The sequence below is a fragment of the Enterobacter sp. BIDMC109 genome, assembly GCF_001037885.1.
Lineage (GTDB): Bacteria > Pseudomonadota > Gammaproteobacteria > Enterobacterales > Enterobacteriaceae > Enterobacter > Enterobacter hormaechei_C.
Genome location: NZ_KQ090002.1, coordinates 4,009,859 through 4,062,432 on the forward strand (window position 1 = coordinate 4,009,859; position 52,574 = coordinate 4,062,432).

50 protein-coding genes, 2 tRNA genes, 1 rRNA gene and 1 pseudogene (1 of these 54 cut by a window edge) are annotated in these 52,574 nt (G+C 55.9%); 24 read left to right on the top strand and 30 right to left on the bottom strand.

Annotated features, from left to right (window positions below; translation table 11 throughout):
* On the top strand, positions 1-946 hold the 3' portion of the coding sequence (locus tag SK62_RS18865) for an MFS transporter (RefSeq protein ID WP_039271963.1). 329 nt of this gene lie to the left of the window's left edge; only the last 946 of its 1,275 coding nucleotides appear in the window; its start codon lies beyond the left edge, outside the window; the stop codon is at positions 944-946.
* Between the two features lie 91 nt (positions 947-1,037).
* On the opposite strand, the gene rlmB is transcribed toward SK62_RS18865, so the two are convergent.
* The 14 genes and pseudogenes from rlmB to nnr all read right to left on the bottom strand — a co-directional run bounded on the left by rlmB (position 1,038) and on the right by nnr (position 16,806).
* Positions 1,038-1,769 carry a 23S rRNA (guanosine(2251)-2'-O)-methyltransferase RlmB gene (gene rlmB, locus SK62_RS18870; RefSeq protein WP_015572470.1) on the bottom strand — a complete coding sequence of 244 codons (732 nt, stop codon included), beginning with the start codon at positions 1,767-1,769 and terminating at the stop codon, positions 1,038-1,040.
* A gap of 63 nt (positions 1,770-1,832) precedes the next feature.
* Positions 1,833-4,274, bottom strand: coding sequence for a ribonuclease R (gene rnr / locus SK62_RS18875; protein WP_023295804.1), 2,442 nt, complete (start codon positions 4,272-4,274; stop codon positions 1,833-1,835).
* 38 nt (positions 4,275-4,312) lie between these two features.
* Entirely contained in the window at positions 4,313-4,738 is a 426-nt protein-coding gene (gene nsrR / locus SK62_RS18880) for a nitric oxide-sensing transcriptional repressor NsrR (RefSeq protein ID WP_003855998.1), read from the bottom strand.
* Between the two features lie 192 nt (positions 4,739-4,930).
* On the bottom strand, positions 4,931-6,229 hold the full coding sequence (locus tag SK62_RS18885) for an adenylosuccinate synthase (RefSeq protein WP_003855997.1): 1,299 nt from the start codon (positions 6,227-6,229) through the stop codon (positions 4,931-4,933).
* Positions 6,230-6,332: 103 nt separating this feature from the next.
* Positions 6,333-6,530 carry a DUF2065 domain-containing protein gene (locus SK62_RS18890; protein ID WP_003855996.1) on the bottom strand — a complete coding sequence of 66 codons (198 nt, stop codon included), beginning with the start codon at positions 6,528-6,530 and terminating at the stop codon, positions 6,333-6,335.
* A gap of 72 nt (positions 6,531-6,602) precedes the next feature.
* Positions 6,603-7,607 (bottom strand): protease modulator HflC, encoded by a 1,005-nt coding sequence (hflC, locus tag SK62_RS18895; RefSeq protein WP_003855994.1) that lies wholly within the window; start codon positions 7,605-7,607, stop codon positions 6,603-6,605.
* 2 nt (positions 7,608-7,609) lie between these two features.
* Positions 7,610-8,869 (bottom strand): FtsH protease activity modulator HflK, encoded by a 1,260-nt coding sequence (gene hflK / locus SK62_RS18900; protein WP_003855992.1) that lies wholly within the window; start codon positions 8,867-8,869, stop codon positions 7,610-7,612.
* Positions 8,870-8,925: 56 nt separating this feature from the next.
* Entirely contained in the window at positions 8,926-10,206 is a 1,281-nt protein-coding gene (gene hflX / locus SK62_RS18905; RefSeq protein WP_003855991.1) for a ribosome rescue GTPase HflX, read from the bottom strand.
* Between the two features lie 74 nt (positions 10,207-10,280).
* Positions 10,281-10,592: an RNA chaperone Hfq gene (gene hfq, locus SK62_RS18910; RefSeq protein WP_003855990.1), complete on the bottom strand. Its 312-nt coding sequence runs from the start codon at positions 10,590-10,592 to the stop codon at positions 10,281-10,283.
* Between the two features lie 85 nt (positions 10,593-10,677).
* Complete coding sequence (gene miaA, locus SK62_RS18915; RefSeq protein WP_017383956.1) at positions 10,678-11,628, bottom strand: tRNA (adenosine(37)-N6)-dimethylallyltransferase MiaA; 951 nt, start codon at positions 11,626-11,628, stop codon at positions 10,678-10,680.
* Positions 11,621-13,465 (bottom strand): annotated as a pseudogene (mutL, locus tag SK62_RS18920) (DNA mismatch repair endonuclease MutL). Before mutL ends, miaA begins: the two are co-directional and overlap by 8 nt.
* Positions 13,466-13,474: 9 nt before the next feature.
* Entirely contained in the window at positions 13,475-14,812 is a 1,338-nt protein-coding gene (gene amiB, locus SK62_RS18925; protein WP_015572465.1) for an N-acetylmuramoyl-L-alanine amidase AmiB, read from the bottom strand.
* A gap of 16 nt (positions 14,813-14,828) precedes the next feature.
* Positions 14,829-15,290, bottom strand: a complete 462-nt coding sequence (tsaE, locus tag SK62_RS18930; protein ID WP_032104772.1) for a tRNA (adenosine(37)-N6)-threonylcarbamoyltransferase complex ATPase subunit type 1 TsaE — start codon at positions 15,288-15,290, stop codon at positions 14,829-14,831.
* Positions 15,283-16,806, bottom strand: coding sequence for a bifunctional ADP-dependent NAD(P)H-hydrate dehydratase/NAD(P)H-hydrate epimerase (nnr, locus tag SK62_RS18935; RefSeq protein WP_047718206.1), 1,524 nt, complete (start codon positions 16,804-16,806; stop codon positions 15,283-15,285). The genes tsaE and nnr overlap by 8 nt, the downstream gene beginning before the upstream one ends.
* Between nnr and queG the strand changes: the two genes are divergently transcribed.
* The gene (queG, locus tag SK62_RS18940) at positions 16,805-17,944 is read left to right on the top strand and encodes a tRNA epoxyqueuosine(34) reductase QueG (RefSeq protein ID WP_047718204.1); all 1,140 of its coding nucleotides are present in this window, start codon (positions 16,805-16,807) and stop codon (positions 17,942-17,944) included. The two genes, nnr and queG, sit on opposite strands and share 2 nt — an antisense overlap.
* A 270-nt stretch (positions 17,945-18,214) precedes the next feature.
* Here queG and SK62_RS18945 read toward each other — a convergent pair.
* Together SK62_RS18945 and orn are read right to left on the bottom strand one after the other, a co-directional pair.
* Positions 18,215-18,290: transfer RNA gene (locus SK62_RS18945), tRNA-Gly, on the bottom strand.
* 196 nt (positions 18,291-18,486) lie between these two features.
* Complete coding sequence (orn, locus tag SK62_RS18950) at positions 18,487-19,032, bottom strand: oligoribonuclease (RefSeq protein WP_047718202.1); 546 nt, start codon at positions 19,030-19,032, stop codon at positions 18,487-18,489.
* Between the two features lie 107 nt (positions 19,033-19,139).
* Between orn and rsgA the strand changes: the two genes are divergently transcribed.
* The 3 genes from rsgA (at position 19,140) to mscM (ending at position 24,601) form a co-directional block, all read left to right on the top strand.
* Positions 19,140-20,192 (top strand): small ribosomal subunit biogenesis GTPase RsgA, encoded by a 1,053-nt coding sequence (rsgA, locus tag SK62_RS18955; protein ID WP_003855964.1) that lies wholly within the window; start codon positions 19,140-19,142, stop codon positions 20,190-20,192.
* 97 nt (positions 20,193-20,289) lie between these two features.
* On the top strand, positions 20,290-21,258 hold the full coding sequence (gene asd, locus SK62_RS18960) for an archaetidylserine decarboxylase (protein WP_047718226.1): 969 nt from the start codon (positions 20,290-20,292) through the stop codon (positions 21,256-21,258).
* 19 nt (positions 21,259-21,277) lie between these two features.
* A complete protein-coding gene (gene mscM / locus SK62_RS18965) occupies positions 21,278-24,601 on the top strand; it encodes a miniconductance mechanosensitive channel MscM (protein ID WP_017694680.1) in 3,324 nt (1,107 codons plus the stop codon).
* A 36-nt stretch (positions 24,602-24,637) separates the two neighbouring features.
* On the opposite strand, the gene yjeM is transcribed toward mscM, so the two are convergent.
* Together yjeM and epmA are read right to left on the bottom strand one after the other, a co-directional pair.
* Complete coding sequence (gene yjeM, locus SK62_RS18970; protein ID WP_032104123.1) at positions 24,638-26,137, bottom strand: glutamate/gamma-aminobutyrate family transporter YjeM; 1,500 nt, start codon at positions 26,135-26,137, stop codon at positions 24,638-24,640.
* A 177-nt stretch (positions 26,138-26,314) separates the two neighbouring features.
* Entirely contained in the window at positions 26,315-27,292 is a 978-nt protein-coding gene (epmA, locus tag SK62_RS18975; protein ID WP_015572459.1) for an elongation factor P--(R)-beta-lysine ligase, read from the bottom strand.
* Positions 27,293-27,602: 310 nt separating this feature from the next.
* Here epmA and frdA point away from each other — a divergent pair, with 310 nt between their 5' ends.
* From frdA to frdD, 4 genes are read left to right on the top strand one after another with little or no spacing between them, the layout of a single operon-like run.
* Entirely contained in the window at positions 27,603-29,393 is a 1,791-nt protein-coding gene (gene frdA, locus SK62_RS18980) for a fumarate reductase (quinol) flavoprotein subunit (protein ID WP_047718199.1), read from the top strand.
* Positions 29,386-30,120, top strand: a complete 735-nt coding sequence (gene frdB / locus SK62_RS18985; protein ID WP_006810403.1) for a fumarate reductase iron-sulfur protein — start codon at positions 29,386-29,388, stop codon at positions 30,118-30,120. The genes frdA and frdB overlap by 8 nt, the downstream gene beginning before the upstream one ends.
* A 10-nt stretch (positions 30,121-30,130) precedes the next feature.
* Complete coding sequence (frdC, locus tag SK62_RS18990; RefSeq protein ID WP_017383964.1) at positions 30,131-30,526, top strand: fumarate reductase subunit FrdC; 396 nt, start codon at positions 30,131-30,133, stop codon at positions 30,524-30,526.
* A gap of 10 nt (positions 30,527-30,536) precedes the next feature.
* Positions 30,537-30,896, top strand: coding sequence for a fumarate reductase subunit FrdD (gene frdD, locus SK62_RS18995; RefSeq protein ID WP_000609653.1), 360 nt, complete (start codon positions 30,537-30,539; stop codon positions 30,894-30,896).
* A gap of 29 nt (positions 30,897-30,925) precedes the next feature.
* Here the strand turns inward: frdD and ampR are convergent, their stop codons facing one another.
* Positions 30,926-31,801, bottom strand: a complete 876-nt coding sequence (gene ampR / locus SK62_RS19000; protein ID WP_032646964.1) for a LysR family transcriptional regulator AmpR — start codon at positions 31,799-31,801, stop codon at positions 30,926-30,928.
* A 132-nt stretch (positions 31,802-31,933) separates the two neighbouring features.
* Between ampR and SK62_RS19005 the strand changes: the two genes are divergently transcribed.
* Complete coding sequence (locus SK62_RS19005; RefSeq protein ID WP_017694683.1) at positions 31,934-33,079, top strand: cephalosporin-hydrolyzing class C beta-lactamase ACT-17; 1,146 nt, start codon at positions 31,934-31,936, stop codon at positions 33,077-33,079.
* Between the two features lie 158 nt (positions 33,080-33,237).
* A complete protein-coding gene (locus SK62_RS19010; protein ID WP_023295791.1) occupies positions 33,238-33,768 on the top strand; it encodes a lipocalin family protein in 531 nt (176 codons plus the stop codon).
* On the opposite strand, the gene sugE is transcribed toward SK62_RS19010, so the two are convergent.
* Entirely contained in the window at positions 33,765-34,082 is a 318-nt protein-coding gene (gene sugE, locus SK62_RS19015; RefSeq protein ID WP_015572453.1) for a quaternary ammonium compound efflux SMR transporter SugE, read from the bottom strand. The two genes, SK62_RS19010 and sugE, sit on opposite strands and share 4 nt — an antisense overlap.
* A gap of 262 nt (positions 34,083-34,344) precedes the next feature.
* Here sugE and SK62_RS19020 point away from each other — a divergent pair, with 262 nt between their 5' ends.
* Positions 34,345-34,944, top strand: a complete 600-nt coding sequence (locus tag SK62_RS19020; protein ID WP_032104122.1) for a helix-turn-helix transcriptional regulator — start codon at positions 34,345-34,347, stop codon at positions 34,942-34,944.
* A 37-nt stretch (positions 34,945-34,981) separates the two neighbouring features.
* Here SK62_RS19020 and ecnB read toward each other — a convergent pair whose 3' ends face one another.
* The 3 genes from ecnB to efp all read right to left on the bottom strand — a co-directional run bounded on the left by ecnB (position 34,982) and on the right by efp (position 35,992).
* Positions 34,982-35,128: a lipoprotein toxin entericidin B gene (gene ecnB, locus SK62_RS19025; RefSeq protein WP_003855942.1), complete on the bottom strand. Its 147-nt coding sequence runs from the start codon at positions 35,126-35,128 to the stop codon at positions 34,982-34,984.
* Between the two features lie 108 nt (positions 35,129-35,236).
* On the bottom strand, positions 35,237-35,368 hold the full coding sequence (locus tag SK62_RS19030; RefSeq protein WP_015572451.1) for an entericidin A/B family lipoprotein: 132 nt from the start codon (positions 35,366-35,368) through the stop codon (positions 35,237-35,239).
* A 57-nt stretch (positions 35,369-35,425) separates the two neighbouring features.
* Complete coding sequence (efp, locus tag SK62_RS19035; protein ID WP_003855940.1) at positions 35,426-35,992, bottom strand: elongation factor P; 567 nt, start codon at positions 35,990-35,992, stop codon at positions 35,426-35,428.
* A 40-nt stretch (positions 35,993-36,032) separates the two neighbouring features.
* On the opposite strand from efp, the gene epmB reads away from it, so the two are divergent.
* On the top strand, positions 36,033-37,061 hold the full coding sequence (epmB, locus tag SK62_RS19040) for an EF-P beta-lysylation protein EpmB (protein WP_017383968.1): 1,029 nt from the start codon (positions 36,033-36,035) through the stop codon (positions 37,059-37,061).
* A gap of 65 nt (positions 37,062-37,126) precedes the next feature.
* Here the strand turns inward: epmB and SK62_RS19045 are convergent, their stop codons facing one another.
* Positions 37,127-37,480: a DUF4156 domain-containing protein gene (locus SK62_RS19045; RefSeq protein ID WP_003855938.1), complete on the bottom strand. Its 354-nt coding sequence runs from the start codon at positions 37,478-37,480 to the stop codon at positions 37,127-37,129.
* A gap of 233 nt (positions 37,481-37,713) precedes the next feature.
* Here SK62_RS19045 and SK62_RS19050 point away from each other — a divergent pair, with 233 nt between their 5' ends.
* From SK62_RS19050 to iadA, 3 genes are read left to right on the top strand one after another with little or no spacing between them, the layout of a single operon-like run.
* Complete coding sequence (locus SK62_RS19050) at positions 37,714-38,361, top strand: nucleoside recognition domain-containing protein (RefSeq protein ID WP_015572449.1); 648 nt, start codon at positions 37,714-37,716, stop codon at positions 38,359-38,361.
* Entirely contained in the window at positions 38,358-38,819 is a 462-nt protein-coding gene (locus SK62_RS19055; RefSeq protein WP_015572448.1) for a YjiG family protein, read from the top strand. The genes SK62_RS19050 and SK62_RS19055 overlap by 4 nt, the downstream gene beginning before the upstream one ends.
* A gap of 10 nt (positions 38,820-38,829) precedes the next feature.
* Entirely contained in the window at positions 38,830-39,993 is a 1,164-nt protein-coding gene (gene iadA, locus SK62_RS19060) for a beta-aspartyl-peptidase (RefSeq protein WP_039271981.1), read from the top strand.
* A gap of 65 nt (positions 39,994-40,058) precedes the next feature.
* On the opposite strand, the gene groL is transcribed toward iadA, so the two are convergent.
* Together groL and SK62_RS19070 are read right to left on the bottom strand one after the other, a co-directional pair.
* Positions 40,059-41,705 (bottom strand): chaperonin GroEL, encoded by a 1,647-nt coding sequence (groL, locus tag SK62_RS19065; RefSeq protein WP_015572446.1) that lies wholly within the window; start codon positions 41,703-41,705, stop codon positions 40,059-40,061.
* Between the two features lie 39 nt (positions 41,706-41,744).
* Positions 41,745-42,038: a co-chaperone GroES gene (locus SK62_RS19070; RefSeq protein ID WP_003855929.1), complete on the bottom strand. Its 294-nt coding sequence runs from the start codon at positions 42,036-42,038 to the stop codon at positions 41,745-41,747.
* Between the two features lie 178 nt (positions 42,039-42,216).
* On the opposite strand from SK62_RS19070, the gene yjeH reads away from it, so the two are divergent.
* Positions 42,217-43,464 (top strand): L-methionine/branched-chain amino acid transporter, encoded by a 1,248-nt coding sequence (gene yjeH, locus SK62_RS19075; protein ID WP_032646955.1) that lies wholly within the window; start codon positions 42,217-42,219, stop codon positions 43,462-43,464.
* A 23-nt stretch (positions 43,465-43,487) separates the two neighbouring features.
* On the opposite strand, the gene SK62_RS19080 is transcribed toward yjeH, so the two are convergent.
* Positions 43,488-43,952, bottom strand: a complete 465-nt coding sequence (locus SK62_RS19080) for an FxsA family protein (protein ID WP_003855925.1) — start codon at positions 43,950-43,952, stop codon at positions 43,488-43,490.
* Positions 43,953-44,287: 335 nt separating this feature from the next.
* Here SK62_RS19080 and aspA point away from each other — a divergent pair, with 335 nt between their 5' ends.
* The 5 genes from aspA to SK62_RS19105 all read left to right on the top strand — a co-directional run bounded on the left by aspA (position 44,288) and on the right by SK62_RS19105 (position 49,871).
* Positions 44,288-45,724, top strand: coding sequence for an aspartate ammonia-lyase (gene aspA, locus SK62_RS19085; protein ID WP_015572444.1), 1,437 nt, complete (start codon positions 44,288-44,290; stop codon positions 45,722-45,724).
* 116 nt (positions 45,725-45,840) lie between these two features.
* Positions 45,841-47,142 carry an anaerobic C4-dicarboxylate transporter gene (locus SK62_RS19090; protein ID WP_003855921.1) on the top strand — a complete coding sequence of 434 codons (1,302 nt, stop codon included), beginning with the start codon at positions 45,841-45,843 and terminating at the stop codon, positions 47,140-47,142.
* A 113-nt stretch (positions 47,143-47,255) separates the two neighbouring features.
* On the top strand, positions 47,256-47,579 hold the full coding sequence (gene cutA / locus SK62_RS19095) for a divalent cation tolerance protein CutA (protein WP_003855908.1): 324 nt from the start codon (positions 47,256-47,258) through the stop codon (positions 47,577-47,579).
* The gene (locus tag SK62_RS19100) at positions 47,555-49,246 is read left to right on the top strand and encodes a protein-disulfide reductase DsbD (protein ID WP_017694687.1); all 1,692 of its coding nucleotides are present in this window, start codon (positions 47,555-47,557) and stop codon (positions 49,244-49,246) included. The genes cutA and SK62_RS19100 overlap by 25 nt, the downstream gene beginning before the upstream one ends.
* A 49-nt stretch (positions 49,247-49,295) precedes the next feature.
* Positions 49,296-49,871 (top strand): transcriptional regulator, encoded by a 576-nt coding sequence (locus tag SK62_RS19105; RefSeq protein WP_017383972.1) that lies wholly within the window; start codon positions 49,296-49,298, stop codon positions 49,869-49,871.
* Here SK62_RS19105 and SK62_RS19110 read toward each other — a convergent pair.
* Positions 49,868-50,458, bottom strand: a complete 591-nt coding sequence (locus tag SK62_RS19110; RefSeq protein ID WP_017694688.1) for a LysE family translocator — start codon at positions 50,456-50,458, stop codon at positions 49,868-49,870. The genes SK62_RS19105 and SK62_RS19110 overlap by 4 nt on opposite strands.
* Positions 50,459-50,495: 37 nt before the next feature.
* On the bottom strand, positions 50,496-51,341 hold the full coding sequence (locus SK62_RS19115; RefSeq protein ID WP_017694689.1) for an AraC family transcriptional regulator: 846 nt from the start codon (positions 51,339-51,341) through the stop codon (positions 50,496-50,498).
* A 169-nt stretch (positions 51,342-51,510) separates the two neighbouring features.
* Here SK62_RS19115 and SK62_RS19120 point away from each other — a divergent pair.
* Positions 51,511-51,586 (top strand) — tRNA-Phe (locus tag SK62_RS19120).
* Between the two features lie 113 nt (positions 51,587-51,699).
* Complete coding sequence (locus SK62_RS19125) at positions 51,700-52,317, top strand: DUF2238 domain-containing protein (RefSeq protein WP_026094410.1); 618 nt, start codon at positions 51,700-51,702, stop codon at positions 52,315-52,317.
* 107 nt (positions 52,318-52,424) lie between these two features.
* On the opposite strand, the gene rrf is transcribed toward SK62_RS19125, so the two are convergent.
* A 5S ribosomal RNA gene (gene rrf, locus SK62_RS19130) occupies positions 52,425-52,540 on the bottom strand.
* Positions 52,541-52,574 lie beyond the last annotated feature (34 nt).

Consider the following 52,574-nt stretch of genomic DNA (forward strand, 5'->3'; position numbering starts at 1 on the left):
CGCGCCGCTGATCGTTACGCTCCTGCGTATTCTGCAAGGACTGTTCGCGGGCGGCGAGTATGGCGGTGCGGTCTCGTTGATGACGGAGTTCGCCCCGCGCGGCAAGCGCGGTCTTTACGGGGCATGGCAGTCCTTCACCGTGGCGCTCGGGCTGTTAGCGGGCGCAGGCATTGTCGCGTTGCTCTCTGCCCTGCTCTCCCCTGAAGCCTTGCACGACTGGGGCTGGCGCATTCCGTTCTTCCTGGCGCTGCCGATGGGTGCGGTCGCGCTATGGCTGCGGGTGAGCATGGAAGAGACGCCGAGCTTTGTGCAGCAACGGGAAAAACCGGTTGTTACTCAGGCCAGCACCGCCGCCACGTTCAAAACCATCCTGATGGGCATTGGCCGCGTGATGGTCTGGTCTGCGGCGGGTTATACCTATCTGGTGATTATGCCGACCTATCTGCAATCTGCGCTGCACACCGGTTTTAACCAGGCGTTACTGATTGCGGTGATTTCTAACATTGGGTTTGCGCTCACGATCATTCCGTCGGGCATGCTGAGCGACAGGATCGGGCGGCGCACGGTGATGATTATCGCCACCGTGCTCCTGCTGATCCTCGCCCTGCCGCTGCTGAAAATTTTGCAGGCGGAATCCAGTACGCTGGCAGTCAAAGCGATTGTGGTGCTGATTGCGGGGGGTCTGGTTGGGATGCTGGCAGGGCCGGGGCCGGCAATGCTGTCTGAGATGTTCCCGACGCGCGTGCGTTATACCGGGCTGGGGCTGGCCTATTCTCTGTCGAATGCGATCTTCTCGGGCTGTGCGGGGCTGATCATTACCGGGCTGATTAAAGAGACGGGCAATCTGGATATTCCGGCGTACTACGTGATGGCAACGGCGGTGGTGAGTATTTTCGCGCTGATGACGCTGAGAAAGGATGACCATTTACGGTCGTTAGAGGAGTGAGATTGTTGCCCGGTGGCGCTGCGCTTACCGGGCCTACGGTACCATGCTTTTGTAGGCCGGGTAAGGCGAAGCCGCCACCCGGCACAACAGGCTACCCGCGCTGACGCACCGCTTCAAACAGGCAGATACCCGTCGCAACAGAAACGTTCAGGGACGATACGCTGCCCGCCATTGGGATGCTGATCAGCTCATCGCAGTGCTCGCGCGTCAGACGACGCATACCTTCGCCTTCCGCTCCCATCACCAGCGCCATACGGCCGGTCATTTTGCTCTGGTACAGGGTGTGATCCGCTTCACCGGCTGTTCCTACGATCCAGATATTTTCTTCCTGCAACAGACGCATGGTGCGCGCCAGGTTAGTCACGCGGATTAACGGGACGTTTTCCGCCGCGCCGCAGGCGACTTTTTTAGCGGTAGCGTTAAGCTGCGCGGAGCGATCTTTTGGCACAATCACCGCATGCACGCCTGCTGCATCGGCGCTACGCAGGCACGCGCCCAGGTTATGCGGGTCGGTTACGCCATCGAGGATCAGGAAGAACGGGTTCTCCAGCCCGGCGATCAGATCCGGCAGATCGTTCTCCTGATACTGACGGCCTGGCTTCACGCGCGCGATAATGCCCTGGTGTACAGCACCTTCGCTTTTTTCATCCAGATACTGGCGGTTCGCCAGCTGGATCACTACGCCCTGCGCTTCCAGCGCGTGGATCAGCGGCATCAGACGTTTGTCTTCACGCCCTTTCAGAATAAAAACTTCCTGAAAACGCTCCGGCGCGCGCTCCAGCAGGGCCTGCACCGCGTGGATGCCGTAAATCATTTCACTCATTGATGGTTCTCGTAATAAATATTTTCCCTCTCCCGTTGGGGAGAGGGTCAGGGTGAGGGGAAATTACTCCGCCTGCTGTTTCTTCGCCGCGCGCTTCGCTTTGGTCGCGGCCGCTATTTTTTGGGTCTTGGTCGACGGTTTTTTCGCTTTACGAGCGTCTTTTTTCGCCGCCTTGGGCTTCTGTTTCTTCTCGCCACGGAAAGCACTGTCTGGCTCAAAGTTTACTCTTTTACCTGCCTGACGTCGCTTACCGCCCGCTTTACCGTTACCGCCTTTTTTCGCTTTCTCACGCTCGGTTTTCCCGACGTTACGCGGAGCACGCTCGCTGGAGATGAGGCTGAAGTCGATTTTACGGTCGTCCATATTCACGGCTTCAACCTTCACTTCCACCCGATCGCCCAGACGGTAGGTCTGACCACCGGATTCGCCGATCAGACGTTGTCCGACCTGGTCGAAGCGGTAGTAATCGTTATCGAGGCTGGAAACGTGCACCAGACCGTCGATAAACAGCTCATCCAGACGCACGAAGAAGCCAAAGCCGGTGACGCTGGCAATCACGCCTTTAAAGACGTTACCCACCTGATCCAGCATAAAGTCACACTTCAGCCAGTCCGCCACGTCGCGCGTCGCTTCATCCGCACGACGCTCGGTCATGGAACAATGCTGGCCCAGTTGCAACATCTCGTCCATGGAGTAGTGATACCCTCCGGTTTCGGTCGTGTTGCCTTTATGACCCTGCTCGTGCGCCAGCAGATACTTGATCGCACGGTGCAGGGACAGATCCGGATAACGGCGGATCGGCGAGGTAAAGTGCGCGTACGACTGTAACGCCAGACCAAAGTGGCCCCGGTTTTCAGGATCGTAAATCGCCTGCTTCATGGAGCGCAGCAGCATGGTTTGCAGCATTTCCGCGTCAGGACGATCGCTGATGGATTCCAGCAGCTCGGCGTAATCGCGTGGCTCAGGCTTATTACCGCCAGGCAGCTCCAGACCGAGTTCAGCCAGCACGGAGCGGAACGAGGTTACGGCCTCCGTGGTTGGCTTGTCGTGAATACGGAACAGCGCAGGCTCTTTGGCTTTCTCAACGAAACGTGCCGCCGAGATATTCGCCAGGATCATACACTCTTCAATCAGCTTGTGCGCATCGTTACGCTGAGTCTGTTCGATACGCTCGATACGACGCTCAGCGTTAAAGATAAACTTCGCCTCTTCACTCTCAAACGAGATCCCACCGCGCTCTTCGCGCGCCTGATCCAGCGTTTTGTAGAGGTTGTGCAGCTCTTCGATGTGTTTGACCAGCGGCGCGTACTGTTCGCGAAGATCCTGATCGCCCTGCAACATATGCCAGACCTTGGTATAGGTCAGGCGCGCATGAGAACTCATCACCGCTTCGTAGAACTTATAGCCCGTCAGACGTCCCTTGCTGGAGATGGTCATCTCGCAGACCATACACAGGCGGTCCACCTGCGGGTTGAGGGAACACAGGCCGTTGGAGAGCACTTCTGGCAGCATCGGTACAACCTGCGACGGGAAGTAGACCGACGTACCGCGGCTGCGCGCTTCGTTATCCAGCGGCGTGTGCGGACGCACGTAATAGCTCACATCCGCGATAGCCACCCACAGACGCCAGCCGCCACCGCGTTTTTTCTCGCAATATACGGCATCATCGAAGTCACGGGCGTCTTCACCATCAATGGTGACCAGCGGCAGATCGCGCAGATCCACGCGGCCTGCTTTGGACTCTTCCGGCACTTCTTCACGCAGGTTTTCAATCTGATCTTCAACCGCTTTCGGCCAGACATACGGAATTTCATGGGTACGCAGCGCCATATCGACGGCCATGCCGGTGCCCATGTTATCGCCCAGCACTTCGACGATTTTACCCACCGCTTTGGTGCGACGGGTTGGGCGCTGGGTGAGTTCCACCACCACCACAAAGCCCATGCGTGCGCCCATCACCTCTTCAGGCGGGATGAGAATGTCGAAACTCAGACGGCTGTCGTCCGGCACCACAAAGCCTACGCCCGCATCGGTAAAGTAACGGCCAACGATCTGGCTGGTTTTCGGCACCAGCACGCGGACCACGCGCGCTTCGCGGCGGCCTTTACGGTCTGCACCCAGCGGCTGCGCCAGGATCTGGTCGCCGTGAATACACATCTTCATCTGTTCGGATGAGAGGTACAGGTCGTCTTTACGGCCTTCCACGCGCAGGAAGCCGAAGCCATCGCGATGACCAATAACGGTGCCTTTCAGCAGGTCGAGGCGTTCTGGCAGCGCGTAGCACTGGCGACGAGTAAAGACAAGTTGCCCGTCACGTTCCATGGCGCGCAGGCGGCGGCGAAGGGCTTCAATTTGCTCTTCACCTTCAATGTTCAGTTCAACGGCAAGTTCTTCACGATTGGCGGGTTTTTCGCGTTTTGTTAAGTGTTCAATGATGAACTCGCGGCTGGGGATAGGATTCGCGTATTTTTCGGCTTCGCGTTCCTGGAAAGGATCTTGTGACATGTCGGTTCCTCCGTTGTCAGCTCCGGTGGAAATTTTCTTCATTCCACCAGCAATAATTTATAAAGCGGTTGATTCTCTTCAACCAAATCGGCCAGCGTGTAGTTATCCAGTTCCTTGAGAAAACTTTGCACGGCCTTTGAAAGCGCCTGTTTCAGGCGGCAAGCGGGCGTAATGTGGCAGAACGCGCTGCTACAGTTCACCAGAGAGAGCGGCTCCAGTTCACGTACCACATCGCCAATACGGATACTCTGCGCCGGTTTACCGAGACGGATCCCTCCATTCTTCCCGCGGACGGCAGCAACGTATCCGGCACGACTAAGTTGATTGATTATTTTGACCATATGATTACGGGACACACCGTACACCTCTGTGACTTCAGAGATGCTGGTCATCTTCCCATCGGGTAACGACGCCATGTAAATCAGCGCGCGTAAGCCGTAATCGGTGAAACTTGTTAACTGCACATCAACCTCAGGAAAAAGGGAAAACGCGGTCAAACCGCAGAGATATTCATTAATGATGATAAACCAGCCAGATAGTTAGCGGCTAATTTATTTGACAGACGGGGCGAAAAAGCGGAGATCCAGGAGCGGTCGCCGGATGGCGCTGCGCTTATCCGGCCTACGGGTTTCCCCGCAGGCCAGCAGTCACGAAGATTATGCGTCGAACGGGTCGCGCAGGATCATCGTTTCAGTACGATCCGGGCCGGTAGAAATAATATCGATCGGCACTTCGGTCAGTTCTTCAATGCGCTTGATGTAGTCCAGCGCGGCTTTTGGCAGGCCACTACGCTCTTTCACACCAAATGTGGTCTCAGACCAGCCCGGCATGGTTTCGTAAATTGGCTCAATGCCTTCCCAGTCGTCAGCAGCCAGCGGAGTGGTGGTCACTTCGCGGCCATCAGGCATACGGTAGCCTACGCAGATTTTTACTTCTTTCAGGCCGTCCAGTACGTCCAGCTTGGTCAGGCAGAAGCCAGACAGGGAGTTGATCTGCACTGCGCGACGTACGGCAACGGCGTCCAGCCAGCCGGTACGACGACGACGACCGGTGGTCGCGCCAAACTCGTTACCCTGCTTGCAGAGGAACTCGCCGGTCTCATCAAACAGTTCGGTCGGGAATGGACCTGCACCCACGCGAGTGGAGTACGCTTTGATGATGCCCAGAACGTAATCGACATAACGCGGGCCCAGACCGGAGCCGGTTGCCACGCCACCCGCGGTGGTGTTAGAGGACGTTACGTACGGATAGGTACCGTGGTCGATGTCCAGCAGCGTACCCTGCGCACCTTCAAACATGACGAAATCGCCACGCTTGCGCGCCTGGTCCAGCAGATCGGACACATCAACAACCATACCGGTCAGAATATCAGCAATCGCCATGACGTCATCCAGCACTTTCTGGTAGTCAACGGCTTCGGCTTTGTAGAAGTTCACCAGCTGGAAGTTGTGATATTCCATCACTTCTTTCAGTTTTTCAGCGAAGGTCGCTTTGTCGAAGAGGTCACCCACGCGCAGACCGCGACGAGCCACTTTATCTTCGTAAGCGGGGCCGATACCACGACCGGTGGTGCCGATCGCTTTCGCGCCACGCGCTTTTTCACGCGCCACGTCCAGCGCCACGTGATAATCCAGGATCAGCGGGCAGGCTTCGGAGAGCAGCAGACGCTCACGAACAGGGATACCACGGTCTTCCAGACCTTTCATCTCTTTCATCAGCGCAGCGGGAGACAGCACAACGCCGTTACCGATGATGCTGGTGACGTTTTCGCGAAGAATGCCTGATGGAATAAGATGGAGGACGGTTTTTTCACCGTTGATTACGAGAGTATGGCCCGCGTTGTGACCGCCCTGGTAGCGTACAACATATTTGGCCCGTTCAGTCAGAAGATCAACAATCTTCCCTTTACCTTCGTCACCCCATTGGGTGCCCAGTACGACGACGTTGTTACCCATTTTTTCAAAATCACCGTTTGCTTAAAAATGGATTCTACCATCGCTTTTTCAGATATACAGCACTTTTTGACCCTAAAATATGCCAATTGCGGTTAGTTTTTGATCAGCCAATCGTTTTCCTCAACATGTAGTAGATAACGATACCGGCAACCACAAGACCACCGCCAAAACGACGCAAAATATTGTCCGGGAGTTGGCTCATTGTCGCGATCATCCGGCGCCATGCGCGCGGATAGAGCATCGGGCCGAGGCCTTCCAGCACCAAAACAAGGGCCAGTGCGAGCCAGATCGTGGAGTTAATTTTTCATCCTTATAAAAAGAAAACCACCGCTCCGTGAAGAGCGGTGGTTTGAATACTCAAACGAGCCTGAGTTTATCGCGTTGCGTTGGTCGGCGTCTTCATATAACGGAAGAAATCGCTGTCCGGGCTGAGCACCATCACATCCTGGTTGCTCTTGAAGCTATTCTCGTAAGCGCGAAGGCTACGGATGAAGGCATAGAAGTCTGGATCCTGGCTGAATGCATCAGCAAACAGTTTCGCCGCTTCGGCATCACCTTCACCGCGCAGGATACGACCCTGGCGCTCAGATTCCGCCAGCGTCTTGGTGACTTCATAGTCCGCTGCCGCGCGCAGTTTTTCCGCTTCTTCCTGACCCTGTGAACGGTGACGACGGGCTACCGCTTCACGCTCGGCGCGCATACGGTTGTAGATCGCCTCGGACACTTCCGCTGGCAGGTTGATCTGCTTGATGCGCACGTCAACCACTTCGATGCCCAGTGCCGCCATACTGTTCGGGTTGATCACCGGCACTTTACCGTTGGTTTCAGCCTGAACACGTTCAGCCGCTTTGGCAATCGCATCGTCTGCCGCCGGGGTTTCAACTTCATCCTCGGTGCCCGCAGAGCCGGAGTTCAGCGCATCACGCACTTCCAGCGTCAGACGGCCACGGGAGTCGGTCACGATGTCTTTCACATCCAGACGACCAATTTCAGAACGCAGACGGTCAGAGAACTTACGTTTCAGCAGCACTTCTGCCTGAGAAACGTCGCCACCCCCGGTTGCCAGGAAGTAGCGGCTGAAATCGCTGATGCGCCATTTGATATAGGAATCAACGATCAGGTCTTTCTTCTCTTTGGTCACGAAACGATCGGCCTGGTTATCCATGGTCTGGATACGCGCATCGAGCGTTTTCACTGACTGAATGAACGGGATCTTGAAGTGCAGACCCGGCTCATAAATCACCGGACGCTTGTCGCCGTCACGCACGACGCTGCTGAACTGGAACTTGATCCCACGTTCGCCCTCTTTCACCACAAAGATGGAGGTGTAGAGCACGACCAGTACGATGATGATGATCGCAATAACTGACTTACGCATCCTTATTCCCCCTGACGCTGGTAGTCGTTACGCTGCGCGTTAGCACGGCGTTGGTCCATAATGTCACCATCGTTCGAAGAAGGCGTTGTGTTCGCGCTGGCGCTGCCAGACGAGGCCGGTGGCAGACGCAGCAGGTTGTTCGCACCGCTGTTGTCTTTTGCTGCCGGTGCAGAACCGCCTTTCAGCATCTGATCCAGCGGCAGGACCATCAGGTTTCCGCCTTTGTTGTCGTTAACCAGCACTTTACGCGTATGGCTCAGCACTTTTTCCATGGTCTCGATATAGAGACGCTCACGGGTAATTTCCGGCGCGGCTTTATATTCCGGCAGGATCTTCGCGAAGCGAGCCACTTCACCCTGTGCTTCCAGGATGGTCTGGGTCTTATACGCACGCGCTTCTTCCAGAATACGCTGCGCCTGACCGTTTGCACGCGGCTGAACTTCGTTGGTGTACGCTTCCGCTTCACGGATGTACTGCTGTTCGTTTTCACGCGCGGCAATCGCATCGTCAAACGCCGCTTTCACCTCTTCCGGCGGACGTGCAGCCTGGAAGTTGACGTCCAGCAGGGTGATACCCATGTTGTACGGACGGATGGTCTCTTCCAGCTCACGCTGGGTATCGCTACGAATAACGGTACGACCTTCGGTCAGGATACGGTCCATGGTGTATTTGCCGATCACGCCACGCAGGGCGCTGTCGGTTGCCTGACGCAGGCTGTCATCGGCGCTGGTCACGCTAAACAGATAACGTTCCGGATCGGTCACGCGGTACTGTACGTTCATCTCAACGCGCACCACGTTCTCGTCAGAGGTCAACATCACGCCAGAGGCGGCCAGTTCACGGACGGACTCCACGTTAACCGCGGTCACGTCATCAATGAAGGTTGGCTTCCAGTTCAGGCCCGGTTCAACCAGATGGCTGAACTTACCGAAACGGGTGACCACGCCGCGTTCTGCTTCTTTAATGGTGTAGAACCCGCTGGCTGCCCAGATGATTACCACCGCAGCGGCGACAATGCCCACCACGCGGCCACCCATTGGCGGGCGCGGACTCTGAGTGGAATTGCCACCCGAGCCAGAACCTTTTCCTCCGCCAAGGCCACCAAGCTTTTTGCTCAGTTTGCGGAAGATATCATCCAGATCCGGCGGCCCCTGCTCGCGACCACCTTTGTTGCCATTTCCCCCAGAGTTGCCGCCTTGATTATTGCTGCTTCCCCACGGGTCGCGGTCTTGTCCGTTATTACCGGGCTGATTCCACGCCATGTATATGCTCCATATTTGTTATGCAAGGGCGAATTTTTCAGGCTTCCCCTTTCTGATCAGACGATATAGTCCGCCAGCGCAGGTTCTTGTTTACAGAGGCGACGCCAGTCAACGATCGGCATACGCACCTGCATCCCCACGCTGCCGTCATCCTCCATCCACTCTTTTTCTATCGCCTGAAGCTGATAAAACCGGCTGCGCAGCCTGCCTTCCTGTGGCGGCAGTCGCAGCGTGTGCTGAGCTACCTCACCGGAAAGACGTTCTGTCAAAGCCTGGAAAAGCAGTGGCACACCAATCCCGGCCTGAGCAGACAGCCAGACCCGAATCGGTTTGTTCTCTTCGTCTCGGTCAATACGCGGTTCGAAATCGTCCAGCATATCGATCTTGTTCATCACCAAGAGGGTGGGAATTTCGTGGGCGTCGATCTCTTCGAGCACCACGTTCACCGCGTCGATGTTCTCCTGCACGCGTACGTCCGCCGCATCAATGACGTGCAGCAGCAGGGTCGCCTGACGCGTCTCCTGCAACGTCGCTTTAAACGCCGCGACCAGATCGTGCGGCAGATGGCGGATAAACCCTACGGTATCCGCCAGCACCGTTTCACCCACGTCTGCGACGTCAATACGGCGCAGGGTTGGGTCCAGGGTCGCAAACAGTTGGTCTGCGGCATACACCTGGGCCTCGGTTATCTGGTTAAACAGGGTGGATTTACCGGCGTTGGTATAACCCACCAGCGACACCGTTGGGATATCGGCTTTCGTTCGCGCCCGACGCCCCTGTTCGCGCTGTTTCTCTACACGTTCCAGACGTGAAAGGATCTGGGTTATACGCCCACGCAGCAAACGGCGGTCGGTTTCGAGCTGGGTTTCACCCGGGCCGCGCAAACCAATCCCGCCTTTTTGTCTTTCAAGGTGTGTCCAGCCACGCACCAGACGCGTCGCCAGATGGCGCAACTGCGCCAGCTCAACCTGCAACTTACCCTCGTGGGTACGCGCACGCTGAGCAAAAATATCTAAGATCAACCCCGTGCGATCGATTACACGGCATTCGCAGAGAGCTTCCAGGTTACGTTCCTGAGCCGGAGACAGCGCATGATCAAACAGCACAACGGATGCGCCGGTTGCTTTTACGGCATCCGCAATTTCAACTGCTTTACCTTCACCAACAAAGTACTTCGGGTGCGGCGCTTTACGGCTACCGGTAATCACCTGCATTGCTTCGACACCGGCGGAAGAGACCAGAGATTCAAACTCCTGGAGGTCTTCCATATCTTTGTCTTGCGAAAAATAGATGTGTACCAGCACCGCCTGCTCACCGGCGTCATAACGGTCAAACAAGCGTAAACCTCTCTAAAAAGATCAGCGGGGAACGCAGGATCCCTGGCTCCCCGTGTGGATAACAGCCCAAAACCTTATTCGGTTTCTTCGCTGTCCTGCGCTGGTGTTGAAGAACCCTGCGCGTTGCTGCCGTGATGGTAGTTACTGCCAGTGCCGCCGCCAGCGTTATTGCTGTGATGAGATACCGGACGGGACGGAACAACAGTAGAAATCGCGTGCTTATAGACCATCTGGCTGACCGTGTTTTTCAACAGGATCACGAACTGATCGAAAGACTCAATCTGACCTTGCAGCTTAATACCATTCACCAAATAAATAGAAACTGGAACACGCTCCCGACGCAATGCGTTCAGGAACGGATCTTGTAAAGATTGCCCCTTAGCCATTCTATCTTTTCCTTATATGCTTGTTTTGTACTTAGAACCTTGCGATTCTGAAAAATTGCGCACGATACGGCTTAATTGTACACATTCAGTCAGCGATATCACCAATAACCTCAATCACTTCGTTTAACGCCTGTTGTGGTTTTTCACTGTCTAACCAGTGAACACCCTCCCAACCGCGTAACCAGGTGATCTGGCGCTTCGCTAACTGTCTCGTGGCGCAAACACCTCGATAAACCATTTCATCGTATGAAATCTCACCTTCAAGATACGACCACATCTGGCGGTATCCCACACAACGAATGGAAGGCATGTCCGTATGCAAATCTCCACGGGCAAAAAGCGCCCGCACTTCTGCTTCAAAATCTGAAGCCAGCATCTGATGAAAACGCTGCTCAATTCGTTGATGGAGCAGTTCACGGCTCGCCGGGGCGATGGCGAACTGATGCACCTGATACGGCAGAGCGTCTCCTGACGTTTGCGTCAGTTCCGTTAAAGTTTTACCCGAAATGAAAAAAACTTCCAGTGCCCGGGAAAGCCTTTGCGGATCGTTTGGGTGGATCCGCGCTGCGGCAACCGGGTCAATCTCTTCCAGTTGCCTGTGCAAAGCGTCCCACCCCTGCTCTGCCGCCTGCCGCTCAATCTTCGCTCTCACTTCCGGATCGGCCGATGGCAGAGGCGATAACCCCTCCAGCAGCGCCTTAAAGTAGAGCATCGTGCCGCCAACTAACAGCGGTATGCGTCCCGCGGCGGTAATCTCGGCCATCTCGGCTAAGGCGTCGCGGCGAAAATCTGCCGCGGAGTAAGCCTGTGCCGGGTCGAGAATATCCAGTAAACGGTGCGGTGCCGCACGCAGTTCGTCTGCGTTGGGCTTCGCCGTGCCGATGTCCATCCCTCGGTAGATGAGGGCTGAATCAACGCTAATCAACTCTACTGGCAAAACTTTACGTAACTCAATGGCTAACGCCGTTTTACCGGAGGCCGTTGGCCCCATTAAAAAAATCGCCTTTGGCAGGCTCGCCTTACTTACATCAGTCATGTTTCAGGGCGGTCATCGCCGTTTGTAAATCAACAGGTTGTAACAAACCACCTGGAGGCGCTTTCACCAGCTGTGGACAGAGGCGCTCCACCTCCGCCAGAACGGTAATCGCCTGCGCCATACTCCACGGTGCATGCTCGCTGGCCAGATGGCGGGCGATCCACTGCGCGGTATCGGCGGCATCAAACGTCGTTTGCTGCGCCAGGTAGCCTATCAGTTCAGGAATCAAGTTTTGTAAATTTTGTTGGCGTAAGGGTAAAGGCACTGCGCGAATTGTCACATGCTGCGCGTCCAGTACGATTTCAATCCCCATTTCGGCCAGTTGCGTCTGCACGCGCCGCAAAACCCCTGTTTCTTCAGGGGATATTTTCAGGCGAACGGGGATCAACAGCGGCTGCGCGCAGGCGGCATTCACCCCCGGGGTTAACTGCGCCTGTTTGAGCCAGCGCTCCGCCACGGAAAGCGCCAGCAACAGCAGTTTACCTTCGCGTTCAAGCAACGCCATGTCGGGAGCAATAATGGTCAATACCCGACCAAAACTCTGGCTATGCCCATCCAGAGAGGGGGTTGAAACCGTGATGTGCTCTTTATGCTCCACCGCCGGCGTATCCAGCAGTTTGCGGTACAGCGCCCCCTGCTGTTTGTGGTAGCCCGGCTGAGCGTTGGGATAGTTGGCACCGGTTGGTCGCGGCGCGTTGCCCACCGGGGATAAACGTGGAGCAGCCGGCTCGCGCGCTACCGCCGGTTCGGCAAAATGGTTACGCCCGGCCGCCACGCGGTTTTCCGGCAGTGGGCGCGGCGCGGGTTCTTCTTTTGCCAGCGGCAACTCTGGCTCTGCCTGCTGCTGCAATACAGCGGCAACGCCCTGGTAGATGAAATCATGCACCAGGCGAGACTGGTGGAAACGCACCTCGTGCTTGGCGGGGTGCACGTTAACGTCAACCTAGTGCGGGTCGATCTCCAGATAAAGCACAAAGGCGGGCTGTTGATCGGCGCCGAGCTTATCTTCGCAGGCCTGTCGAATAGCGTGGTTAATCAGGCGGTCGCGCATCATGCGGCCGTTGACGTAGCAATACTGAATTTCTGCGAACGCGGCGCTGCTGGCGTTCGGATCGGCAACCCAGCCGCGCAGGGCCAGATCGCCATGCTGCCACTCAATGGACAGCGCTTTTTCCAGAAACGGTGTGCCGCAGATGGCGCCCAACCGACGCTCCTTTTGTCCACCCTCCGCCACCGCGCGGTACTGGCGCATCACCTTACCGTTATGGCTGAGGTTGAGGGTGACATCAAAGCGCGCCAGCGCGATGCGGCGGATGATCTCGTCGATATGTCCGAATTCGGTCTTCTCGGTTCGCATAAACTTGCGCCGGGCGGGCGTGTTATAGAAGAGATCCAGCACTTCAAGCGTGGTGCCTACCGGGTGCGCCGCAGGTTTAACCGTGACGTCCATATCACGCCCTTCGGCGTAGGCCTGCCAGGCTTCCTGCTGGTCGGCCGTGCGGGAGGTCAACGTTAAGCGGGAAACGGAGCTGATACTGGCCAGCGCTTCGCCGCGAAAACCCAGGCTGATAATCGCTTCCAGATCGTCAAGTGAGGCAATTTTACTGGTGGCATGACGCGCCAGCGCCAGCGCCAGCTCGTCCTTTTTGATGCCACAGCCGTTATCACGAATGCGGATAAGCTTTGCGCCCCCGCGTTCGATATCAATATCAATGCGGGTCGCCCCTGCATCGAGGCTGTTTTCAACCAGTTCCTTCACCACCGACGCAGGGCGTTCCACCACCTCACCGGCGGCGATTTGGTTCGCGAGCTGCGGCGGTAGAACCTGAATCGGCATGAACTCTCCTTAATTAGTCGCGGTCATCTCACCCGGCAGCGCGGCGCTTGCCGTCTGGGCGGCCCCGCCCTGCGGCGCAGACTGAAGCGGATGCGCGTCAAAGTATTTACGCAGACCGTTATAAATCGCTTCGGCAATTTGCTGCTGGTAGCTGTCGCTGCCCAACAGGCGCTCTTCGCCGTTGTTACTGATAAAGCCCGTCTCTACCAGAATCGACGGAATATCCGGCGAACGCAGGACACCGAGGCTTGCATGCTCAGGGCGACGCTTATGCAGCGATCCAATGCTTTGCAGCTGGCTCAGTACGTTAGTGGCGACATCATACCCGACGCGCTGAGAATGACCGAACTGTAAATCCAGCACCGCCTGGCTGAGATACGGATCGGCCTGGCTGTTTGCCAGCACATCGCCTGCCCCGCCTAACAGTTCAGACTGCTTCTCGTGCTCTTCAAGCCAGTTCGCCATTTCACTGTTGGCGCGACGGTTCGACAGCACCCATACCGACGCGCCGGTGGCGTTACGGTTCGGCGCAGCATCCGCGTGAATCGACACCAGGAAGTTGGCGTTTTGCTTACGCGCCACATCCGAGCGTCCCATCACTGAAATAAAGTAATCTCCGTCGCGGGTCATGACCCCTTTAAACATCGGATCGTCATTCAGAAGCGCACGCAGCTTACGGGCAATGGCGATAGTGACGTTTTTCTCCCGCGTGCCGCCCGGGCCAATCGCGCCAGGATCTTGCCCGCCGTGTCCGGCGTCGATGGCGATAATCACTTTGTCGCCACTGACCGGCGTACGCCGCGCGCTGACCGCCGGACGCGTCACCGTATTGCTGCTGGTCACGGCGGTAAGTCGGTCATTTTGTGATTTAAACGGATTACGGGCTGGCTCAGACGGCCTTGGGGTATAAACCGGCGCCTCCACGCGTTTTGCTACAACAGGTGCAGGCGGTGGCGGCGGAACATCAGCATTAATGGTAAAGACCACCGTATAATTGGCGCCGTTTTGCTGCTTAACCGCCTTCGTCTTGCCCTTTTCGGTGAGATCGACCACCAGACGCAGAGACTGCGCATCCTTCGGCGTCCCCGAACGGATGCTTTTCACCAGATTGTTGCCGCTGAACTGGAGCGGCAGCCCCTGGATCACCCCGGTCTGTTTAATATCGAGCGCCACGCTGCGGCTGTCGATTTGTGAGAAAGCATATTCAGGATCGCCCATAAAGCTGAACGTAATACGGGCCTGGCTATCGCCATTCGACACCTGAATATCCGAGAGGCTGGCCGCCCCGGCCTGCGCGCACAGCAGGACCGTGGCAGCCAGCACCCAACCTTTAACGCGATTAATCATCCCGTTATCCCTACGCTCAACTGGCTAAACGCGCCAGTAAGGAACAGCCTGATGAGGAAACCGCACTGATGCGCGCCTCACGCCCTTGTGCCTGGTAATCTAAGTGAATTTCGACATCCGGGTCAGGCAGCACACCCGCACCTTGTTGCGGCCACTCCACCAGGCAGATGGCGTCGTTGGCAAAGTAATCGCGGATCCCCATAAATTCCAGCTCCTCAGGATCCGCAAGACGATATAAATCAAAGTGGTACACCATGATATTTTCAAGCGTGTACGGTTCTACCAGCGTATAGGTCGGGCTTTTTACGTTCCCGTTATGGCCTAACGCCTGCAAAAAGCCACGGCTGAAGGTTGTTTTACCCGCGCCTAAATCACCATACAGATAAATGACGGTCGCCCCCTGACAGGCCTGCGCCACGCGCTTGCCGAGATCTAAAGTGGCTTGTTCATCAGGTAAAGGAATCGCTCGATTAGTCATTTTCTACGTCAATCACATCCGGGTTAACAACACGCCGCAGCGTGCAAAAAAGATCGGTGGCCAGCATTCCGCGCGTTCCGTAACGAGCAGCCAGCCTGTCAGCCGCCGTACCGTGGGCCACGCAGCCGGCACAGGCTGCATCATAAAGGGGAAGTTTCTGTCCGAGCAATGCGCCAATGATGCCAGAGAGCACATCGCCCATGCCGCCGCTCGCCATGCCTGCATTACCGGCATCAACGATGCCCATCGCACCATCGCTGGCGATAACGGTCCCCGCCCCTTTCAAAACAGCAACACCTCCGTAACGTTTTACCAGACGTTGGGCTGAAAGTAAGCGATCGCTTTCAATTTCTGCCACGCTACAGTTAAGCAGCCGTGCGGCTTCGCCGGGGTGCGGCGTCAGAATGCGATTGTGACGCTTATCCGGGTTTATTGCCAGAAGGTTAAGCGCGTCGGCATCCCAGAGCATCGGTTTACGAAAATTCTCGGCCTTTTGCAGGGCCTGTTTACCCCACTCCTGCTGACCCAGGCCCGGACCAATGACCACCACGTCCGCCCAATCAAGACCCTCTTCAATCGCCTGCGGGGTAAGCTCGTGGACCATCAGCTCCGGCCGCGCGGTAATAATGGGCGGGATGTTTTCGCTGCGGGTCAGCACGCGTATTAATCCGGCGCCGCTGCGCAACGCGGCCTCTCCGGTCATACGAATCGCACCTGCCGTGCCGCGATCGCCGCCGATAATCAGCAGTCGGCCATGGTCGCCCTTATGGGACGTGGGACGGCGCGGCGGCAGCCACTGTGCAAGCAGGGAGGCATCAAAGCGGGTGATGTGGGTATCCTGTCCGGCCAGCCAGTTTTCCAGCCCCAGGGCGTTGTGGTGTAACGTGCCCACGACATCCCGCGCTTTACCGGTCAGTAAACCCGGCTTCAGGGCGATAAAGGTCACGGTGCGCGCCGCCTCAATCGACACGCCCGGCGTCACGCCGGTTTGCGCCATCAGGCCGGAGGGAATATCCAGCGCTACCACCGGGGCGGGGTGCGCATTAGCGCGCGTAATCAGCGCGGCGACGTCATCGCGAGGCGCGCGCATCAGTCCCGTCCCCAGCAGACCATCAACAATCACGTCGACATCCTCGGGCCAGACGATATCAGGCGCATGAATAATGCCCCCCGCATTCAGCCAGGCCTCTCTCGCCATGCCCGCTTCTTCCGGTAACGGCTTGTCGCTCTCCAGCGCCAGCAGGGTGACGCGCAGCCCCGCCGCCACCGCAAGACGAGCCACCACATAACCATCGCCACCGTTATTGCCGTGTCCGCACAGGACTAGATAGTGCGAGGCATCCGGATAAGCCGTGCGCGCCACGTTAAACGCCGCCTCGCCCGCGCGCTGCATCAGTTCGTAAAGGGTAATGCCCAGGCTATCTGCGGCCTCTTTCTCGGCCCGACGGAGGTCATCCGCATGCCAGATGGAATGTGGTATACTTGCGGGGTTTTTCTTCACAGTATGGTCCGTCATGTCACAGCCCCTCGATCTCAATGAATTAGCGCAAAAAATAAAACAGTGGGGTGCTGAACTGGGCTTCCAGAAGGTCGGTATTACTGACACCGACCTCTCTGCCAGCGAGCCTAAGCTCCAGGCATGGCTGGATAAACAATACCACGGCGAGATGGAGTGGATGGCGCGTCACGGTATGATGCGTGCCCGCCCCCACGAGCTGTTGCCGGGTACGCTGCGCGTTATTAGCGTACGCATGAACTATCTGCCTGCTAACGCGGCCTTTGCGCGCACGCTAAAAAATCCTTCGCTGGGTTACGTCAGCCGATACGCTCTGGGACGTGACTACCATAAACTTCTGCGCAACCGTCTAAAAAAGCTCGGGGAAACCATTCAGCAGCACTGTGTTTCGCTGAATTTTAGACCCTTTGTCGATTCTGCGCCTATTCTTGAGCGCCCGATCGCCGAAAAAGCCGGGCTCGGCTGGACAGGTAAGCACTCACTTATCTTAAGCCGCGACGCGGGCTCATTCTTTTTCCTGGGTGAACTGCTGATTGATTTACCCCTGCCGGTAGACGGTCCGGTGGAAGAAGGCTGTGGTCGCTGTGTGGCCTGTATGACCATCTGCCCAACGGGCGCTATTGTCGAACCGTATACCGTTGATGCGCGCCGCTGTATCTCTTATCTCACTATCGAGCTGGAAGGCGCCATTCCAGAGGAATCTCGTCCGCTTATCGGCAACCGCATCTACGGCTGTGATGACTGTCAGCTGATTTGTCCGTGGAACCGTTATTCACAGTTGACGGACGAAGAAGACTTCAGTCCGCGCAAGGCGTTACATGCCCCGCAGTTGATCGAACTGTTCGCCTGGAGCGAAGCCTGGTTCCTGAAGGTGACGGAGGGTTCCGCCATACGTCGTATCGGCCACCTGCGCTGGCTGCGTAATGTGGCTGTTGCGCTGGGGAATGCCCCGTGGGATGAAGCAAATCTTCAGGCGCTCGAAAGCCGTAGAGGTGAGCACCCACTTCTTGATGAGCACATAGAATGGGCGATTGCGCAGCAAATTGAGAAGCGAAATGCGGGTGTGGTTGAAGTGCAGTTACCGAAGAAACAGCGCCTGGTCAGGGTGATTGAAAAAGGGCTGCCGCGGGATGTGTGATATATTCACAGGCTGTGAATAAAAATAAGAATTCAGGCGCCATCAGCTCTGGCAAACAGGTCAAGTGATCTCAATAACATTTTGAAATCAAATTTTCTTCATAAATTACAGGGGATTACGAAGATATCATTCACCCTGCTAACATTTCGTACAGACTGGTTTTAACACGGTTTCTGTGGATAACTCTGTTCACAAGAGTATTTCAGACATAATAGAAAACGTCCCCAACGAAGCACTTCGCTGTGGATAATCTGGAGATGAAGAAGAATTTGGAGCGGGAAACGAGACTCGAACTCGCGACCCCGACCTTGGCAAGGTCGTGCTCTACCAACTGAGCTATTCCCGCAAATCTGTACTGCTTTTGTTGCTGTCGTAACGTGTAATTCTCTGTCGTTACGGGAGGCGCATTATACGAGAAATCCGTTTAGCTGCAACCCCCCTCAAAGCGATTTTTTTGAAATTCAGTTCAAGTGCTTATTTAATCGGCAAGCTGAACAATTTAGCGACAAAAACCCGGCCACGCAAGGCGCCGGATCGCAAAATCAGAGCTTAATAAAGTTTTCGCGATAGTACGCCAGCTCCGCAACAGACTCACGGATGTCGTCCATCGCCTGGTGCGTCCCCTGCTTTATGAAGCCGTCGAGAATTTCCGGTTTCCAGCGGCGGGCCAGCTCTTTCAGGGTGCTCACATCCAGATAGCGGTAGTGGAAGTAGGACTCCAGCTCCGGCATGTACTTAAACAGGAAACGACGATCCTGACCAATGCTGTTGCCACAGATAGGCGATTTTCCTGCTGGCACCCACTGCTTCAGAAATTCAAGCGTCGCCAGCTCCGCTTCGCGGTCGCCCAGGGTGCTGGCCTTCACGCGTTCCACCAGCCCGCTGCCGGTATGGGTACGCACGTTCCACTCATCCATCAGCGCAAGCTGGTCATCGGACTGGTGAACGGCAATCGTTGGGCCTTCCGCCAGAATATTGAGATTGGCATCGGTGACCAGTGTGGCGATCTCAATAATGCGATCGCGCTCGGGATCCAGGCCGGTCATCTCCAGATCGATCCAAATCAGGTTGTTTTCGTCCGCGCTCATGTTATTTTCCACCCTTCTCGCATAACCGGCAGTAGCAGGTTAACTAGTATTAATTAGAGTGTATCATAGAGGTTTTGCCCGCTACGGGCGACCAGGAGCCAGCGCGATTGAGTAAAAATAAACTCTCCAAAGGGCAGCAGCGCCGCGTGAATGCAAATCACCAGCGCCGTCTTAAAACCACTACGGAGAAGCCCGATTACGACGACAACCTGTTTGGCGAAGCGACAGAAGGCGTTGTGATTAGCCGCTTCGGCATGCACGCCGATGTCGAATCCGCCGACGGGGATATCCACCGTTGCAATATCCGTCGCACCATCCGTTCCCTGGTGACCGGTGACCGCGTGGTCTGGCGTCCAGGTAAAGAGGCGGCGGAAGGGGTAACGGTTAAAGGCATCGTTGAAGCCGTGCATGAACGCACGTCGGTTTTGACCCGTCCAGATTTCTACGACGGCGTGAAGCCCATTGCCGCCAACATCAACCAGATAGTGATCGTTTCAGCGATTTTGCCTGAGCTTTCGCTCAATATTATTGACCGTTATCTGGTGGCCTGCGAAACGCTACAGGTTGAGCCGCTCATCGTGCTGAATAAAATCGATCTGCTGGATGACGAGGCCATGGCCTTTGTAAATGAGCAGATGGATATTTACCGCAACATTGGCTATCGCGTGTTGATGGTTTCCAGCCGCACCAAAGATGGCCTGAAGCCGTTAGAAGATGCGCTGACCGACCGCATCAGCATCTTTGCGGGGCAGTCCGGCGTAGGTAAATCGAGCCTGCTTAACAACCTGCTCGGCCTTCAGCAGGAGATCCTGACCAACGATGTGTCTGACGTCTCGGGCCTGGGCCAGCACACCACCACTGCCTCACGTCTCTATCACTTCCCGCACGGCGGCGATGTGATTGACTCCCCGGGCGTGCGTGAGTTTGGTCTCTGGCACCTCGAGCCGGAACAAATCTTTAACGGATTTGTCGAATTCCATGACTATTTAGGCGCTTGCAAATACCGCGACTGTAAACATGACAACGATCCGGGCTGCGCCATCCGCGAAGCAGTAGAGAACGGAGAAATTGCGGAAACCCGTTTCGAAAATTACCACCGTATTCTCGAAAGCATGGACCAGGTAAAAACGCGTAAAAACTTTTCTGATTCTGATAACTGACAACTAAGCTAAGCGTCGCTAAAATCGTCCCCTTTTTTCAGGTTCCGGCAGCGTAATGCCGGATCAGGAACGACAAAACAATGGCCTGGAGGCTACCTTGTTAAACTCATTTAAACTTTCGCTTCAATACATTCTGCCGAAACTGTGGCTCACTCGCCTGGCGGGCTGGGGCGCGAGCAAACGAGCGGGCTGGCTGACCAAACTGGTCATCGACCTGTTCGTGAAATACTACAAGGTCGACATGAAAGAAGCGCAGAAGCCGGATACGGCAAGCTACCGCACCTTCAACGAATTTTTTGTGCGTCCGCTGCGCGACGAAGTGCGCCCGCTGAATACCGACCCGAACGTGCTGGTGATGCCAGCGGACGGCGTGATCAGCCAGCTGGGTAAAATTGAAGACGACAAAATTTTGCAGGCGAAAGGCCATAACTACAGCCTGGAAGCGCTGCTGGCCGGTAACTACATAATGGCCGATCTGTTCCGTAACGGGAATTTCGCGACCACCTATCTCTCCCCACGCGACTACCACCGCGTGCATATGCCGTGTAATGGTATTCTGCGCGAGATGATCTACGTGCCGGGGGATCTGTTCTCTGTAAACCACCTGACGGCGCAAAACGTTCCTAACCTGTTTGCCCGTAACGAGCGCGTCATCTGCCTGTTTGATACTGAATTTGGCCCAATGGCGCAGATTCTGGTGGGTGCTACCATTGTAGGCAGCATCGAAACCGTCTGGGCGGGCACCATTACGCCGCCGCGCGAAGGCGTGATCAAGCGCTGGACCTGGCCTGCCGGCGAAGAAGAAGGTTCTGTGGCCCTGCTGAAAGGTCAGGAAATGGGTCGCTTCAAGCTGGGCTCAACGGTCATCAACCTGTTCGCACCGGGCAAAGTTAACCTGGTCGACGAGCTGGTAAGCCTGTCCGTGACCAAACTCGGCCAGCCTCTGGCAGTATCGACGGAGGTCTTTGTGACGCCAGAGGTTGCGCCTGCCCCGTTGCCGGAAGAAGAGATCAAAGCCGAGCACGACGCCAGCCCGCTGGTTGACGACAAAAAAGACGAAGGCTAACAACAGAAGGATCGCTGACGTGCGCCCGATTATCGTATTACTGATGGCCTGGTGCCTCAGCATGGGGGCGTACGCAGCGACGGCCCCCGACGCCAAACAGATAACCCAGGAGCTGGAGCAGGCAAAAGCGGCGAAACCCGCTCAGCCGGAGACCGTTGAGTCGCTCCAGTCTGCACTGAACGCGCTTGAGGAACGAAAGGGTTCCCTTGAGCGCGCACAGCAGTATCAGCAGGTTATCGACAACTTCCCCAAACTCTCTCAGACTCTGCGCTCGCAGCTAAACAACCTGCGCGATGAACCACGCCAGGTCCCCGCGGGGATGACGTCCGAGGCGCTGAATCAGGAGATCCTGCAAGTCAGCAGCCAACTGCTGGAAAAAAGCCGTCTGGCGCAGCAGGAGCAGGAACGGGCGCGTGAAATTGCCGATTCCCTCAGTCAGCTTCCACAGCAGCAAACCGATGCCCGCCGTCAGTTAAATGAGGTGGAACGCCGCATCGGGACGCAGACAGGCAGCACACCGCAGAATCAGGCGCAAAATCTTGGGTTGCAGGCGGAATCCGCCAGACTAAAAGCGCTGGTTGATGAACTGGAGCTGGCGCAGCTTTCCGCTAACAACCGCCAGGAGCTGTCGCGGATGCGTTCTGAGCTGGCGCAGAAGCAGAGCCAGCAGCTGGATGCATATCTCCAGGCGCTGAGAAATCAACTCAACAGCCAGCGTCAGCGTGAAGCTGAACGTGCGCTGGAAAGCACCGAGTTACTGGCCGAAAACAGTGCTAACCTGCCCGACAGCATCGTCGCCCAGTTTAAGGTTAACCGCGAGCTTTCTGCCGCGCTGAATCAGCAGGCGCAGCGCATGGATTTGGTGGCCTCGCAGCAGCGTCAGGCCACCAATCAAACCCTCCAGGTTCGTCAGGCGCTCAACACGCTGCGTGAACAGTCCCAGTGGCTTGGCTCGTCTAACCTGTTGGGCGAAGCGTTACGCGCCCAGGTGGCTCGTCTGCCAGAGATGCCAAAACCGCAGCAACTTGATACGGAGATGGCACAGCTGCGCGTTCAGCGTCTTCATTATGAAGATCTCCTCAACAAGCAGCCGCAAATCCGCCAGATCCGTCAGGCTGACGGACAGCCGCTCACCGGCGAGCAAAGTCGTATTCTGGAAGCGCAACTGCGCACCCAGCGCGAACTGCTCAATTCCCTGTTGCAGGGAGGCGATACGCTGATCCTTGAGCTGACTAAGCTGAAAGTCTCGAATAGCCAGCTGGAGGATGCGCTGAAAGAGGTCAACGAAGCCACGCACCGTTACCTTTTCTGGACGTCCGACGTGCGGCCGATGACCTTCGCCTGGCCGATTGAGATTGTGCAGGATCTGCGCCGCCTCATTTCATTGGACACCTTCAGCCAGCTGGGCCTCGCCAGCGTAATGATGATAACCAGCAAGGAGACCATCTTCCCGCTGCTGGGGGCGCTGATTCTGGTGGGCTTCAGTATTTATTCCCGTCGTCACTTTACCCGTTTCCTTGAGCGCTCCAGCGCCCGAGTGGGAAAAGTAACCCAGGATCACTTCTGGCTGACGTTGCGTACGGTGTTCTGGTCAATTCTGGTCGCGTCTCCGCTGCCGGTGCTGTGGATGACGCTCGGATACGGCCTGCGTGAAGCCTGGCCCTACCCGCTTGCCGTCGCGATTGGCGATGGCGTGACCGCCACCGTTCCGCTGCTGTGGGTGGTGATGATTTGCGCCACGTTTGCGCGGCCAAATGGTCTGTTCATCGCTCACTTTGGCTGGCCGCGTAATCGCGTTGCGCGGGCGATGCGTTACTACCTGATGAGTATCGGGCTGATTGTGCCGCTGATTATGGCGTTGATCATGTTCGATAATCTCAATGACCGTGAGTTCTCCGGCTCGCTGGGACGGTTGTGCTTTATGCTGATCTGCGGGGCGTTAGCGGTAGTGACGCTCAGCCTGAAACGCGCCGGGATCCCGCTCTATCTCGACAAGACCGGCAGCGGCGATAACATGTTTAACCGTCTGCTGTGGAACCTGCTGCTCAGCGCGCCGCTGGCGGCGATGCTGGCGGCAGCGGTCGGTTATCTCGCCACGGCGCAGGCGCTGCTCGCCCGACTGGAAACGTCGGTGGCTATCTGGTTCCTGCTGCTGGTGGTCTACCATGTTATTCGCCGCGGCATGCTGATCCAGCGTCGTCGTCTGGCGTTTGACCGTGCCAAACACCGTCGCGCAGAAATTCTGGCCCAGCGCGCGCGGGGTGAAGAAGAGCCGAACCACGTCAACAGCACCGAAGGGACCACAGACGCCGATGACGTCGAACTGGATCTGGATGCGATCAGTACCCAGTCCCTGCGGCTGGTACGCTCAATTCTGATGCTGGTTGCCCTGCTGTCGGTGATCTTCCTGTGGTCGGAAATCCACTCCGCGTTTGGCTTCCTGGAGAACATCTCTTTATGGGATGTGACGTCCACGGTGCAGGGGGTCGAAAGTCTGGAGCCCATCACCTTAGGGGCCGTGCTGATTGCGATTCTGGTGCTGATCATCACCACGCAGCTGATCCGTAACTTCCCTGCCCTGCTGGAGCTGGCGCTGTTGCAGCATCTGGATTTAACCCCCGGCACAGGCTATGCGATCACCACCATCACCAAGTATTTAATCATGCTGTTTGGTGGGCTGGTTGGCTTCTCGATGATTGGTATCGAATGGTCAAAACTGCAATGGCTGGTTGCCGCCCTGACCGTAGGCCTGGGTTTTGGTTTACAGGAGATTTTTGCCAACTTCGTCTCTGGTCTGATCATTCTGTTTGAAAAGCCGATTCGAATTGGCGATACGGTGACCATCCGCGATCTCACCGGCAGCGTCACCAGGATCAACACCCGCGCCACCACCATCAGCGACTGGGACCGTAAAGAGATCATCGTCCCGAACAAGGCGTTTATCACCGAGCAGTTTATCAACTGGTCGCTGTCCGACTCCGTCACGCGTGTGGTGCTGACCGTACCCGCTCCGTCGGATGCCAACAGCGAAGAGGTGACGCAGATCCTCTATACGGCTGCTGAACGCTGTTCGCTGGTAATCGACAACCCGCCGCCGGAAGTGTTCCTGGTTGATTTGCAGCAGGGGATCCAGATTTTCGAGCTGCGTATCTACGCCGCCGAGATGGGACACCGTATGCCGCTGCGCCATGAGATCCACCAGTTGATTCTGGCTGGCTTCCGCGAGCACGGAATTGATATGCCGTTCCCACCGTTCCAGATGCGTCTGGAAACGCTGGACGGACGTAAGACGGGAAGAACGTTGACGTCAGCGGCGCGTACGCGCCCGGCGGGAAGTTTGTAATCCTTTCCCCCTCCCCGTCGGGAGGGGGTCAATCCTTTACGCCACTTCTGCTACACAGGCCGTCGAGCGACGACGGTAATGCTCATAAATCCCCATTGCCAGCAGCGAGAAGAAGATCGGTCCGCCAACCATCCACAGCGTGCTGTTCCAGTCATTTGCCTCAACCACGGGCTGAATGACGGTAAAGATGTTGGCGAACGCGACGACCAGCACCACAACAGTGGTCGCCAGCAGCGTCGCCGCGCGGGTTTTGAAGATCACAAACGGCCGCTCCAGATCCCGCTTCGCCTTAAAGAACGGGAACGCCAGAGTCAGGAACAGATACGGAAGCGTCATCGATACGTTCGCCATCAGGGTCAGCTTGTTATAGAACGCCGACGCGGTATCACCGCCGAAGGACACCAGCAGAATGAACACGCACACCAGCAGGCACTGCATCCACATCGCGTTGGCAGGCATACCGGCAGCGTTCAGCTGCGTCATACGTGCGGGCCACAGCGCCTTTGGCGTCCCCTGAATAATCGCTTTCAGCGGCGAGTAGATCAGCGTGAAGAATGCGCCAGTATAGGCGAGGAACATCGACAAACCGGTAATCCGCGCAAACCAGATCCCCAGGGTGGCCGACGTTTCCGGCGCGAGATCCATGGCGTTGCCCAGCGTCACCCCCAGGCTTTTCATCAGCACGTAGGTAATGTTGCCGAGGTTGGTGGTGTTATTACTTAACATCTGCTGCCAGTTGGTGCTGACGCCCCAGAGGAAAATCGCCAGTGAGTAGCCAATGGAAATGACGATGGCGGCAAAGATAATGCCTTTAGCGAAGTTCTTTTCCGGATTTTCGGTTTTGTCGACCAGCCCGCCCACGGCTTCAATTCCACCGTAAGCAAAGATGGCAAACACCACGAAGGAGAGCATGGCCAGCCCGGACTGGTAACCCGGATTAGGCGATGAAACGAAGTTGACTTCCTGTGCGAAATGCCCGCCGTTAAGGCACAGAATGGCGATGCTGACCAGCAGCAGCACCAGGTTCAGGCACATCACGGAAATGCCGCCAACGGCAGTGATACGGGCAATTTTGTTGATGCCTTTCGAGGCCACCAGGGTGACCATCACCATCCAGCACACTGCCAGAATACCGACCACCTGCGTGGAGCTCAGCCCCGCCAGAGACCAGACCTGCGTTTTATCCGCACCGAAGAGAAACGTTGAGAACGGCACCCAAACCTTGGCCGCCGTGCTGACCATCCAGACGACGTAGGATGAAAACCACATGAACGTACCGATAAACGCGTAACGCGGACCGACGCTGTTGTTCATCCACGAATAGATGCCGCCCTCTTCTTTCCTGTACGCCGAGCCCATCTCCGCCATCATCAGCGCAAACGGGATAAAGAAGAACAGAGCGGAAACGATATAAAACGGCGTCGCGCTGTAGCCCATCAGATAAAACGCGGACGGGCTATTGGCAAAGCCAAAGACTGACGTAAAAATCATCAGAATGAGCCCGGTAAGGGTCATTTTTTTGAGTGAGTGAGACATATAACCATCCGAAACGGAATTAAACTGCGCGGATGGTAGCAGATGACCAGACAAACAATGTGGCTATCCGAGTCAAATTAAGAAAAAGACCCGTATAGAGAGAAATGAGCAGTTTTTAATGTGGCAGAGTTAAATGACCGAGTAGGCCGGGTAAGCGCAGCGCCACCCGGCATTTTTTCAGGCGCGATCGACCGTAAAGGCAATCACATCGCCCAGGTGCTCGGCACCCAGCGCCAGCATGACCAGGCGATCCACACCCAGCGCCACGCCGGAGCAGTCCGGCAGACCGGCTTTAAGCGCTTCCAGCAGATGAGTATCAATCGGCTGCTGCGGCAGACCGCGCGCGTTGCGCTTGCGGTTATCCTGCTCGAAACGCTGCTGCTGTTCGCGCGCGTCGGTCAGCTCGTGGAAACCGTTCGCCAGCTCGATGCCTTTGAAATACACCTCAAAACGCTCCGCCACGCGGTGATCTTCGGTGCTGATCTGCGCCAGTGAGGCCTGGCTGGCCGGGAAGTGATAGACAAACGTCGGACGATCTTTGCCAATCTGCGGTTCAACACCAAAGGTGAACAGCAGTTGCAGCAGCGTGTCGCGATCCTCTTCGTTATCCGCCACGTTGCTCAGATCCAGTTTTGCCGCCACTTCACGCAGCTGTGTTTTATCAGCCGACAGCGGATCGATTTCCAGATGGCGCTGGAAGGCCTGCTGATAGGAGAGCGTTTCAGCTTCCGCGCAATCCAGCACCTGTTGCAGCAGATCGTCAACTTCGTTCATCAGACGATACATGTCGTAGTGCGGGCGGTACCACTCCAGCATGGTGAATTCCGGATTATGGTGTCGGCCCATCTCTTCATTACGGAAGCTACGGCACAGCTGATAGACCGGACCACACCCGGCCGCCAGCAGACGCTTCATATGGTATTCCGGGCTGGTCATCAGATACAGATTCATGCCCTGAGAGTGGCCTGGGCCAACAAAACGGGTTTCAAACGGGACCAGATGAATATCCGTGACCGTCGCCTGACTCATGCACGGCGTTTCCACCTCCAGGACGCCGCGGTCGGCAAAGAAACGGCGGATCTCCGCCATAATTGCTGCGCGCTTTAGCAGGTTTGGAATGGATGCGCTCGGCTGCCAGGTGGCCGTTTCGCTCATGAGTTATTTCTCCGTTTTCAGACAAGGGCACGAAGTCTACTCGTAAGCCGGGGCAGAGACAAATTTTGCACAGTAAAAGTCCTTTTTCATTGCACAGAGAAATACTGTGACGCCATTCATTAATCACGATGATAAATCACCGCACAGAACAGCAAAAAAATCGAACACGTCAAATTTCCCTCACTTCTACGCGGTTATACTGTTTTACCCATAAAGGAGCAGTGGAATCGCTTCCGCAATCGCCCGTTCGGGCAGGTGAACGTCCTTTAGTTCATCCCGTTGCGGGAAAACAAAAATCTGGAGGAATGTCGTGCAAACTTTTCAAGCCGATCTTGCCGTAATAGGCGCTGGCGGGGCTGGATTACGCGCTGCAATTGCTGCGGCACAAGCCAATCCGAACGCTAAAATCGCATTGATTTCAAAAGTCTATCCGATGCGCAGCCACACGGTAGCCGCAGAAGGAGGATCCGCCGCCGTCGCGCAGGATCATGACAGCTTCGAATACCATTTCCACGACACGGTTGCAGGGGGCGACTGGCTTTGCGAACAGGATGTCGTTGATTACTTCGTGCACCATTGCCCAACGGAAATGACCCAGCTGGAACAGTGGGGATGCCCGTGGAGCCGACGTCCGGACGGGAGCGTCAACGTCCGCCGCTTCGGTGGCATGAAGATCGAACGCACCTGGTTTGCCGCCGATAAGACCGGCTTCCACATGCTGCACACCCTGTTCCAGACCTCCCTCCAGTTCCCACAAATCCAGCGCTTTGACGAACATTTCGTTCTCGACATTCTGGTCGACGACGGTCATGCGCGCGGACTGGTGGCGATGAACATGATGGAAGGCACGCTTGTCCAGATCCGCGCGAATGCGGTGGTGATGGCAACGGGCGGTGCGGGTCGCGTATACCGCTACAACACCAACGGCGGCATCGTCACCGGTGACGGTATGGGCATGGCACTCAGCCACGGCGTCCCGCTGCGTGATATGGAGTTCGTCCAGTATCACCCAACCGGCCTGCCGGGCTCCGGCATACTGATGACGGAAGGCTGCCGCGGTGAAGGCGGTATTCTGGTCAACAAAAACGGCTATCGCTATTTGCAGGATTACGGCATGGGTCCGGAAACCCCGCTTGGCGAGCCGAAAAACAAATACATGGAACTCGGCCCACGCGACAAAGTTTCTCAGGCTTTCTGGCACGAGTGGCGCAAAGGCAACACCATCTCAACGCCGCGCGGCGACGTGGTGCATCTCGACCTGCGTCATCTCGGCGAGAAGAAACTGCTGGAGCGTCTGCCGTTTATCTGCGAGCTGGCGAAAGCCTATGTGGGCGTCGATCCGGTGAAAGAGCCGATCCCGGTGCGTCCAACCGCGCACTACACCATGGGCGGTATCGAAACCGACCAGCAGTGCGAAACCCGCATCAAAGGGCTGTTTGCGGTGGGCGAGTGTTCCTCCGTCGGTCTGCACGGCGCAAACCGTCTGGGCTCGAACTCGCTGGCTGAGCTGGTGGTCTTTGGTCGCATGGCGGGCGAACGTGCGATGGAGCGTGCCGCAACGGCAGGTGAAGCTAACAGCGCGGCGCTGGATGCGCAGGTTGCAGACGTCGAAAAACGCCTGAAAGGCCTGGTGAACCAGGAAGGTAACGAAAACTGGTCGAAGATCCGCGACGAAATGGGGCTGTCGATGGAAGAAGGCTGCGGGATCTACCGTACGCCAGAGCTGATGCAGAAAACCGTCGACAAGCTGGCCGAGTTGCAGGAGCGCTTCAAACGCGTGCGCATCACCGACACCTCCAGCGTCTTCAATACCGATCTGCTTTATACCATTGAACTGGGCCACGGCCTGAACGTCGCAGAATGTATGGCCCATTCCGCCCTGGCGCGTAAAGAGTCCCGCGGCGCGCACCAGCGCCTGGATGAGGGCTGCACCGAACGTGACGACGTCAATTTCCTTAAACATACTCTCGCCTGGCGCGATGCGGATGGCACTACGCGACTGGACTACAGCGACGTGAAAATCACCACGCTGCCACCGGCGAAACGCGTGTACGGTGCAGAAGCAGAAGCCGCCGATAAGAAGGAGAAGGCGAATGGCTGAGATGCAAAAACTGAAAATTGAAGTGGTGCGCTACAATCCGGAAGTGGACGCCGCGCCGCACAGCGCTTTCTATGAAGTCCCTTACGACGAGCAAACCTCCCTGCTGGATGCGCTCGGCTATATCAAAGATAACCTGGCCCCAGACCTGAGCTACCGCTGGTCCTGCCGCATGGCAATTTGCGGCTCCTGCGGCATGATGGTCAACAAGGTGCCAAAGCTGGCGTGTAAAACCTTCCTGCGTGATTACACCAAAGGTATCAAGGTTGAAGCGCTGGGCAACTTCCCGATTGAGCGCGATCTGGTGGTCGACATGACCCACTTTATCGAAAGCCTCGAAGCGATTAAGCCGTACATCATCGGCAACCCGCGCACGCCGGATCAGGGGCCAAACACCCAGACGCCCGCGCAGATGGCGAAATACCATCAGTTCTCCGGCTGCATCAACTGCGGCCTGTGCTACGCCGCCTGTCCGCAGTTTGGCCTGAACCCTGAGTTTATCGGCCCGGCCGCCATTACCCTGGCGCACCGCTATAACGAAGATAGCCGCGACCACGGCAAAAAAGAACGTATGGCCCAGCTGAACAGCCAGAACGGGGTCTGGACCTGCACGTTTGTCGGTTACTGCTCCGAAGTCTGTCCGAAGCATGTCGACCCGGCCGCCGCCATTCAGCAGGGAAAGGTGGAAAGCTCGAAAGACTTTCTTATCGCTACCCTGAAACCACGCTAAGGAGTGCATGATGACGACTAAACGCAAAGCCTACGTGCGACCAATGCCGTCCACCTGGTGGAAAAAACTGCCGTTTTATCGCTTCTATATGCTGCGTGAAGGCACGGCTGTTCCCGCGGTCTGGTTCAGCCTCGAACTGCTGTACGGGGTTTATGCCCTCAAGCACGGCCCGGAAGCCTGGGCCAGTTTTGTGGGCTTCCTGCAAAACCCAATCATCGTTGTGCTGAACCTGATTGTGCTCGCCGCCGCGCTGCTTCATACCAAAACCTGGTTTGAACTGGCGCCAAAAGCAGCGAACATCATTGTAAAAGGCGAAAAAATGGGGCCAGAGCCGGTCATTAAAGGTCTCTGGGCAGTGACGGCAGTTGTCTCTGTGGTCATTCTGTTTGTCGCACTGTTCTGGTAAGGAGACTACTGTGATCAATCCAAATCCAAAACGTTCAGACGAGCCGGTCTTCTGGGGGCTGTTTGGCGCAGGCGGCATGTGGAGCGCCATTATTGCCCCGGTCATTATCCTGCTGGTCGGGATCATGCTGCCGCTGGGGCTGTTCCCGGGCGATGCGCTGAGCTATGAGCGCGTACTGGCCTTTGCGAGCAGCTTTATTGGCCGCGTGTTCATCTTCCTGATGATCGTCCTGCCGCTGTGGTGTGGTCTGCATCGTATCCACCATGCGATGCACGATCTGAAAATCCATGTGCCAAGCGGTAAATGGGTCTTCTACGGTCTGGCGACCATTCTGACGGTCGTCACGTTGATTGCCGTGGTCACCATCTGACTGAACAGGCCCGCCATCCGGCGGGCTTTTTACTTTTTCATCTTCTCCACCAGCCACCGGGAAAATTCGCGCATGGCTGGCGTTTCTGCCCGGGACTGCAATCGGGTCAGCCAGTAACTGCCGAGCTCAATCTGCGTCGCAAAGGGCTGCACAATGCGCTCGCTGGCTAACAGATGGGTAAACATATCGACAGGCGCAATAGCAATGCCCACCCCTGCCTGAGCGGCCTCCAGCATGGTCACGGACGAATCAAATACCATCACGCGGTGCGTTGGCGAAGGGGGATGCTCGCCGGCCGCCTGCATCCACGCGGTCCACTCGTCGCGTCGGTAGGAGCGCAGCAGCGTAAACCTGAGGATGTCGGCCGGACTGTGCAGACTGGCGGCGATATCAGGTGTACATAGCGGCGCGAGCGGCGCATGACAAAGAAATTCAGCCTCGGTACCGTGCCACGCCCCGCTACCGTAGCGGATCGTATAGTCAAGCCCTTCGGCAGCCGGATCAACGCGGTTGTTATGGGTGGAAAGCTGAAGATCGATGTGCGGATAGCCACGGCGAAAATCCTCCAGCTGCGAGAATAAGACCCCGGTGGCAAACGTACCCACCACGCCGATTTTCAGCTTCTCCTGCGCACGATGGTTAGCGAAGCGATCCAGCATTCCGGCTATACGATCGAACGAATCATTCAGCACCGGCAGTAAATTTTCGCCCTCGGTAGTCAACATCAGCCCGCGCGACACGCGAACGAACAGCTGACAGTTCAGGTGCTGCTCCAGCGTTTTCACATGCTGGCTAATAGCCGAATGCGTCACGTTCAGTTCAATGGCCGCATGCGTAAAGCTGAGATGTCTTGCGGCGGCCTCAAAAGCCCGAAGCGAATTGAGGGGTAGATAGCTTCGCGTCATGGTCGCTTCCGTTAGAAAAATTAACAGCTAATGCTAAATTTAACCGTTTGTCAGGCACTGTCAAATCCAACAGACTACGCCTGTCTGACGGGCCCGGACATCCCCTTGACTCGCTATTACGGAAGATTACTGATGATGAAAAAATCCCTTTGCTGCGCCCTGCTGCTCGGCATCTCTTGCTCTGCTCTCGCCACGCCAGTGTCAGAAAAACAGCTGGCGGAGGTGGTCGCGAATACGGTTACCCCGCTGATGAAAGCCCAGTCTGTTCCAGGCATGGCGGTGGCCGTTATTTATCAGGGAAAACCGCACTATTACACGTTTGGCAAGGCCGATATCGCGGCGAATAAACCCGTTACGCCTCAGACCCTGTTCGAGCTGGGTTCTATAAGTAAAACCTTCACCGGCGTTTTAGGTGGGGATGCCATTGCTCGCGGTGAAATTTCGCTGGACGATCCGGTGACCAGATACTGGCCACAGCTGACGGGCAAGCAGTGGCAGGGTATTCGTATGCTGGATCTCGCCACCTACACCGCTGGCGGCCTGCCGCTACAGGTACCGGATGAGGTCACGGATAACGCCTCCCTGCTGCGCTTTTATCAAAACTGGCAGCCGCAGTGGAAGCCTGGCACAACGCGTCTTTACGCCAACGCCAGCATCGGTCTTTTTGGTGCGCTGGCGGTCAAACCTTCTGGCATGCCCTATGAGCAGGCCATGACGACGCGGGTCCTTAAGCCGCTCAAGCTGGACCATACCTGGATTAACGTGCCGAAAGCGGAAGAGGCGCATTACGCCTGGGGCTATCGTGATGGTAAAGCGGTGCGTGTTTCGCCGGGTATGCTAGATGCACAAGCCTATGGCGTGAAAACCAACGTGCAGGATATGGCGAACTGGGTCATGGCAAACATGGCGCCGGAGAACGTTGCTGATGCCTCACTTAAGCAGGGCATCGCGCTGGCGCAGTCGCGCTACTGGCGTATCGGGTCAATGTATCAGGGTCTGGGCTGGGAGATGCTCAACTGGCCCGTGGAGGCCAACACGGTGGTCGAGGGCAGCGACAGTAAGGTAGCGCTGGCGCCGTTGCCCGTGGCAGAAGTGAATCCACCGGCTCCCCCGGTCAAAGCGTCCTGGGTCCATAAAACGGGCTCTACTGGCGGGTTTGGCAGCTACGTGGCCTTTATTCCTGAAAAGCAGATCGGTATTGTGATGCTCGCGAATACAAGCTATCCGAACCCGGCACGCGTTGAGGCGGCATACCATATCCTCGAGGCGCTACAGTAAAACATTGCCGGGTGGCGCTGCGCTTACCCGGCCTACACAATGCGTGAACTTTGTAGGCCGGGTAAGGCGAAGCCGTCACCCGGCAAAACACTCTGCACAATCTCCCGCATTTTCCTTGCTGTCATCTACACTTAACAAAAAACAGTAAGGAAACTCCTATGCGCATTCTGCCTGTTATTGCCGCAGTAACAGCCGCGTTTTTAGTGGTTGCTTGCAGTTCCCCTACTCCTCCGCCTGGCGTCACGGTAGTCAGTAATTTCGACGCACAGCGCTTCCTCGGCACCTGGTATGAAATCGCCCGAATGGACCATCAGTTCGAACGGGGCTTAGAAAAAGTCACGGTCAGCTACAGCGCGATGGATGACGGCGGGATCCGGGTCATTAACCGCGGCTATAACCCGGATCGCCAGATGTGGCAGCAGTCAGTTGGTCAGGCCTATTTCACCGGCGCGTCTAACCGCGCGGCCATGAAAGTCTCTTTCATCGGCCCATTCTATGGCGGGTATAACGTCATTGCGCTGGACAGAGAGTACCGCCATGCGCTGGTGTGTGGGCCGGATCGCAACTATCTATGGCTCCTCTCCCGCACGCCAACGATCTCGACGGAAATGAAACAGCAGATGCTGGACATAGCGACCCGGCAAGGGTTTGACGTGACGAAATTAATCTGGGTAAAACAGCTGCATTAGTGCGTACTGAGTTTTAACCCGATGATACCCGCGACGATTAACGCGAGGCTGGCGATGCGCGCCAGACTCGCAGACTCCCCCAGCAGCAGAATGCCGGTAATGGCAGCCCCTACCGCGCCAATTCCAGTCCAGACAGCGTAAGCCGTTCCGACTGGCAAGGTTCGCATCGCCCATGACAGCATGACGATACTGACAATCATTGCGGCGATAGTGATGACGCTGGGCGTCAGGCGGGTAAAACCGTGGGTATATTTCAGGCCAATTGCCCATACCACTTCGAGCAAACCGGCAATAACAAGAACGATCCAGGACATATCAGGCTCCTTAACTTAACGACAAGTTGGGGCCGTCCCCGATGAATGAAGCGCTTACGGGTCGTCCCGCAAGGCTGAGGTTGCGCCTTATATTTTGGTTAGCATGGAATTTTTTTTCAAACTTTTTCTACTGAACACGTTAAGGCAAGAAATAGCCTCAGTAAGGCACGGAGTTCAGGCATTTATGACTCATCCGACTTCTCTATGATGATAGGCTTTCTGATGGCAGGAAGCCAAACCACTAGCCGACTGCGAAAATTATATGTTCAAAATTCTTTTGATTGACCGTTGTCACTTCACCCGCACGGGATTTGAAGCCTGGCTCAATCATTCAGACCTGTTTTCGGGTCATTTCGTCGTAACCGGGGTAAATAATCTTTTCCTCGCCAGAGAGCATATTCTGCAATGGAAACCTGCGCTGGTCATCGCTGATTTATCGGGCTTCCGGCAGGATTTACACCATTTTCAGCAGCTATCTTCCCTGCTTATTGCCAGCGAAACATTGCCTTTTATTATGCTGCAATCGGGGCAGGAGCAGGAGATGACAGATTATCTGGCGCAGTTCCCGATATGGTCTTCACTTTCCAAAAATACCGATCTGGAAAAACTGGCGGCGGTGATAAACGACGCGCTAACGACATGCGTAAGCGCGGAGCTTCCGGAAATGGCGGCACCGTTACTGACGCGTCAGGAAGAGAGAGTACTGACCCTGTGGATGGATGGTGCGAGCAACCAGAAAATTGCCAGCAATCTGCGCATTAACGGAAAAACGGTGTATACGTACAAACGCAATATCCGCATGAAGCTTCATATGGATACGCGTTACTCCCCGTTTTTATCGCTACAGGAAGTGGAGAATTGACGGTACGGTGAAGTTAGCTGCCGTACCGTCGCTTTCATTAGTTCTGAGCTTTAGTTGCTGCGCCAGAAATCGCGTTACCACCGTCGGAGATATCTTCCCCTACGCCACGGGTGGTGTTACATGCAGTCAGTACCGAAGAAAGCACCAGAACAGAAAAGATCGCTGCAATTGTTTTCTTAACCATAATATCTTCCTTTTATAGCCAAAGTTATTTTGTGTATAGCAACTTAAGAATAGACAAGATCTTGTCGTTTGACGGAAAAGGAAGAATTTTTAGGAAAATTAGACGGAATTAGCTGGCCGCATGGGAAATGATATGGCCGAGATCCTGAATATCTTCGCCCACGCCACGCGCGGTGTTGCAACCGGAGAGAATTGCGCTGGAGAACGCTAACAGAAGCAGAATTTTAACGGTACGTTTCATCTTCCCTGCCTGCAAAATCAGGCGCAGCGGGCGCTGCGCCTTTAATCATGACGTAAATTACTTCACGCGGGATACGTATTCGCCGGAGCGGGTATCCACTTTGATCACTTCACCGATCTGTACGAACAGTGGCACTTTAACCACCGCGCCGGTAGACAGGGTGGCAGGCTTGCCGCCAGTACCTGCGGTATCACCTTTCAGACCTGGATCGGTTTCAACGATTTCCAGCTCAACGAAGTTCGGAGGCGTAACCGCGATAGGCTGACCGTTCCACAGGGTAACGATGCACTCAGCCTGATCCAGCAGCCACTTGGCGTTGTCGCCAATCGCTTTCGCGTCCGCAGACAGCTGCTCGAAGGTTTCGTTGTTCATGAAGTGCCAGAACTCACCGTCGTTGTACAGGTAAGTCAGGTTCATATCGACAACATCAGCGCCTTCAGCAGAGTCAGTAGATTTGAAGGTTTTCTCAACACGGGTACCGGTCAGCAGGCGGCGCAGCTTAACGCGTGCGAATGCCTGGCCTTTACCTGGTTTAACGAATTCGCTGGCTTCAACCGCGTACGGTTCGCCGTCCATCATGATTTTAAGACCAGCACGAAAATCGTTGCTATAGTACGTTGCCATAAGGCCCTCTAAATTTGTTAACTGGTAGCTAAGCCACAAAATGGCGCATATTGTAACCCTAAACACCCCGTCCAGAGAAGATTGGTTATCGCAACTTGCCGATGTAATCACCAGTCCTGATGAATTGCTGCGTCTTTTAGACCTCGAACAGCACGAAGCGTTGCGTGCAGGTCGTGAGGCGAAGCGCCTTTTCGCCCTGCGCGTTCCCCGCGCGTTTGTTGCCCGAATGGAAAAGGGTAACCCTGATGATCCGTTATTAAAACAAACGCTTACTTCTCAGGATGAGTTTATTACCGCTCCCGGATACAGCACCGATCCGCTGGAAGAGCAGAACAGTGTCGTCCCGGGTTTGCTGCATAAATACCGCAATCGTGCCCTGCTGCTGGTTAAGGGCGGTTGCGCGGTAAATTGCCGCTATTGCTTCCGTCGCCACTTCCCGTACGCCGAAAACCAGGGCAATAAGCGCAACTGGCAGGTGGCGCTGGAGTACATCACGGCGCACCCGGAGCTGGATGAAATCATCTTTTCCGGCGGCGACCCGCTGATGGCAAAAGATCATGAGCTGGACTGGCTGCTGACTCAGCTTGAGACCATCCCGCACATTAAGCGTCTGCGCATTCACAGCCGTTTACCGATCGTCATCCCGGCGCGTATTACCGACACCCTGGTCACGCGCCTGGAGCAGTCCCGTTTGCAGGTGCTGCTGGTGAACCATATCAACCACGCGAATGAAATTGACGCGGACTTTCGTGCGGCGATGGCGCGTATGCGAAAGGCAGGCGTGACGCTGCTCAACCAGAGCGTATTACTGCGCGGCGTGAACGACAGCGCCCGCGTGCTGGCCGATCTCAGCAATGCCTTATTTGATGCGGGCGTAATGCCCTATTACCTGCATGTTCTGGATCGCGTCCAGGGCGCGGCGCACTTCATGGTGACAGATGAAGAGGCCCGGAAGATTATGCGCGAGCTGTTAACGCTGGTTTCGGGTTATATGGTGCCGAAGCTGGCACGTGAGATTGGCGGAGAGCCGAGTAAGACGCCGCTGGATTTGCAGCTGCGGCAGCAGTAAAAAGTCAGGTGGCGCTACGCTTACCTGCCCTGGAGATAAAGCGGCAGCGCCATCAAAAAGTTATATCAGTTCGGGCACTTATAGACCTGGCCGTTCATCTGGCTGGCGGTTGGCACAAAGCTGGACAGCATCCCCTGCGTCGGGCTGCTCACCCCGTAAATCACATTGCCGCCCATTGCCGCAGCCTGATTACGCAGGGCATTGGCCGCACCGCGCATAGAGCCGCCCTCTTCGCCGTGCTGCCCCGACATCCAGTTGCTTTGCTCGCCAGTGGCGGTGCCTAACAGCTGGCATTCGCTGCCCGGCTTATCTTCCACAAAGCGAACGCTCTGGCCCGCTGCCGTCAGCTCATTGCTGGTGCTACAACCCGCCAGCAGCAATGCTGCACCTACAATCCCTGCACAGACTTTTATGCGCATGTTATTCCTCGTTTTCAATAAGCTGGACAGTAGTTGTCCGCGTGTAAACCTTATACTAAAAAGATGACCAAAAGAAAAATGCTGAGCATTTCTGCGAGCCAGATTCCGCTCGCACTCCTCCGACATCTTAAATGAATTCTGATAATAACCTTTGGGATATCGTGTTTTAGCCCCCGATCGTTTTTAGTGATGCGACGTACAACTTTTGTACGCGACTCAAAAAAGGGGGTTTCATGAGTGCATCATCCTCAGGAGAGGAAAAAGTAACCTGGGTGGGCTATCTGGCGTTCGTGCTCACCATCGTATTTTTCTCAGGTTTTTTCGCCAAAAGTACCGAATGGTGGCGCGTGCTGGATTTTACCGTGCTGAACGGCAGCTTTGGACCGGTGAACGGCGCGCTGACGTTTCGCGGTGAGGGCGGCACAGGAGCGAAAGACGGTTTTTTATTTGCCCTTGAACTGGCGCCCTCGGTCATTTTATCGCTCGGGATCATTGCCGTTACCGAGGGGCTGGGCGGGCTGCGCGCCGCACAACAGCTCATGACGCCCATTCTGCGTCCGCTGCTCGGCGTGCCGGGCATCTGCTCTCTGGCGCTTATCGCCAACCTGCAAAATACCGATGCAGCCGCAGGGATGACCAAAGAGTTGACTGACGAAGGGGCGATTACTGACCATGAACGCGCCATTTTCGCCACCTTCCAGACCAGCGGTAGCGCCATTATTACCAACTATTTTTCTTCTGGTGCCGCACTCTTTACCTTTATTACCGTCCCAGTGATCACGCCGCTTGCCGTCATTCTGGTGTTCAAATTTGTTGGCGCGAACTTCCTGCGACTGTGGATCGCCCACATGGAAGTTCGCCGCGTTCAGGAGGAAAGATGATCGCCCAGCCGCGTAAAAATATCATGGACCTGTTTATCGATGGCGCCCGCCGCGGCTTTACCATCGCCACCACCAGCCTGCTGCCGAACGTGGTCATGGCGTTTGTCATCATTCAGGCGCTCAAGGTAACCGGCCTGCTGGATATTGTCGGCAGGGTATGCGAGCCCATCATGGCCCTGTGGGGGCTTCCGGGTGCGGCGGCAACGGTTCTTCTGGCCTCGGTAATGAGCATGGGCGGCGGTGTGGGGGTCTGCGCCAGTCTGGTCGCTGCCGGCACGCTCAACGGTCACGATGCCACCATCCTGCTGCCCGCCATCTATCTGATGGGTAATCCGGTGCAAAACACGGGCCGTTGCCTTGGCACCGCAGGCGTCAACCCGAAGTATTATCCGCACATCATCACTATCTGCGTCATTAACGCCCTGCTCTCAATGTGGGTGATGCAGCTACTCTTCTGAGGAGATAAAAATGGATTTTTCAGTGCTGGAACCGCACCTTTTCCGCAATGCGCAGCTTTACGCTCCCGAGGATCTTGGGCATTGCGATCTGCTGATTGCCGGAGGAAAAATCGTCGCAGTCGAAAAAGCGGGCCACGCCACAACGAGGCCAGACTGTCCTGAAAGCGATCTCGTCGGAGCGGTGGTTTGTCCGGGGTTTATCGATCAGCATGTACACCTGATTGGCGGCGGCGGTGAAGCCGGTCCCCACACCCGGACGCCAGAGGTGCGATTGTCTGCGCTGGTGGCGGCTGGCATCACCTCCGTTGTTGGCCTGCTGGGCACCGACGGCGTGACCCGCCATCCCGAGTCGCTGCTGGCGAAAACGCGGGCGCTAGAGCATGAAGGGATCAGCACGTGGATGCTGACAGGCGCGTATGGCCTGCCTTCTCCGACGATTACCGGCAGTATCGAAAAGGATGTGGCGCTGATTGATAAAATCATTGGCGTGAAATGCGCGATTTCCGACCATCGCTCTTCCGCTCCGGCAGATGACCAGCTCGCGAATATAGCCGCCCAGTCGCGAGTCGGCGGGCTGCTGGGCGCCAAAGCGGGGATATCCGTGTTTCACCTCGGCAACAGCCCGAAACTGCTGGAGCCGCTGCTTAACATCCTGAATAACGCCGACGTGCCCCGCACGAAGCTGCTGCCAACTCACGTCAACCGCGCCCAGGCACTGTTCCACGCCGCACTGGACTATGCCCGCGAAGGGGGGTACATCGACATCACCACCAGCATCAGCGAGCCTGTTGATGCCGCCACCGCTATCGCGACGGCCCGTGAAGCACAGGTGCCGTTTAACCGGCTCACGCTCAGCTCGGATGGCAACGGCAGCCAGCCGAATTTTGACGCAAATGGTAATCTTGTTGGCATTGGCGTGGCGGGATTTGAATCCCTGCTTGAGACGCTACAGCAGCTGGTCGGCCGGTATCACCTGCCGCTGGAGGAGGCGCTTCTGCCGTTTACGCGTAACGTGGCGGAGTTTCTCGGCCTGGAGCATAAAGGGCGGATCGCGCCCGGATGCGATGCCGACGTCCTTGTGCTGACCGATGATCTTAAGATCCGTGAGGTCTGGGCGAAAGGCCGCCAGATGGTGAGTGGAGGCGTTGTGTGCGTGAAAGGCACGTTTGAGTAGAAGACAATAAAAAACCCCGGGCATTGCTGCCCGGGGTTCGTTCTGAGAGGTTCAGAACAACATGATTACATCATGCCGCCCATGCCACCCATGCCGCCCATACCACCAGCAGCACCTAAGTCAGGCGCGTCGCCTTTAGGCAGGTCGGTCACCATGCACTCGGTCGTGATCATCAGACCAGCTACAGATGCCGCGTATTGCAGTGCAGAACGGGTCACTTTAGTTGGATCCAGGATACCGAAGTCGATCATGTTGCCGTATTCTTCAGTTGCCGCGTTGTAACCGTAGTTACCTTCACCCGCTTTCACGTTGTTCGCAACCACAGACGGCTCTTCACCGGCGTTGGACACGATCTGACGCAGAGGAGCTTCCATCGCGCGCAGCGCAACTTTGATACCCACGTTCTGGTCTTCGTTCTGAGCAGTCAGGCCAGCCAGTTTAGCGGCTACACGCACCAGCGCGACACCACCACCAGCAACCACGCCTTCTTCTACCGCAGCACGGGTCGCGTGCAGGGCATCGTCAACGCGTGCTTTCTTCTCTTTCATTTCAACTTCGGTAGCCGCACCGACTTTGATTACCGCTACGCCGCCTGCCAGTTTCGCTACGCGCTCCTGGAGTTTTTCACGGTCGTAATCGGAAGTTGCTTCTTCGATCTGCTTACGGATCTGACCAACACGGCCCTGAATAGCAGCTTCTTCACCCACACCGTCGATGATGGTGGTGGTGTCTTTGTTGATCACAACGCGTTTCGCCTGGCCCAGGTCTTCCAGGGTCGCTTTTTCCAGCTCCATACCGATCTCTTCGGAGATCACGGTACCGCCAGTCAGGGTAGCGATATCCTGAAGCATCGCTTTACGACGATCGCCGAAGCCAGGTGCTTTAACCGCTGCCACTTTCACGATGCCACGCATGGTGTTAACCACCAGAGTCGCCAGCGCTTCGCCTTCAACGTCTTCAGCAATGATTACCAGCGGCTTGCCTGCTTTCGCAACGGCTTCCAGCACTGGCAGCATTTCGCGGATGTTGGAGATTTTCTTGTCAGCCAGCAGGATGAACGGGCTTTCCAGCTCAACAGCGCCAGTTTCTGGCTTGTTGATGAAGTATGGAGACAGGTAACCGCGATCGAACTGCATACCTTCAACCACGTCCAGTTCGTCTTCCAGACCAGTACCGTCTTCAACGGTGATCACGCCTTCTTTACCGACTTTATCCATCGCTTCAGCGATCAGTTTACCTACGGTTTCGTCGGAGTTAGCGGAGATAGTACCAACCTGAGCAATGGCTTTAGAGTCAGAGCACGGTACGGACAGCGCTTTCAGTTCTTCAACAGCAGAGGCGACAGCTTTGTCGATACCACGTTTCAGATCCATTGGGTTCATGCCCGCAGCAACGGCTTTCAGGCCTTCGGTGATGATCGCCTGCGCCAGTACGGTCGCGGTGGTGGTGCCGTCACCGGCAGCGTCGTTCGCTTTAGAGGCAACTTCTTTCACCATCTGTGCGCCCATGTTTTCGAACTTGTCTTCCAGCTCGATTTCACGTGCAACAGAAACACCATCTTTGGTGATGGTTGGCGCGCCGAAGGATTTGTCCAGCACTACGTTACGGCCTTTCGGGCCCAGAGTGACTTTCACTGCGTCTGCCAGTACGTTTACGCCGCGGAGCATTTTTACACGAGCGTCGTTACCGAATTTTACGTCTTTAGCTGCCATGTTCTTATTTCCTCAAATTCGTACAGTTTCGTGCGTTAATTACGCTTCAACAATTGCCAGAATGTCGCTCTCGGACATGATCAACACTTCTTCATTGTCGATCTTCTCGGATTTCACGCCGTAGCCATCGTTGAAAATGACGATGTCACCAACTTTAACGTCCAGTGGCTGCACAGTTCCGTTTTCCAGGATGCGGCCCTTACCGACAGCGATGATTTCGCCACGCGTTGATTTTGCTGCTGCTGAACCGGTCAGAACGATGCCGCCAGCAGACTTGGTTTCAACTTCTTTACGTTTGACGATCACACGATCATGTAACGGACGAATACTCATTGATAGCTCTCCTTTGAGAAAGTCATTATCAGTTATGGATGACGCCGGTCCGCATGCGGTTTTCCGGCTAGTGCCCTGAGAGATGGGGATAGCTTTTTACCCCTTCAAGGGGTAATCGAAAAAAAATTTGCGAAAGTGTTACCATCCACTCTCTTTTGATGGTCGCGGGACGAGGTAAATGAGTGGACTCAGGCAGGAGTTGGGGCTGGCGCAGGGCATTGGCTTACTCTCAACGTCTTTATTAGGCACGGGGGTATTTGCGGTTCCCGCGCTGGCGGCATTGGTTGCCGGCAATAACAGTCTTTGGGCATGGCCGGTGCTGATCGTGCTGGTGTTTCCGGTGGCGATTGTCTTTGCCATACTCGGGCGGCACTTCCCGAGCGCAGGCGGCGTAGCGCATTTTGTCGGCATGGCGTTTGGGCCGCGGATGGAGCGCGTCACCGGCTGGCTATTTTTGTCGGTGATACCCGTTGGCCTTCCGGCAGCCCTGCATATCGCAACCGGCTTCGGACAGGCGCTGTTTGGCTGGCACGATGAACAGCTGCTGCTGGCTGAACTCGGTACGCTGGCCATTGTCTGGTGGGTTGGCTCGCGCGGGGCCAGTTCCAGCGCCAATCTGCAAACGCTGGTCGCCGTGTTAATTGTCGCGCTGATCGTCGCCATCTGGTTTGCGGGTGACATTACCGTGGCGGATATTCCTTTCCCCGCGATTAACGACATCGACCACGCACAGCTTTTCGCTGCACTATCCGTTATGTTCTGGTGTTTCGTCGGTCTGGAGGCGTTCGCTCATCTGGCATCCGAGTTTAAACAGCCCGAGCGTGATTTCCCCCGCGCCCTGATGATTGGCCTGCTGCTGGCGGGTACCGTGTACTGGGCCTGTACCGTACTGGTGCTGCACTTCAACGCGTTCGGTGAAGAGAAAGCCGCCGCCGCGTCGCTGCCGGGCATCGTGGTGCAGCTGTTTGGCGTTAAGGCCCTGTGGGTAGCCTGCGTGATTGGCTATCTCGCCTGCTTTGCCAGCCTCAACATCTATATTCAGAGCTTCGCCCGGCTGGTGTGGTCTCAGGCACTTTATAAACCGGATAGCCCCCTCTCACGCCTGTCAAAACGTCAGCTTCCGGTGAATGCGCTGAATACCGTACTGGGCTGCTGCGTGGTGAGTTCCCTGGCCATTTATCTCCTCGACATCAACCTTGACGCGCTGATTGTCTACGCCAACGGTATTTTCATCATGATCTACCTGCTGTGCATGCTGGCGGGCTGTCGGCTGCTGAAAGGTCGCTTTAAGGCGCTGGCGGCTGTCGGGTGTGTCCTGTGCCTGATGCTGCTGGCGATGGTAGGATGGAAGAGTGTGTACGCCATCGTCATGCTGGCGGGGCTGTGGGTGTTTTTACCGAAGCGGCAAGATCCGCAGGCCCGGTGAGCGAGCGCCACCGGGCCACAAACTCACCGATCGTCTTTATGATCTAACCGGTCGCGCTGCTCATCCTTACGCTGGTATTCCCCTTCAAAGGTATCCCCCGGGCCGGTGCTGAAACCACCGCCTGGCATACGGCTGAAACGCAGGTGCGGCAGCAGCTTCATGGTCAGATGCTTCTGCACCGGCGGCAACAGCAACAGCAGGCCGAGGAAGTCGGTGAAGAAACCAGGCAGGATCAGCAGCAAACCAGCAATAATCAGCGACACGCTTTTGATCATCTCGGCGGCCGGGCTTTCGCCTGCGGCCATCTTCTGCTGCATTAACAGGAAATTTTTGAAACCCTGATTGCGCACCAGCGACATGCCGATGACGGAGGTGAAGATCACCAGAATCAGCGTCAGCAGGACGCCCAGCACATGGGCAACCTGGATGAAAATCGAAATCTCAATGTAAACATAAAGAAAGAAAGCAATAAATGGTATCCAGCGCACTGGCATCTCCTGTGTGGCAGGTGCCTTCAGGCCCCTGACTGAATGTGTTCGCGAAGCGCGTAGATAAGAAATGGTGACGGTTAGCCAAAATTCAATCGGTTTGCACGGATATTTTTTCTGGAAATATTAAAGCGGTGACATATTTCACAGATTAATAATTATCATGAAATCGGGTCGATAATAAGTGATCCAGCTTACGGCAATTCGCTATCATCAGCATATGATCTCGAACATCTGGCCGATTGAGGGAATAATCGTCGGTCATAAAATATTCAAAACCACATATATACTGTGTGTTTAGTACAATCCATCGGCAGCTTGAAAAGAAGGTTCACATGTTAAACAACATTCGTATCGAAGAAGATTTGTTGGGTACCAGGGAAGTTCCAGCGGATGCCTACTATGGTGTTCACACTCTGAGAGCGATTGAAAACTTCTACATCAGCAACAGCAAAATCAGCGACATCCCTGAATTTGTGCGTGGCATGGTGATGGTAAAAAAAGCCGCGGCTCTGGCGAACAAAGAGCTGCAAACCATTCCTAAAAGCGCTGCAAATGCGATTATCGCCGCGTGCGATGAGGTGCTGAACAACGGCAAATGCATGGATCAGTTCCCGGTCGACGTCTATCAGGGCGGCGCGGGCACCTCCGTCAACATGAACACCAACGAAGTGCTGGCAAACATCGGCCTGGAGCTGATGGGTCATCAGAAAGGTGAATACCAGTACCTGAACCCGAACGACCACGTTAACAAATGTCAGTCCACCAACGACGCCTACCCAACCGGCTTCCGCATCGCGGTGTATGCCTCTATCGTCAAACTGGTCGACGCGATTAATCAGCTGGGCGATGGCTTCCAGCGTAAAGCCGTTGAGTTCCAGGACATCCTGAAAATGGGCCGTACCCAGTTGCAGGACGCGGTGCCAATGACCCTCGGACAGGAATTCCACGCGTTTAACGTGCTGCTGAATGAAGAGACCAAAAACCTGCTGCGCACGTCCGAACTGCTGCTGGAAGTGAACCTGGGCGCAACCGCCATCGGTACACGCCTGAACACGCCAGATGGCTATCAGCAGCTGGCGGTACAGAAGCTGGCTGAAGTGTCCAACTTGCCGGTTGTGCCTGCGGAAGACCTGATTGAAGCTACCTCAGACTGCGGCGCCTACGTGATGGTGCACAGCGCACTGAAACGTCTGGCGGTGAAACTGTCCAAAATCTGTAACGACCTGCGCCTGCTCTCCTCCGGTCCGCGCGCTGGCCTGAATGAAATCAACCTGCCAGAGTTGCAGGCGGGTTCATCCATCATGCCAGCTAAAGTGAACCCGGTGGTGCCAGAGGTGGTGAACCAGGTTTGCTTCAAGGTTATTGGTAACGATACGACCGTCACCATGGCCTCGGAAGCCGGTCAGCTCCAGTTGAACGTGATGGAGCCGGTGATTGGCCAGGCGATGTTTGAATCTATCCATATTCTGACCAACGCCTGCTACAACCTGCTGGAAAAATGCATCAACGGCATCACCGCGAATAAAGAAGTGTGTGAAGGCTACGTCTATAACTCCATCGGCATCGTCACCTACCTCAACCCGTTCATCGGCCACCACAACGGCGATATCGTCGGGAAGATTTGTGCCGAAACCGGTAAGAGCGTGCGTGAGGTGGTTCTCGAGCGAGGATTGTTGACCGAAGCCGAACTGGACGATATCTTCTCCGCCCAGAACCTGATGCACCCGGCATATAAAGCGAAACGATATACCGATGAAAGCGAACAGTAACCGTTCAGGCTAAGCTTCCGAAAGGCACGTCACTTGTGACGTGCCTTTTTTCTTTATGGGCGTTACCAAAACACAACAATTCAATATCAACTTGTTAATGAGCAAGGCAGGTCTTTATGTTTGGAGCAGAACTCGTCATCGTCCTGTTGGCGATTTATTTGGGCGCACGACTCGGGGGTATCGGCATCGGTTTTGCCGGCGGTCTCGGGGTGCTTGTACTTACCCTGATCTTTCAGATTAAACCCGGCGCAATCCCTTTTGACGTTATCGAAATCATCATGGCGGTTATTGCTGCTATCGCGGCTATGCAGGTCGCAGGCGGTATGGACTACCTGGTGAGCCTGGCGGAGCGTATGCTGCGTCGCCATCCGAAATACATCACCTTCCTTGCCCCGCTGGTGACCTGGTTTATGACCATCCTCGCCGGTACTGGCCATACCGCTTTCTCCACGCTGCCGGTAATCACCGAAGTGGCGAAAGAGCAGGGTATTCGCCCGTCTCGCCCTCTTTCTATTGCCGTGGTCGCCTCCCAGATTGCGATTACCGCCTCGCCCATTTCCGCGGCGGTGGTCTTCTTCGCGGGTATCCTTGAGCCGATGGGCGTAAGTTACCTGACGCTGCTGGCAATCTGTATTCCGGTGACGCTGATTGCGGTAATGATCACTGCCGTGCTGTGTAACTTCCTCGGCGCCGAGCTGAAAGACGATCCGGTTTACCAGGAACGTCTGGCAAAAGGTGAAGTGAGCCTGCGCGGTAGCCAGGTCTTCGAGCTGAAGCCGCATGCAAAACGCTCCGTGCTGCTGTTCCTGATTGGTATCGTCGCCGTGATGTTCTACGCCACCGCCATCAGCGATACGGTAGGTCTGATCCAGAACCCGGTTCTGCCGCGTAACGAAGCCATTGTGGTATTTATGCTGACCATCGCGACGCTGATTAGCATCACCTGTAAAATCGACACCAGCGAAGTGCTGAACGCCAGCACCTTCAAATCCGGCATGAGCGCCTGCGTGTGCGTGCTGGGCGTGGCGTGGCTCGGCGATACCTTTGTGAAAGCGCACATTAGCGATATCCAGACCGTTGCAGGCGACCTGCTGCACAACTATCCGTGGCTGCTGGCAGTAGTGCTGTTCTTTGCCGCGACGCTGCTGTACTCCCAGGCTGCGACCACCAAAGCGCTGATGCCTGCGGCACTGATGCTGGGCGTGACGCCGTTGACGGCGATTGCCTCTTTTGCAGCGGTTTCCGCCCTGTTCGTGCTGCCCACCTACCCAACCCTGCTGGCCGCGGTTGAGATGGATGACACTGGCTCAACCCGTATTGGTAAATACGTGTTTAACCACGCGTTCCTGATCCCGGGCGTGGTGGCGATTACGCTCTGCGTGATCCTCGGCTTTATCATCGGCGGCATTGTGCTGTAAACGATTAGCCGTTGTAAAAATAGTTAAAATCGGGCCGCTCTGCGGCCCGTTTCATTAATGACCAACCGCCTTGCGTGATATAGTGAAGACTTTCGTGATGAGGAGGTCGACTTGTGAACACGCCTGATGCTGTTGTTGTACTGTGCACCGCCCCTGATGAAGCTTCTGCCCAGGATCTGGCCGCCAAAGTGTTGGCCGAAAAACTGGCTGCCTGTGTCACACTTCTTCCCGGCGCCACCTCCCTTTATTACTGGGAAGGTAAGCTGGAGCAAGAGTACGAAGTCCAGATGTTGCTCAAAACCAACCTGACAAACCAGCAGGCGCTCCTCGACTGCCTCAAGTCTCATCATCCATACCAAACCCCGGAGCTGCTGGTTCTGCCAGTGGTCCACGGCGATAACGATTATCTCTCATGGCTCAACGCTTCATTACGCTGATCCTGCTGCTGTGCAGCACGTCAGCTTTTGCCGGATTGTTTGACGCACCCGGCCGTTCGAACTTTATTCCTGCCGACCAGGCGTTCGTTTTCGACTTTCAGCAAAACCAGCACGATCTCAGTCTCACCTGGCAGGTGAAAGAGGGTTACTACCTCTATCGCAAGCAGGTCAGCATCACGCCGGCAAAGGCGAACGTCGGCGCATTGCAGATGCCCGCTGGCGAGTGGCACGAGGACGAGTTCTACGGTAAGAGTGAAATTTATCGTCAGCGCTTAAGCGTGCCCGTCACGGTGAATCAGGCGGATAAAGGCGCTACCCTGACGGTGACGTATCAGGGCTGCGCCGATGCGGGCTTCTGCTATCCCCCTGAAACAAAGGTCGTTCCGCTTAGCGAAGTGAAAGCGGCGGCCTCCCCTCTCCCCTCAGGGGAGAGGGGCGAAGGCAAAGCCGCTTCAGACCTTCCGTTCTCAGCGCTTTGGGCGTTATTGATTGGTATCGGCATCGCCTTTACGCCCTGCGTACTGCCCATGTACCCGCTTATCTCTGGCATCGTGCTGGGCGGTAAACAACGCCTTTCCACTACCCGCGCGCTGTTGCTGGCCTTTATCTATGTGCAGGGCATGGCGTTAACCTATACGGCGCTCGGCCTCGTGGTCGCTGCTGCCGGATTGCAGTTCCAGGCCGCCCTTCAGCACCCTTATGTGCTTATCGGTCTGTCAGCGGTGTTTATTCTGCTGGCGCTGTCGATGTTTGGCCTGTTCACCCTGCAACTGCCCTCTTCCCTGCAAACCCGTCTGACGCTGATGAGCAACCGTCAGCAGGGTGGCTCTGCGGGCGGCGTGTTCGCCATGGGTGCCATCGCCGGGCTGATTTGCTCCCCCTGCACCACTGCGCCGTTGAGCGCCATCCTGTTATACATTGCTCAGAGCGGCAACCTGTGGCTCGGCGGCGGCACGCTGTACCTCTACGCGCTCGGCATGGGCCTGCCGCTGATCCTGGTGACGGTGTTTGGCAATCGTCTGCTGCCGAAGAGCGGACCGTGGATGGAGACGGTGAAAACCGCGTTTGGTTTTGTCATTCTGGCGCTACCGGTATTCCTGCTGGAGCGCATCATTGGTGATGTGTGGGGTACACGTCTGTGGGCGATGCTCGGCGTGGCCTTCTTCAGTTGGGCGTTTATCGTGAGTCTGGGGGCGAAGAAACCGTGGATGCGCCTGCTACAGATCCTTCTGCTGGCGGCCGCGCTGGTGAGCGTCCGTCCACTACAGGACTGGGCGTTTGGCACCCCGGCAGGTCAAACGCAGGCTCATCTGAATTTTATACAGATTAAGAACGTGGATGACCTTAACCGCGCCCTGGCGCAGGCGAAAGGCAAACCGGTCATGCTCGATCTCTACGCCGACTGGTGCGTGGCCTGCAAAGAGTTTGAAAAATACACCTTCAGCGATCCGCTGGTACAACATGCGCTGAGCGATACCGTTCTGCTCCAGGCGAACGTTACCGCCAACAGCGCGCAGGATAAGGCTCTACTGAAGCAACTTAATGTGCTCGGGCTGCCTACCATCCTGTTCTTCAATGAACAGGGGGAAGAACAGCCGACGCAGCGTGTAACCGGGTTTATGGACGCAACGACATTCAACGCGCATTTGCGCAATCGCCAACCGTAAACAACACTTTAGACGGGACAAACCGTTGGGAATAGCGGAGGAGATAACCGTGCAACGCGAAGACGTACTGGGACAAGCCCTGCAATTGCTTGAGATTCAAGGGATCGCCAGCACCACGCTTGAGATGGTCGCCGACCGTATTGATTACCCTCTGGATGAACTTAAGCGCTTCTGGCCGGATAAAGAGGCGCTGCTGTATGATGCCCTGCGCTATCTCAGCCAGCAGGTGGATATCTGGCGCAGGCAGCTGATGCTGAATGAAGAGCTGACCACCGAGCAAAAGCTGCTGGCGCGCTATACCGCACTGACGGAGTGTGTAACCAACAACCGTTACCCAGGCTGTCTGTTTATCGCCGCCTGCACCTACTATCCGGATCCCGGACACCCCATCCATCAACTGGCAGATCAGCAAAAACGTGCCGCGCACGAGTTCACACACGAGCTGCTGACCACGCTTGAAGTGGATGATCCGGCAATGGTCGCGAAGCAGATGGAGCTGGTGCTGGAAGGTTGCCTGAGCCGCATGCTGGTGAACCGTAGCCAGGCGGATGTGGATACGGCGCACCGTCTGGCGGAAGATATTTTGCGGTTCGCGCAGTGTCGTATGGGTGGTGCTCTGACCTAAGCCAGCATTCCCGTCCAGGCGGAAATAAACAAGCACAGCGCCATCGCGCGCTGAAATCGCACCATCGCCACGGTGGTGCGGAAAATCCGGTTCACCGCCTTCCCCAGCCACGCCCAGCACAACAAACAAGCCACGGAGATCGCCAGAAACCATAGCGCCATCAGCGCAACATCCCGAAATGCATGGTCGCTTGCCGGAGCAAACAGGCTGACAACTGCCAGCGCCATCATCCACGTTTTTGGGTTTACAACCTGTAATAACGCCGCCGCCCGCGCGGTAAACCGGACATGGCGTCTGGAGGAGAGATTCGCGGCCGGGGCGCTAAACAGCTGCCAGCTCATCCAGGAAAGCCACAGCACGCCCGCCCAGCTCATTACCTGACGTATCAGCGGATACTGGCGTAACACTTCTCCTGCCCCAGCACCTGAAACCAGAACAATAGCGCTGGCGGCAATACACCCGCCCAGGATCGCAGGAAACGTATTTTTTACGCCAAAGTGCTGACTGTTAGCCAGTACCAGAATATTGGTTGGCCCCGGTGTAATCGAGGCGACAAATGCAAACAGCAGGAAGGGTAATAAATTCACAGGTGACTCCTTTTTTATTAGAGCCACGAATGTGCCGTTATTTTCTGGAAACGTCTGGAAGGTTTGTGCACAACCGACGGTAGTGTGCCGGAGAAATACGGTATGCCCGCTGGAACCAGCGACCAAGATGGCTTTGATCGGCAAAACCCACTGCCGCCGCAACATCAACAGGCAGTTCCCCACACGCCAGCATCTGTCGGGCCTTTGCCAGGCGCAGCTGGATAAGCCAGGCGTGCGGCGCCAGGTGAAATTCGCGCTTAAAACAGCGGGTGAGCGTAAAGCGATCTATACCCGTCTCACGGGCAAGGTCTGACAGCCCCACGTTCTCGCCGATATGCGCATAGAGATAGTCGCGGGCACGATGCGCCACGGCGGAGCTTTGTAGCTGAGACGGGAGTTTCTTACGCCAGTGGCAGTGGGCAGTGATCTGAGAGAGCAGGTTATCCATTGTGCTCTGTTGGACGATCTTCATCTCATCGTTATGCAACGAGGCAAATGTATCACCGATAGCGCGCACCAACTGAGGCTCTCGCGTCAGCGTTTGGGCAAAGTGGAGGGTGTAGCTCCCGGGAGTAGAGTCGTACAGCCCTTGAAGCGTACGGGTGAGCCAGTGTTCATCCAGATAAAAGGTCAGATAAGTAAAGCCCCCCTCTATCGGCGCATCACCGTCATGGATCTCCCCGGGCTCAAGTAAAAAAGCATCGCCCGGCTGGCTACGGTGGCGTTCACGGCGACAGTGGAACTGCTGGGTGCCGGAAAGGGTTATTCCGACCAGATAGCTATCATGCCAGTGGGGATCAAAGGCATGTCCTTCGAAATGCGCCTTAATTGTCTCAATACCTGTTTCTGCATGCTGACGCAGCTCAAGCCAGTCGTTTGCCATACTGCCCTCCTCTTACCGTCAGCATTGTCACATCTTGCCTGAACTGTCTGGAAGATTTGTGCAATTCCAGGGCACAAACGGACAGATTGCCGCAAACTTAAGCAGTTGAACAGCTTTTCCCGAAATAATGTTGACGATCGCGCGCGATTGCGGTTTAATGCGCTCCGTTGCCCGGATAGCTCAGTCGGTAGAGCAGGGGATTGAAAATCCCCGTGTCCTTGGTTCGATTCCGAGTCCGGGCACCACTATTTAAAGAACCCAGCCTATGGCTGGGTTTTTGCTTTTCTGTATCTGCTACGCATTGAATTTTCCCTTCTGTCAGGTAATAGTGATTTTTTTCCCTGACAATGAAAATGATATGACCTTATCTGCTTTAAAAGTCGGGTCACTGCTCCTGCTGTTGATCCTGTTTTATACCGGCCTGTTCACGAGCGATCGCATCACCTGGCTGATGGAGGTGACGCCCGTCATTATCATCATCCCACTTCTGCTTGCCACGCATCGGCGATACCCCCTGACTCCCCTTCTCTATACCCTGGTTTTCTTCCACGCCATCATTCTGATGGTTGGTGGTATGTACACCTATGCAAAGGTTCCGGTTGGTTTTGAGGTTCAGGAGATGCTCGGGCTTAGCCGAAATCCGTATGACAAGCTCGGTCACTTCTTCCAGGGGCTGGTTCCCGCACTGGCAGCGCGAGAAATTCTGCTGCGCGGTGGGTATGTTCGTGGACATAAGATGACGGGATTTCTGGTGTGCTGTGTTGCTCTGGCCATTAGCGCCACCTATGAACTCATTGAGTGGTGGGCAGCTTTGGCAATGGGACAGGGTGCGGATGATTTTCTGGGGACGCAGGGCGATCCATGGGATACCCAGTCTGATATGTTTTGCGCGCTGCTTGGTGCGTTAACGACGGTGCTGATCCTTGGGCGTTTCCATCAGCGGCAATTGCTTCGTTTGAATGTTTGTCAGGGATAGTACGCTCTGAGTTGCCGGGTGGCGGCTTCGCCTTACCCGGCCTGCCGTTTTTCAGCAAACAAACGCAAAAAGGCCATCCTTCCGGATGGCCTCTTCACTTGTTTGATGCCTGGCAGTTCCCTACTCTCACATGGGGAGACCCCACACTACCATCGGCGCTACGGCGTTTCACTTCTGAGTTCGGCATGGGGTCAGGTGGGACCACCGCGCTAAAGCCGCCAGGCAAATTCTGTTAATCTGTATCAGGCTGAAATTTG

Coding starts and splice junctions, on each gene's coding strand:
- aspA (WP_015572444.1), top strand. CDS start 44,288: ATGTTAAACAACATTCGTATCGAAGAAGATTTGTTGGGTACCAGGGAA.
- SK62_RS19045 (WP_003855938.1), bottom strand. CDS start 37,480: ATGCGCATAAAAGTCTGTGCAGGGATTGTAGGTGCAGCATTGCTGCTG.
- epmA (WP_015572459.1), bottom strand. CDS start 27,292: ATGAGCGAAACGGCCACCTGGCAGCCGAGCGCATCCATTCCAAACCTG.
- SK62_RS19100 (WP_017694687.1), top strand. CDS start 47,555: ATGGCTCAACGCTTCATTACGCTGATCCTGCTGCTGTGCAGCACGTCA.
- epmB (WP_017383968.1), top strand. CDS start 36,033: ATGGCGCATATTGTAACCCTAAACACCCCGTCCAGAGAAGATTGGTTA.
- SK62_RS19005 (WP_017694683.1), top strand. CDS start 31,934: ATGATGAAAAAATCCCTTTGCTGCGCCCTGCTGCTCGGCATCTCTTGC.
- SK62_RS19050 (WP_015572449.1), top strand. CDS start 37,714: ATGAGTGCATCATCCTCAGGAGAGGAAAAAGTAACCTGGGTGGGCTAT.
- amiB (WP_015572465.1), bottom strand. CDS start 14,812: ATGATTAATCGCGTTAAAGGTTGGGTGCTGGCTGCCACGGTCCTGCTG.
- efp (WP_003855940.1), bottom strand. CDS start 35,992: ATGGCAACGTACTATAGCAACGATTTTCGTGCTGGTCTTAAAATCATG.
- SK62_RS19090 (WP_003855921.1), top strand. CDS start 45,841: ATGTTTGGAGCAGAACTCGTCATCGTCCTGTTGGCGATTTATTTGGGC.
- ecnB (WP_003855942.1), bottom strand. CDS start 35,128: ATGGTTAAGAAAACAATTGCAGCGATCTTTTCTGTTCTGGTGCTTTCT.
- queG (WP_047718204.1), top strand. CDS start 16,805: ATGTCACAGCCCCTCGATCTCAATGAATTAGCGCAAAAAATAAAACAG.
- hflK (WP_003855992.1), bottom strand. CDS start 8,869: ATGGCGTGGAATCAGCCCGGTAATAACGGACAAGACCGCGACCCGTGG.
- frdB (WP_006810403.1), top strand. CDS start 29,386: ATGGCTGAGATGCAAAAACTGAAAATTGAAGTGGTGCGCTACAATCCG.
- SK62_RS19125 (WP_026094410.1), top strand. CDS start 51,700: ATGACCTTATCTGCTTTAAAAGTCGGGTCACTGCTCCTGCTGTTGATC.
- SK62_RS18885 (WP_003855997.1), bottom strand. CDS start 6,229: ATGGGTAACAACGTCGTCGTACTGGGCACCCAATGGGGTGACGAAGGT.
- orn (WP_047718202.1), bottom strand. CDS start 19,032: ATGAGCGCGGACGAAAACAACCTGATTTGGATCGATCTGGAGATGACC.
- miaA (WP_017383956.1), bottom strand. CDS start 11,628: ATGACTGATGTAAGTAAGGCGAGCCTGCCAAAGGCGATTTTTTTAATG.
- hfq (WP_003855990.1), bottom strand. CDS start 10,592: ATGGCTAAGGGGCAATCTTTACAAGATCCGTTCCTGAACGCATTGCGT.
- hflC (WP_003855994.1), bottom strand. CDS start 7,607: ATGCGTAAGTCAGTTATTGCGATCATCATCATCGTACTGGTCGTGCTC.
- iadA (WP_039271981.1), top strand. CDS start 38,830: ATGGATTTTTCAGTGCTGGAACCGCACCTTTTCCGCAATGCGCAGCTT.
- rnr (WP_023295804.1), bottom strand. CDS start 4,274: ATGTCACAAGATCCTTTCCAGGAACGCGAAGCCGAAAAATACGCGAAT.
- frdC (WP_017383964.1), top strand. CDS start 30,131: ATGACGACTAAACGCAAAGCCTACGTGCGACCAATGCCGTCCACCTGG.
- yjeH (WP_032646955.1), top strand. CDS start 42,217: ATGAGTGGACTCAGGCAGGAGTTGGGGCTGGCGCAGGGCATTGGCTTA.
- groL (WP_015572446.1), bottom strand. CDS start 41,705: ATGGCAGCTAAAGACGTAAAATTCGGTAACGACGCTCGTGTAAAAATG.
- SK62_RS19115 (WP_017694689.1), bottom strand. CDS start 51,341: ATGGCAAACGACTGGCTTGAGCTGCGTCAGCATGCAGAAACAGGTATT.
- SK62_RS19020 (WP_032104122.1), top strand. CDS start 34,345: ATGTTCAAAATTCTTTTGATTGACCGTTGTCACTTCACCCGCACGGGA.
- SK62_RS19010 (WP_023295791.1), top strand. CDS start 33,238: ATGCGCATTCTGCCTGTTATTGCCGCAGTAACAGCCGCGTTTTTAGTG.
- rlmB (WP_015572470.1), bottom strand. CDS start 1,769: ATGAGTGAAATGATTTACGGCATCCACGCGGTGCAGGCCCTGCTGGAG.
- nnr (WP_047718206.1), bottom strand. CDS start 16,806: ATGACGGACCATACTGTGAAGAAAAACCCCGCAAGTATACCACATTCC.
- SK62_RS19030 (WP_015572451.1), bottom strand. CDS start 35,368: ATGAAACGTACCGTTAAAATTCTGCTTCTGTTAGCGTTCTCCAGCGCA.
- SK62_RS19070 (WP_003855929.1), bottom strand. CDS start 42,038: ATGAGTATTCGTCCGTTACATGATCGTGTGATCGTCAAACGTAAAGAA.
- sugE (WP_015572453.1), bottom strand. CDS start 34,082: ATGTCCTGGATCGTTCTTGTTATTGCCGGTTTGCTCGAAGTGGTATGG.
- tsaE (WP_032104772.1), bottom strand. CDS start 15,290: ATGACTAATCGAGCGATTCCTTTACCTGATGAACAAGCCACTTTAGAT.
- yjeM (WP_032104123.1), bottom strand. CDS start 26,137: ATGTCTCACTCACTCAAAAAAATGACCCTTACCGGGCTCATTCTGATG.
- ampR (WP_032646964.1), bottom strand. CDS start 31,801: ATGACGCGAAGCTATCTACCCCTCAATTCGCTTCGGGCTTTTGAGGCC.
- SK62_RS19055 (WP_015572448.1), top strand. CDS start 38,358: ATGATCGCCCAGCCGCGTAAAAATATCATGGACCTGTTTATCGATGGC.